The organism is Paracoccus sp. SJTW-4 (genome assembly GCF_047716885.1).
Taxonomy (GTDB): Bacteria; Pseudomonadota; Alphaproteobacteria; order Rhodobacterales; family Rhodobacteraceae; genus Paracoccus; species Paracoccus solventivorans.
In genome coordinates this window covers 555059-609048 of sequence record NZ_CP136681.1, presented here as the reverse complement: position 1 = coordinate 609048, position 53990 = coordinate 555059, and the positions used below count along the sequence as shown (strand labels likewise).

At 65.6% G+C, this 53990-nt stretch carries 60 protein-coding genes, 1 tRNA gene and 7 pseudogenes (2 of these 68 running past the window's edge); 44 read left to right on the top strand and 24 right to left on the bottom strand.

Going from position 1 to position 53990, the window contains the following annotated elements; all coding sequences use genetic code 11:
• From RSP45_RS03110 to RSP45_RS03065, 10 genes are all read left to right on the top strand, one after another.
• On the top strand, window positions 1-154 hold the 3' portion of the coding sequence (locus tag RSP45_RS03110) for a hypothetical protein (RefSeq protein ID WP_415393163.1). The gene continues 191 nt to the left of window position 1, outside the view; 154 of the gene's 345 nt are visible here — the last part of the coding sequence; its start codon lies off the left edge, out of view; the stop codon is at window positions 152-154.
• A gap of 251 nt (window positions 155-405) precedes the next feature.
• Window positions 406-1578: a tyrosine-type recombinase/integrase gene (locus tag RSP45_RS03105; RefSeq protein ID WP_415393162.1), complete on the top strand. Its 1173-nt coding sequence runs from the start codon at window positions 406-408 to the stop codon at window positions 1576-1578.
• A gap of 610 nt (window positions 1579-2188) precedes the next feature.
• Window positions 2189-2377, top strand: coding sequence for a helix-turn-helix transcriptional regulator (locus tag RSP45_RS03100; RefSeq protein WP_415393161.1), 189 nt, complete (start codon window positions 2189-2191; stop codon window positions 2375-2377).
• A gap of 106 nt (window positions 2378-2483) precedes the next feature.
• On the top strand, window positions 2484-2789 hold the full coding sequence (locus tag RSP45_RS03095; protein WP_415393160.1) for a hypothetical protein: 306 nt from the start codon (window positions 2484-2486) through the stop codon (window positions 2787-2789).
• A 90-nt stretch (window positions 2790-2879) separates the two neighbouring features.
• Window positions 2880-3158: a hypothetical protein gene (locus RSP45_RS03090; RefSeq protein ID WP_415393159.1), complete on the top strand. Its 279-nt coding sequence runs from the start codon at window positions 2880-2882 to the stop codon at window positions 3156-3158.
• Window positions 3155-5785 (top strand): DUF3987 domain-containing protein, encoded by a 2631-nt coding sequence (locus tag RSP45_RS03085; RefSeq protein WP_415393158.1) that lies wholly within the window; start codon window positions 3155-3157, stop codon window positions 5783-5785. Before RSP45_RS03090 ends, RSP45_RS03085 begins: the two co-directional genes overlap by 4 nt.
• A gap of 323 nt (window positions 5786-6108) precedes the next feature.
• Window positions 6109-6276: a hypothetical protein gene (locus tag RSP45_RS03080; protein ID WP_415393157.1), complete on the top strand. Its 168-nt coding sequence runs from the start codon at window positions 6109-6111 to the stop codon at window positions 6274-6276.
• Complete coding sequence (locus RSP45_RS03075; protein ID WP_415393156.1) at window positions 6273-7169, top strand: hypothetical protein; 897 nt, start codon at window positions 6273-6275, stop codon at window positions 7167-7169. The genes RSP45_RS03080 and RSP45_RS03075 overlap by 4 nt, the downstream gene beginning before the upstream one ends.
• Entirely contained in the window at window positions 7166-7600 is a 435-nt protein-coding gene (locus RSP45_RS03070) for a hypothetical protein (RefSeq protein WP_415393155.1), read from the top strand. Before RSP45_RS03075 ends, RSP45_RS03070 begins: the two co-directional genes overlap by 4 nt.
• A 151-nt stretch (window positions 7601-7751) precedes the next feature.
• On the top strand, window positions 7752-8225 hold the full coding sequence (locus tag RSP45_RS03065) for a hypothetical protein (protein ID WP_415393154.1): 474 nt from the start codon (window positions 7752-7754) through the stop codon (window positions 8223-8225).
• Window positions 8226-8478: 253 nt separating this feature from the next.
• Here the strand turns inward: RSP45_RS03065 and istB are convergent, their stop codons facing one another.
• The 4 genes from istB to RSP45_RS03045 all read right to left on the bottom strand — a co-directional run bounded on the left by istB (window position 8479) and on the right by RSP45_RS03045 (window position 12219).
• Window positions 8479-9273: an IS21-like element helper ATPase IstB gene (istB, locus tag RSP45_RS03060; RefSeq protein ID WP_072464014.1), complete on the bottom strand. Its 795-nt coding sequence runs from the start codon at window positions 9271-9273 to the stop codon at window positions 8479-8481.
• The gene (gene istA / locus RSP45_RS03055; protein ID WP_083539302.1) at window positions 9263-10795 is read right to left on the bottom strand and encodes an IS21 family transposase; all 1533 of its coding nucleotides are present in this window, start codon (window positions 10793-10795) and stop codon (window positions 9263-9265) included. Before istA ends, istB begins: the two co-directional genes overlap by 11 nt.
• Before the next feature lie 851 nt (window positions 10796-11646).
• Window positions 11647-11722, bottom strand: a tRNA-Ala gene (locus tag RSP45_RS03050).
• 182 nt (window positions 11723-11904) lie between these two features.
• Entirely contained in the window at window positions 11905-12219 is a 315-nt protein-coding gene (locus RSP45_RS03045) for an FYDLN acid domain-containing protein (RefSeq protein WP_073068481.1), read from the bottom strand.
• A gap of 126 nt (window positions 12220-12345) precedes the next feature.
• Between RSP45_RS03045 and RSP45_RS03040 the strand changes: the two genes are divergently transcribed.
• Window positions 12346-13080 carry a M48 family metallopeptidase gene (locus RSP45_RS03040; protein WP_415393153.1) on the top strand — a complete coding sequence of 245 codons (735 nt, stop codon included), beginning with the start codon at window positions 12346-12348 and terminating at the stop codon, window positions 13078-13080.
• A gap of 12 nt (window positions 13081-13092) precedes the next feature.
• A complete protein-coding gene (locus RSP45_RS03035) occupies window positions 13093-13803 on the top strand; it encodes a GntR family transcriptional regulator (RefSeq protein WP_415393152.1) in 711 nt (236 codons plus the stop codon).
• A gap of 35 nt (window positions 13804-13838) precedes the next feature.
• On the opposite strand, the gene RSP45_RS03030 is transcribed toward RSP45_RS03035, so the two are convergent.
• The 4 genes from RSP45_RS03030 to scpA all read right to left on the bottom strand — a co-directional run bounded on the left by RSP45_RS03030 (window position 13839) and on the right by scpA (window position 18564).
• The gene (locus RSP45_RS03030; RefSeq protein ID WP_415393151.1) at window positions 13839-15164 is read right to left on the bottom strand and encodes a homoserine dehydrogenase; all 1326 of its coding nucleotides are present in this window, start codon (window positions 15162-15164) and stop codon (window positions 13839-13841) included.
• Between the two features lie 107 nt (window positions 15165-15271).
• Window positions 15272-15706, bottom strand: coding sequence for a methyltransferase family protein (locus RSP45_RS03025; protein WP_415393150.1), 435 nt, complete (start codon window positions 15704-15706; stop codon window positions 15272-15274).
• A 23-nt stretch (window positions 15707-15729) separates the two neighbouring features.
• Window positions 15730-16242 (bottom strand): hypothetical protein, encoded by a 513-nt coding sequence (locus tag RSP45_RS03020; RefSeq protein ID WP_415393149.1) that lies wholly within the window; start codon window positions 16240-16242, stop codon window positions 15730-15732.
• 180 nt (window positions 16243-16422) lie between these two features.
• Entirely contained in the window at window positions 16423-18564 is a 2142-nt protein-coding gene (gene scpA / locus RSP45_RS03015; protein WP_415393148.1) for a methylmalonyl-CoA mutase, read from the bottom strand.
• A 45-nt stretch (window positions 18565-18609) separates the two neighbouring features.
• Between scpA and RSP45_RS03010 the strand changes: the two genes are divergently transcribed.
• Both RSP45_RS03010 and RSP45_RS03005 read left to right on the top strand, forming a co-directional pair.
• A complete protein-coding gene (locus tag RSP45_RS03010; RefSeq protein ID WP_415393147.1) occupies window positions 18610-19170 on the top strand; it encodes a DUF4174 domain-containing protein in 561 nt (186 codons plus the stop codon).
• A gap of 66 nt (window positions 19171-19236) precedes the next feature.
• Window positions 19237-19464, top strand: a complete 228-nt coding sequence (locus tag RSP45_RS03005) for a hypothetical protein (RefSeq protein ID WP_415393146.1) — start codon at window positions 19237-19239, stop codon at window positions 19462-19464.
• On the opposite strand, the gene RSP45_RS03000 is transcribed toward RSP45_RS03005, so the two are convergent.
• The 8 genes from RSP45_RS03000 to RSP45_RS02965 all read right to left on the bottom strand — a co-directional run bounded on the left by RSP45_RS03000 (window position 19430) and on the right by RSP45_RS02965 (window position 26155).
• Complete coding sequence (locus tag RSP45_RS03000; RefSeq protein ID WP_415393145.1) at window positions 19430-20098, bottom strand: hypothetical protein; 669 nt, start codon at window positions 20096-20098, stop codon at window positions 19430-19432. The two genes, RSP45_RS03005 and RSP45_RS03000, sit on opposite strands and share 35 nt — an antisense overlap.
• Before the next feature lie 2 nt (window positions 20099-20100).
• Window positions 20101-22161, bottom strand: coding sequence for an acetyl/propionyl/methylcrotonyl-CoA carboxylase subunit alpha (locus RSP45_RS02995; RefSeq protein ID WP_073068498.1), 2061 nt, complete (start codon window positions 22159-22161; stop codon window positions 20101-20103).
• Between the two features lie 105 nt (window positions 22162-22266).
• Entirely contained in the window at window positions 22267-22485 is a 219-nt protein-coding gene (locus RSP45_RS02990; protein WP_415393144.1) for a hypothetical protein, read from the bottom strand.
• A 129-nt stretch (window positions 22486-22614) separates the two neighbouring features.
• On the bottom strand, window positions 22615-22848 hold the full coding sequence (locus RSP45_RS02985) for a hypothetical protein (RefSeq protein ID WP_200796465.1): 234 nt from the start codon (window positions 22846-22848) through the stop codon (window positions 22615-22617).
• A gap of 130 nt (window positions 22849-22978) precedes the next feature.
• Window positions 22979-23407, bottom strand: coding sequence for a hypothetical protein (locus RSP45_RS02980; protein WP_415393143.1), 429 nt, complete (start codon window positions 23405-23407; stop codon window positions 22979-22981).
• A 126-nt stretch (window positions 23408-23533) separates the two neighbouring features.
• The gene (locus RSP45_RS02975; RefSeq protein WP_200796466.1) at window positions 23534-23671 is read right to left on the bottom strand and encodes a hypothetical protein; all 138 of its coding nucleotides are present in this window, start codon (window positions 23669-23671) and stop codon (window positions 23534-23536) included.
• Window positions 23672-23873: 202 nt separating this feature from the next.
• Window positions 23874-24593, bottom strand: a complete 720-nt coding sequence (locus tag RSP45_RS02970; RefSeq protein ID WP_415393142.1) for a DUF6497 family protein — start codon at window positions 24591-24593, stop codon at window positions 23874-23876.
• Window positions 24594-24622: 29 nt separating this feature from the next.
• Window positions 24623-26155, bottom strand: coding sequence for an acyl-CoA carboxylase subunit beta (locus RSP45_RS02965; RefSeq protein WP_303731003.1), 1533 nt, complete (start codon window positions 26153-26155; stop codon window positions 24623-24625).
• 180 nt (window positions 26156-26335) lie between these two features.
• On the opposite strand from RSP45_RS02965, the gene alr reads away from it, so the two are divergent.
• The 6 genes from alr to RSP45_RS02935 all read left to right on the top strand — a co-directional run bounded on the left by alr (window position 26336) and on the right by RSP45_RS02935 (window position 31856).
• On the top strand, window positions 26336-27376 hold the full coding sequence (gene alr / locus RSP45_RS02960) for an alanine racemase (RefSeq protein WP_415393141.1): 1041 nt from the start codon (window positions 26336-26338) through the stop codon (window positions 27374-27376).
• Window positions 27377-27495: 119 nt separating this feature from the next.
• On the top strand, window positions 27496-28287 hold the full coding sequence (locus tag RSP45_RS02955; protein WP_415393140.1) for an MlaE family ABC transporter permease: 792 nt from the start codon (window positions 27496-27498) through the stop codon (window positions 28285-28287).
• 53 nt (window positions 28288-28340) lie between these two features.
• A complete protein-coding gene (locus RSP45_RS02950) occupies window positions 28341-29081 on the top strand; it encodes an ABC transporter ATP-binding protein (protein WP_415393984.1) in 741 nt (246 codons plus the stop codon).
• 118 nt (window positions 29082-29199) lie between these two features.
• Window positions 29200-30294, top strand: a complete 1095-nt coding sequence (locus RSP45_RS02945; protein WP_415393139.1) for a PhoH family protein — start codon at window positions 29200-29202, stop codon at window positions 30292-30294.
• Window positions 30287-30820, top strand: a complete 534-nt coding sequence (ybeY, locus tag RSP45_RS02940) for an rRNA maturation RNase YbeY (RefSeq protein ID WP_415393138.1) — start codon at window positions 30287-30289, stop codon at window positions 30818-30820. The genes RSP45_RS02945 and ybeY overlap by 8 nt, the downstream gene beginning before the upstream one ends.
• Before the next feature lie 4 nt (window positions 30821-30824).
• A complete protein-coding gene (locus tag RSP45_RS02935) occupies window positions 30825-31856 on the top strand; it encodes a CBS domain-containing protein (RefSeq protein WP_415393137.1) in 1032 nt (343 codons plus the stop codon).
• Here RSP45_RS02935 and RSP45_RS02930 read toward each other — a convergent pair.
• From RSP45_RS02930 to RSP45_RS02915, 4 genes are all read right to left on the bottom strand, one after another.
• Window positions 31853-32347 (bottom strand): GNAT family N-acetyltransferase, encoded by a 495-nt coding sequence (locus RSP45_RS02930; RefSeq protein WP_415393136.1) that lies wholly within the window; start codon window positions 32345-32347, stop codon window positions 31853-31855. The genes RSP45_RS02935 and RSP45_RS02930 overlap by 4 nt on opposite strands.
• Window positions 32344-32685, bottom strand: a complete 342-nt coding sequence (locus RSP45_RS02925; protein WP_415393135.1) for a putative quinol monooxygenase — start codon at window positions 32683-32685, stop codon at window positions 32344-32346. Before RSP45_RS02925 ends, RSP45_RS02930 begins: the two co-directional genes overlap by 4 nt.
• A gap of 306 nt (window positions 32686-32991) precedes the next feature.
• The gene (locus tag RSP45_RS02920; RefSeq protein WP_171379742.1) at window positions 32992-33522 is read right to left on the bottom strand and encodes a GNAT family N-acetyltransferase; all 531 of its coding nucleotides are present in this window, start codon (window positions 33520-33522) and stop codon (window positions 32992-32994) included.
• Window positions 33510-33851 (bottom strand): DUF1778 domain-containing protein, encoded by a 342-nt coding sequence (locus tag RSP45_RS02915; RefSeq protein ID WP_171379823.1) that lies wholly within the window; start codon window positions 33849-33851, stop codon window positions 33510-33512. The genes RSP45_RS02920 and RSP45_RS02915 overlap by 13 nt, the downstream gene beginning before the upstream one ends.
• A gap of 431 nt (window positions 33852-34282) precedes the next feature.
• On the opposite strand from RSP45_RS02915, the gene RSP45_RS02910 reads away from it, so the two are divergent.
• The 3 genes and pseudogenes from RSP45_RS02910 to glmM all read left to right on the top strand — a co-directional run.
• Window positions 34283-35638 carry an IS1380-like element IS1247 family transposase gene (locus RSP45_RS02910; RefSeq protein ID WP_078527637.1) on the top strand — a complete coding sequence of 452 codons (1356 nt, stop codon included), beginning with the start codon at window positions 34283-34285 and terminating at the stop codon, window positions 35636-35638.
• A 261-nt stretch (window positions 35639-35899) separates the two neighbouring features.
• A complete protein-coding gene (sul2, locus tag RSP45_RS02905; protein ID WP_001043260.1) occupies window positions 35900-36715 on the top strand; it encodes a sulfonamide-resistant dihydropteroate synthase Sul2 in 816 nt (271 codons plus the stop codon).
• An 86-nt stretch (window positions 36716-36801) separates the two neighbouring features.
• Window positions 36802-37044: pseudogene (glmM, locus tag RSP45_RS02900) on the top strand (phosphoglucosamine mutase); the annotation flags it as partial.
• A 235-nt stretch (window positions 37045-37279) separates the two neighbouring features.
• Here the strand turns inward: glmM and RSP45_RS02895 are convergent.
• Window positions 37280-37633: pseudogene (locus tag RSP45_RS02895) on the bottom strand (IS91 family transposase); the annotation flags it as partial.
• A 927-nt stretch (window positions 37634-38560) separates the two neighbouring features.
• On the opposite strand from RSP45_RS02895, the gene RSP45_RS02890 reads away from it, so the two are divergent.
• The 4 genes from RSP45_RS02890 (at window position 38561) to RSP45_RS02875 (ending at window position 40875) form a co-directional block, all read left to right on the top strand.
• Window positions 38561-39091, top strand: a complete 531-nt coding sequence (locus RSP45_RS02890) for an antirestriction protein ArdA (RefSeq protein WP_171379743.1) — start codon at window positions 38561-38563, stop codon at window positions 39089-39091.
• A 199-nt stretch (window positions 39092-39290) separates the two neighbouring features.
• Complete coding sequence (locus tag RSP45_RS02885) at window positions 39291-39506, top strand: transcriptional regulator domain-containing protein (protein ID WP_171379744.1); 216 nt, start codon at window positions 39291-39293, stop codon at window positions 39504-39506.
• A gap of 46 nt (window positions 39507-39552) precedes the next feature.
• Complete coding sequence (locus RSP45_RS02880; protein WP_171379745.1) at window positions 39553-40074, top strand: DUF2285 domain-containing protein; 522 nt, start codon at window positions 39553-39555, stop codon at window positions 40072-40074.
• A gap of 267 nt (window positions 40075-40341) precedes the next feature.
• A complete protein-coding gene (locus RSP45_RS02875) occupies window positions 40342-40875 on the top strand; it encodes a GNAT family N-acetyltransferase (protein ID WP_171379746.1) in 534 nt (177 codons plus the stop codon).
• A gap of 127 nt (window positions 40876-41002) precedes the next feature.
• Here RSP45_RS02875 and RSP45_RS02870 read toward each other — a convergent pair whose 3' ends face one another.
• Entirely contained in the window at window positions 41003-41290 is a 288-nt protein-coding gene (locus RSP45_RS02870; RefSeq protein ID WP_039191249.1) for a DNA -binding domain-containing protein, read from the bottom strand.
• Window positions 41291-41752: 462 nt separating this feature from the next.
• Here RSP45_RS02870 and RSP45_RS02865 point away from each other — a divergent pair, with 462 nt between their 5' ends.
• The 9 genes and pseudogenes from RSP45_RS02865 (at window position 41753) to RSP45_RS02825 (ending at window position 48332) form a co-directional block, all read left to right on the top strand.
• Window positions 41753-42022 (top strand): helix-turn-helix transcriptional regulator, encoded by a 270-nt coding sequence (locus tag RSP45_RS02865; protein WP_023516906.1) that lies wholly within the window; start codon window positions 41753-41755, stop codon window positions 42020-42022.
• Window positions 42023-43099: a replication initiator protein A gene (locus tag RSP45_RS02860; protein ID WP_171379747.1), complete on the top strand. Its 1077-nt coding sequence runs from the start codon at window positions 42023-42025 to the stop codon at window positions 43097-43099.
• A 61-nt stretch (window positions 43100-43160) separates the two neighbouring features.
• Window positions 43161-43679 (top strand): DUF2840 domain-containing protein, encoded by a 519-nt coding sequence (locus tag RSP45_RS02855; protein WP_171379748.1) that lies wholly within the window; start codon window positions 43161-43163, stop codon window positions 43677-43679.
• Window positions 43676-44221 carry a S26 family signal peptidase gene (locus RSP45_RS02850; RefSeq protein WP_171379749.1) on the top strand — a complete coding sequence of 182 codons (546 nt, stop codon included), beginning with the start codon at window positions 43676-43678 and terminating at the stop codon, window positions 44219-44221. The genes RSP45_RS02855 and RSP45_RS02850 overlap by 4 nt, the downstream gene beginning before the upstream one ends.
• A 35-nt stretch (window positions 44222-44256) precedes the next feature.
• A complete protein-coding gene (locus tag RSP45_RS02845) occupies window positions 44257-44592 on the top strand; it encodes a DUF736 domain-containing protein (RefSeq protein WP_171379750.1) in 336 nt (111 codons plus the stop codon).
• Window positions 44589-45461 carry a lytic transglycosylase domain-containing protein gene (locus RSP45_RS02840; protein WP_171379751.1) on the top strand — a complete coding sequence of 291 codons (873 nt, stop codon included), beginning with the start codon at window positions 44589-44591 and terminating at the stop codon, window positions 45459-45461. The genes RSP45_RS02845 and RSP45_RS02840 overlap by 4 nt, the downstream gene beginning before the upstream one ends.
• Window positions 45458-46036: a hypothetical protein gene (locus RSP45_RS02835; RefSeq protein ID WP_171379752.1), complete on the top strand. Its 579-nt coding sequence runs from the start codon at window positions 45458-45460 to the stop codon at window positions 46034-46036. Before RSP45_RS02840 ends, RSP45_RS02835 begins: the two co-directional genes overlap by 4 nt.
• 241 nt (window positions 46037-46277) lie before the next feature.
• Window positions 46278-46880, top strand: a pseudogene (locus tag RSP45_RS02830) (hypothetical protein); the annotation flags it as partial.
• A gap of 219 nt (window positions 46881-47099) precedes the next feature.
• Window positions 47100-48332 carry a DUF3363 domain-containing protein gene (locus RSP45_RS02825; protein WP_262922595.1) on the top strand — a complete coding sequence of 411 codons (1233 nt, stop codon included), beginning with the start codon at window positions 47100-47102 and terminating at the stop codon, window positions 48330-48332.
• A gap of 16 nt (window positions 48333-48348) precedes the next feature.
• Here the strand turns inward: RSP45_RS02825 and RSP45_RS02820 are convergent, their stop codons facing one another.
• Entirely contained in the window at window positions 48349-48954 is a 606-nt protein-coding gene (locus RSP45_RS02820; RefSeq protein ID WP_081398625.1) for a GNAT family N-acetyltransferase, read from the bottom strand.
• Window positions 48955-49107: 153 nt separating this feature from the next.
• Between RSP45_RS02820 and RSP45_RS02815 the strand changes: the two genes are divergently transcribed.
• The 7 genes and pseudogenes from RSP45_RS02815 to RSP45_RS02785 form a co-directional block, all read left to right on the top strand.
• Complete coding sequence (locus RSP45_RS02815) at window positions 49108-49800, top strand: TetR/AcrR family transcriptional regulator (protein ID WP_077098099.1); 693 nt, start codon at window positions 49108-49110, stop codon at window positions 49798-49800.
• A gap of 58 nt (window positions 49801-49858) precedes the next feature.
• A complete protein-coding gene (locus RSP45_RS02810) occupies window positions 49859-50779 on the top strand; it encodes a LysR family transcriptional regulator (RefSeq protein ID WP_034065991.1) in 921 nt (306 codons plus the stop codon).
• 10 nt (window positions 50780-50789) lie between these two features.
• Window positions 50790-50894, top strand: a pseudogene (locus RSP45_RS02805) (DUF3363 domain-containing protein); the annotation flags it as partial.
• 219 nt (window positions 50895-51113) lie between these two features.
• On the top strand, window positions 51114-52328 hold the full coding sequence (gene floR, locus RSP45_RS02800) for a chloramphenicol/florfenicol efflux MFS transporter FloR (RefSeq protein ID WP_171379754.1): 1215 nt from the start codon (window positions 51114-51116) through the stop codon (window positions 52326-52328).
• A gap of 28 nt (window positions 52329-52356) precedes the next feature.
• A pseudogene (locus RSP45_RS02795) lies at window positions 52357-52655 on the top strand (LysR family transcriptional regulator); the annotation flags it as partial.
• Between the two features lie 3 nt (window positions 52656-52658).
• Window positions 52659-52733 (top strand): annotated as a pseudogene (locus RSP45_RS02790) (hypothetical protein); the annotation flags it as partial.
• 62 nt (window positions 52734-52795) lie between these two features.
• Window positions 52796-52900: pseudogene (locus tag RSP45_RS02785) on the top strand (DUF3363 domain-containing protein); the annotation flags it as partial.
• On the opposite strand, the gene tetR reads toward RSP45_RS02785, so the two are convergent.
• The gene (gene tetR, locus RSP45_RS02780; protein ID WP_077098105.1) at window positions 52897-53523 is read right to left on the bottom strand and encodes a tetracycline resistance transcriptional repressor TetR; all 627 of its coding nucleotides are present in this window, start codon (window positions 53521-53523) and stop codon (window positions 52897-52899) included. The pseudogene RSP45_RS02785 and the gene tetR overlap by 4 nt on opposite strands.
• A 104-nt stretch (window positions 53524-53627) precedes the next feature.
• Between tetR and tet(G) the strand changes: the two genes are divergently transcribed.
• Window positions 53628-53990 carry the 5' portion of a tetracycline efflux MFS transporter Tet(G) gene (gene tet(G), locus RSP45_RS02775; RefSeq protein ID WP_077098107.1) on the top strand. Its footprint extends 813 nt past the window's final position, so only the first 363 of its 1176 coding nucleotides appear in the window; it begins with the start codon at window positions 53628-53630; its stop codon lies off the right edge, out of view.

Genomic DNA, 53990 nt, shown 5'->3' with positions numbered 1-53990 from the left:
GCTGGTGCTGCTGGTCGTGCTGCCGGTGCTGCTGACCCTTTGCATCGACTGGGCCGCCGGCCGCCGCCGCAACACCCACCGCGCGCCCTTGGACGACATCCCCCGCCTGGACCGCCGCAGCCTGCGCTCCCGCGGCGGCAGGCACCGCCCCTGACGGCCGGCCCGGAAACGCCGCCGGAATGCTCTGGCTCCCCCGGGCGAACTGACCCGGTGACAGGGGATTCTACGCGATGCAGGAAGAATTGGTGGAGCCAAGGTCCACCAAACCTAAGTTTCCAACCGTCCACTACCATCCAAAAACCCCAGCGATTGCACAGATAATTCGCAGTCCTTCGTCCGATAGTGTCTTGCATAGTCCGACCCCATCCCACATTCTGCGTGGGGCAAATCGTGGGACGGGGACACATGGCGAAGCTGACGGCAACGGGCATCAGGAACCTGACGACGCCGGGCAAGTATGGCGACGGCAACGGGCTGTTCCTTGTTGTGGCCGCATCCGGGGCAAAGCGGTGGGTGCAGCGAATCACGATTCGCGGCAAGCGGTGCGACTTGGGGCTGGGTCCGCTTTCGTCGGTATCACTGGCCGAGGCGCGGGAACTGGCCGCCCGCAACCGCAAGGAAGCCCTGGCCGGTGGCGACCCCCTGCGGGACAAGCGCGACGCCGCCGCCGTGATGACCTTCGAGGAAGCTGCGCGCGAGGTTCACCGGCTGCACCTGCCGACATGGCGGAACGTGAAGCACGGGAAGGACTTCATCACATCGCTGGAGATGTATGCCTTCCCGCGCATCGGTCATATTCGCGTTTCGGACGTGACCGCCGCCGATGTGCTGGGGGTGCTCACGCCCATCTGGACCGTGAAGCACGAAACCGCCCGCCGGGTGCGCCAGCGCATCGGCACGGTGTTGAAATGGGCGGTGGCAAAGGGATGGCGGCAGGACAACCCGGCGGATGCAATCACGACCGCGCTGCCCAAGGTGCCAAAGGTGCAGGCGCATCGGGTGGCGCTGCCCTATGGCGAGGTTGCGGACTTCCTGACCGCCCTTCGCGACTGTGGGGCATTGCCGCAAACCCGCTGGGCAATCGAGTTTCTGATACTGACCGCCATGCGGTCCCTGGAAGTGAGGGACGCGACGTGGGACGAAATCGACCTGGACGCGGCAACATGGACCATCCCCGCCGCCCGGATGAAGATGAAGCGCCCGCATCGGGTGCCGCTGTCGCCCCGTGCCGTCGCTATTCTGGAAGATGCCCGCGCCCTGTTCGGCAGCACCGGCAGGCTGTTCCCCGGCATGAAGAAAGGTCGCCCGCTGTCTGATGTGGCGCTGTCAAAGACCGTCAAGGGGCTGGGCTTCCCCGTGGACGTTCACGGGTTCCGAACATCGTTCCGCACCTGGGCGCAGGAGAAAACGGGCTTCCCGCGTGAGGTGGCCGAGGCATCGCTTGCCCATCTTGTCGGGTCCGAAGTCGAGCGCGCCTATTCCCGTTCCGACCTGTTCGACAAGCGCCGCCGCCTGATGGACGCATGGGCCGCCTATGTCACGAACGAATCAGCCGGGAAGGTGGTCCGCATTGCGTGAGGTGGTTCGCAGGCTTTCGGTCGAGGTGATGCACGAACCCCACTCGGCAGTTGCGCCCGCAAGATCGACTAATCGCATTACCGACTGCCCGACTTTGCAGGTCGATATTGTATAGTTCTCATTCAAGAAAGAGGTGTGAAAACCGGCGGGTGCGACACTGGGAATGGATTATGGGAAACGTGCGGGTTCGCGGCCGCAACCGCCCGTATTCATTGCGTTTTCTTGCGTCTGGCCCGAGCTGATTGCACCGCGAAACCAAGACGTTCCCGGCAGTTAGCGGATCAGCTAGCGCCGATATGTCAACAGGATCGTGCAGTGCCTGGGGGAAATAAGACGCTTGAAACCGCAGGGGGAACGCTCCAATCAGGAAGCACTGGGACGCCACTACATCTTGCGGCCCGACAGGCGCACCCCCTACCAGTGGTAGCGGCAATGCCCGAAACAGGAAGGCCCGCGACACTCTGCAAAGTATCGCGGGCCGGGGTTGGAAAGACTTTGGCAGTCCCTTCCAGCCCCTTCCTGACAAAAAACATGGTCGCCTGTCCAGCAGGTATCCACTTCCGGTGTAACCGGGCGGGCGACCCCGAACAGGAACAAAGGGGATTATCCCATGGGTTACAGAATGTTGCGCCTTCCCGACGTGGTGCAGGCAACCGGCCTTGGCCGCTCGACCATCTACGCAAAGATTGCTGCCGGTGAGTTTCCGGCCCCGGTGAAGCTGGGGGCGCGGGCTGTCGCCTGGCCAGAAGCATTGGTTGCGGAATGGTTGGCGAATCGCCCCAGCGCCCGCGCCGCATAACGAAAACCGCCACCCGGGCGAGGGCGGCGGCGCTTATTCGTTGGCGGTATGGAGATACCAATACGTAGCGCACAGCGCCCTTGCCTGCAAGTGCAGAGGCAAGGCTATGACCTTCAACAAGCAGTGGCCCGAACGGGTCTTTACCGTGAAGGACGAGGGCGAAAGGCCCCGCATCATTACTGTCAAAGGGCGCGACCGCTGGGCCCTTGAGCATCTGATCCACGCGGGCGCACAGGGGTGCACACCGATCGACCGCCCCGACCCTCGCTGGTCCGCCTATGTGTTCAAGCTCCGCAAGAAGGGCGTGAACATCGAAACGCTGCATGAAAGCCACGAGGGCCCGTTCCCCGGCTATCATGCGCGCTACGTGCTGCGATCCAGTGTGACCCCGGGCCGAAAGGCTCTGGCATGATGGCGCTTCGCATTGCGTTCCTGTGCCAGCGTTACGGCATCGACACCGACCGTGCTGCGATGCTGGCCACTTTCGTCTGGGGGTGCAGCCATGATTGAGCGGGAACCGACGAACCCCGAATTGCTGGCTGCCGCGCTGGTAATCACCCTCACCGCCCGCGACCTTGTCGAGCGCACTGATCGCACGTCCTATCGGGATATCTCCGAGACGCTGGACGCCCTGCGTGAGGGAATGGCGATTGCCGGAGGTAGCCTGCTGCATCTGGCCGAGCGGCTGGATCTGGCAGGGGACGTGAACCAGCTGGTGAAGGCGGGGGCTGACCGCGCCAAGGTCGCCCGGTCATTCAGCGGACGGGGAGGTCGCGCATGACTCACGCAACGCCCCTGTCCCTGCTGTTCTGTTCCGGCATCGGGCAGGCCGACACCCGCGCCCCTGTGCTGTCGGATGGCCGCCCCAATCCCTCGCCCAAGGCCGGAAGCGATTATGACGGGGTGACGGTCGCGGATGTTATCGCGCTGGTGCGAGAGCCGCCCAGCGTGCCGAAGGAAGCGGCCCGCTGGTTCCTCCCGTCCACCTATCGCGCCCCCGACGCCCGCAGCCATGCGCGGCAGCGCGAGGCCGGGGCGTTTCACTGGCTGGCCGTGGACGTGGACAAGGGCGGGCCGCTGCTGGAAACCGTCACGGCGGCTGTGGAGGCCGTGCTGGGGGACGTGACGCGGCTTGTCTATGCCACCCGCAGCGCGACCGCCGACTTCCCGAAATGGCGCATCCTGGTGCCGCTGCAACGGCCGCTGACCGGCGCGGACTATGCCGACTATCAGGCTGCCCTGTTCGTGGCGCTGGGCAAGCATGGGCTGAATTGCGACCCGGCGCTGATGAAGCCGGGCCAGCTTGTCTATCTGCCGAACCGGGGCGGCTGGTATCAGCACGAGGCGCACAAGGCCGAGCGGCTGAACCTGACCCCCGACCATCCGTTGACGCGGCAGGTTGCCGCCGACCGGAACGCGCGGGCAGCCGCCGAACGCGAGGCGTTGGCCCGGCGGGCGCAACGGCTGGCCGAGCGCAAGAGCCGGGGCGACGAAGGGCAAAGTCCGGTGGACTGGTTCAACGCCCGCACCGACCTTGCGGCCCTTCTGTCGCGCTATGGCTGGACCCCGGCGCCGGGCGAACGGGACTGGCGCAGCCCGTTCCAGACGACCCGCAGCTTTGCCACCCGCATCCTGGGCGAAGGCCCCAACGAAATGTGGGTTTCGCTGTCGTCCAGCGATGCCGGGCAGAGCTTCGGCATCGCCACGAAAACCGGGGCGACGGCGGGCGATGCCTTCGACCTGTTCACGCATTTTGAACATGGGGGCAACATGACCGCCGCGCTGCGCGAGATTGGCGACGAAATGCGGCAAGAGGCCGGGTCGCTGGGCTTCGACCCGTTCGACCGGAACACTGCCGCGCCACAGGAAACCGCCGCAGAGTCGCAGCACGCATCGCCAGGGGATGCTGACACCCGAACGGCGGAGACGCCGTCCAGCGCGCCCCCTGCGTGGCCCGCGCCGGACCTGCGGCTGATGGCGGACGACCTAGACCCGCCGCCGTCCCTGCCGCTGGCCGATGTGCTGACGCCCCGCGCCGCCGAATGGGTGGCATCCGCCGCCGAAGGGGCGGGCGCACCCGCCGACTATGTGCTGGCCGCCCTGTTGTCCGTTACCGGCGCGACCATGGGCAATGCGCGCTGGGTGACGGTATGGCCGGGCTGGTCCGAGCCGCCGGTGATCTGGTCCATGTGCATCGGCAATCCCAGCGCCGGGAAAAGCCCGGCAATCGACGCGGTGCTGGCCCCGCTGCGCCGGGCCGAGCGCCCCTTGCGGGAAGCGGCCCAAGCCGAAGTCGAGGCATGGGAAAAGCGGGCCAAGCTGGCGAAGCTGGCGCAGGCGGTCTGGGAAAAGAAGGCTGCCGCCGCGATGGACAAGGGCAACACCCCGCCGCCGCTGCCGCCCGAGGCCGATGCCGGTTGCGCTCCGCACGTCCCGCGCCTGGTGTTGTCGGATGCGACGGTGGAGCGGGTTGGCGTGATTGCCGCCAATCAGCCGAAGGGCGTTTTGCAATTCCGGGACGAACTGGCCGGATGGCTGCTGGCGATGGAGGCCCGCAACGGCGGGTCCGACCGCGCTTTCTGGCTGGAAGCCTTCGGTGGGCGGGGCTTCACGGTGGAGCGCATGGGCCGCGCGCCCCTGACCGTTGAGCGGCTGTTGATCGGTGCGCTAGGCGGAATTCAACCCGACAGGCTGTCCGAGTTGCTGTTGAAGGCGAAGGACGACGGCCTGCTGGCCCGGTTCCTACCCATCTGGCCCGAGCGCCTGCCGCCCCGGCAACCCGAGCGGTTGGCATCCGACACCCTGGCCGATGCCGCCATGGCGCGGCTGACGGCAATGGATCTTGTGCCCGACGACAACGGCAATCTGCGGCCCTGGTTCGTCCCCTTCGATGCCAACGCGCAGGACGTGATGAACGCATGGCGCAAGACCTGCGCGGGATGGGAAGCGGGAGCCGAGGGACTGCTGCTGTCCTTCATTGGCAAGTTGCCCGGTATGGCCGCGCGTCTGTCGCTGGTGCTGGCAGGCATCGCTCATGCCTTCGACGGGGCCGACGACCCCCGGCGCATCACCCCTGCCGAGTTTGGCCGTGCTTGTCACTTCCTGGCCGAATACGCCCTGCCGATGGCCCGCCGTGCCTATGGGGCGGCCAGCGGGGCTGGCGGGGAACGCGCGGCGCGGCGGCTGCTGTCCGTCATCCGGAGCGAGGGCTGGCGCAGCTTCACAACCCGGCAGGCCATGCGGACCGAGCGCACGGCGCTGGGCACCGAAGTGAAGCTGGCCCCGGCCATCCGTGCCTTGGAGGAAGCCGACCTGATCCGGCTGGCCCCGCCACCGCAGGTTCCCAAGGGCGGACGGCCCGTCCGTGCCTATGACGTGAACCCCGCCATCTGGGAGGTGGTGGCATGAGCATTTGGCTTGAGATGGCCCGTGCGCCCAGCGCCAAGACAGCGCTCGATATGAGGCCGGGGACATTGGGACATTGGGACAGAAAGGACAAAACCCCCCAGCCACCGGCAGGTGCAGGGGTTCTGTCCAGGGCAGAAGCGTTTTGTCCCAAGGACCGGAACCTTCAAAACCCCAGCAAACATGGCGTTTCCGAGGCTCTGTCCGTTTTGCCCCAATGTCCCGAAGGTGGCGCGGCAGTCTCCAAGGGCGCAGGGGTTTTGTCCCAGCCACAGAGGTTTTGTCCCGAGCCGGCTCCGCCACCCCAGCCTAGCACCCCTGGCAGCATGGTCCGGCTGGACTGGTCCGGGGAATGGGTGAGCCGCGACCGCTGGGACAGCATGTCCGACCTTGAACGCCACGGCCCGCAAGGGCGGCTGTTCTGCGGCAAGTGCTGGCGCTACCGCGAACGCGACACGGCGCTTGCCTGCCTGGAAGGGGAGCCTTGCCAATGACCGCCCGCCGGACCCGCCCGCGCGGTTTCGCGGACTGGAACCCTCGCCCCGAGACGCTGGCCCTTGTGGCGCAGGTCCGCGGGGTGCTGGATGAATACGCAGCCCATCTGCCCCTGACGGTGCGGCAGGTGTTCTATCGGCTGGTCGGGGCGCATGGCTACGACAAGACCGAGCGCGCCTATTCCCGCTTGTGCGAAACGGTGGGCCGCGCCCGCCGGGCCGGGCTGTTGCCCTTCGCGGCCTTCCGCGACGATGGCGGCAGCCGTCACGGGGGCGATGGCTATGACAGCCCTGCCGCCTTCCTGCGGGGCCTGCGCTGGCAGGCCGAGGGGTTCACGCTGGACCGGCAACAGGGGCAGCCGCTGCGCCTGTGGCTGCTGTGCGAGGCCGCAGGCATGGCCCCGATGCTGTCCCGGACCGCTGATGCCTATGGGGTGCCGGTGCTGTCGTCGGGCGGCTTCGACAGCCTGACCGCGAAGCACGACCTGGCCCGCGAGTTGGCCCGCGTCACGCAGGGCGGGCAGAGGGCCGAGGTGCTGCACATTGGCGACCTGGACCCGAGCGGCGTTCACCTTTTCACGGCGCTGGCCGAGGATGTGGGGGCAATGTGCTACGGGCTGGACCCGAAAAGCGCGCCACGCTTTACCCGCCTTGCCGTGACACCGGCGCAGGCCGAGGCAATGGACCTGCCCAGCGCACCGCCCAAAGCGACCGACCGCCGCGCCTTCACGGGCGAGACGGTGCAGGCCGAGGCTATCCCGCCTGACATGCTGTCCGCCCTGGTGCGGAACGCAATCGAGGCCCGGCAGGACCAGGAAATTCTTGCCAGCGTCCTGAGTCGAGAGGCCGGGGCGCGCGCCGAACTAGTCGCACGTTTTGGGGATGTGGCATGATGAATCGCGCCCAGCGCCGGATCCTGTCCAGTAACGCCGACAAAACCGCAGCGAAGATGGCCGCCGCGACCTACGACTTCCAATCCGGTGGCCTGGTCCGGGTCACTGATCGCCGCGCAATAGGGGCTCTGCAACGAGGGTTTGCGGCTATGCTGAGAGCCCGAGGTGAGCCGCAGGCGATTGCAATTACGCCGGAGGAGGCCGAGGGCTTTCCACATCATCGTGGTCATGTCTTGCCGGGCGGCGTCACCTGGCTGGCCGTGGGTTTGGACGCTGGATACCGCGCCACCTACGCGTTGCAGTCCGCTCGAGACGACGCCGGTGACAGCAAACGAGCCAATGAAACAGCCCGCAGCCTCGCTCTTTTGCGTTTGGCGAGCTTGGCCGCGACTGGTGGCTTCCCAATCGGTGAGACGCGAGGAACAGCATGACCACGGAACACGAGAGCCCGGCCGTTAGGAAGGGGGCCGCCCGGCATGAGGCAGGCGGCTGGGCAGCGCTGCCGTTCCGTGCAGAAGGACCGCCGCCTTTTGAGCCATCGGACACAAACGTTGCAGGAAAAAGCCAACCGGAGGCAAATCCATGACAAGCACCGACGCCGTTCTGGCGGATGCGGATTATCAAGCGGCCGCACGGTTTGCGCGCGCCTATTATCGCGCCAATGCGGACGCTCTTGCTGAGGAAGCAGCCAGGACAAGCATCATGGTCGGGAGGCAGGGAGGGTTCATCCGCGCTGATGGTGAGGATGCCCAGCGCATCCTGCGAAGGGTGTTTCTTCGCCACTTTCGTAGCGGCGCAGCCATCACTGCCGTGCGGTTGACCCTCGATGAAATGTCAGCCTTTCCGGCCATGACGCTAAATCCCCACGCCGGTCATTTTGCATGGCTTGCCGTCGTCACGGACTCCACCGGCCGGTATTCCTACGCAATCGCCCAAGAAAGTGGTGCCCCTGACGACCCGAAGATCCGCGCGGTAGCAGCGCGAAGCATCGCACAGTTACATGCCTGCAAGATGCTGGTCGGCGATTTCATGACTGATGCATGTGGCAATGCGTAAGTCCGCACTAGCAACGCACGCATCCATAGGGTATTATAATACCACAAGCGCCGCTTAAAGGACTGGCCCCATGTCTGCTTTCACCATCTCGTCCCAAGGGCCGAACGACCCGCTGGCAAATGCGCTGGCCATGGCGCTGTCCGGCACAGGTCGCGACATTCTGATCCAGAACGCCCTCGCGTGTTGATTTTCACCCAGAACTGAGCCGGGTTTTCCATCGAGAATTGAGCCACCTCTGACTATGGATTGAGGGTCAAGCTGGGGTCAAGGCATGTGACGTCCCCTCCTTTTTCTGGGCTGCTGCGGCTGAACTGGCCTTGAAGCGGAAGCTGTCGTTTCCGGTCTCCAGGATGTGGCAGCGATGAGTAAGCCGGTCGAGCAGCGCGGTGGTCATCTTGGCATCGCCGAAGACCGTCGCCCATTCGCTGAAGCTGAGATTGGTGGTGATAACGACGCTGGTGCGTTCGTAAAGCTTGCTCAGCAGATGGAAGAGCAATGCACCGCCGGAGGCGCTGAAGGGCAGGTATCCCAGTTCGTCGAGGATCACGAGGTCGAGGCGGGTCAGGCTTTCGGCGACCTGCCCGGCCTTGCCCCTGGCTTTCTCCTGTTCGAGGGTGTTGACCAGTTCTATGGTCGAGAAGAAGCGAACCTTTCGGCGGTGATGCTCGATGGCTTGGATGCCGAGTGCGGTCGCGACATGGGTCTTGCCGGTGCCCGGCCCGCCGATCAGCACGATATTTTCGGCGCCGCTCATGAACTCGCAGCGGTGCAACTGGCGCACCGTCGCCTCATTCACCTCGCTGGCCGAGAAGTCGAAGCCCGCCAGATCCTTGTAGGCAGGGAAACGCGCGGCTTTCATGTGATAGGCGATGGAACGGACTTCACGCTCAGCCAATTCGGCCTTCAGCAGCTGCGACAAGATCGGGATGGCGGCTTCAAAGGCCGGGGCGCCTTGCTCGATCAGATCAGTGACAGCCTGCGCCATGCCATGCATCTTCAGGCTGCGAAGCATGATGACGATGGCGCCGCTGGCGGGATCATGACGCATGGCGGCCTCCGGCGATTTGGGTGCGCAACCCGTCATAGCGCTCGACATTGGCCTTGGGCTCACGGCGCAGGGCCAGCGCGTGTGGCGTATCCAGCGGCGGTCCCCCCACCACCTTGCCGTCGACCAGCCGGTGCAGCAGGTTCAGGACATGGGTCTTGGTGGGCACGCCCTCGGCCAGGGCCAGTTCCACGGCGGTGAGCACGGCTTGCTCATCGTGATGGAGCACGAGAGCGAGGACATCGACCATCTCGCGATCACCACCGGGCTTGCGTAACATGTGCTCCTGCAACTGCCGGAAAGCCGGCGGCAATTCCAGGAAGGGCGCGCCATTCCGAAGCGCCCCGGGCTTGCGTTGCACGACCGCCAGGTAATGTCGCCAGTCATAGATCGTTCGCGGTGGTAGCTGGTGGCTGCGCTCGATGATCCGCCGGTGTTCGCACAGGATGTTGCCCTCGGCCGCCACGACCAGCCGGTCCGGATAAATCCGCAGGCTGACAGGCCGGTTCGCAAAGGGTGCCGGAACGCTGTAGCGATTGCGCTCGAAGCTGATCAGGCAGGTGGGCGAGACGCGCTTGCTCTGCTCGACGAAGCCATCAAAGGCTGTGGGCAACGGCATCAAGCTCGCCCGCTCCTCGCCCCAGACATCGGCGATCGAGCCCGGCAAGGTGCCGTGTGCCGTCTCGCGCCACAGGTCCTGACAGCGCTGCTCCAGCCAGACATTCAGCGCGGCAAGGTCGGGAAAGTCCGGCATCGCTTGCAAGATCTGGTGGCGGGAATCCCGGACGTTCTTCTCGACCTGCCCCTTCTCCCACCCTGCCGCCGGATTGCAGAATTCCGGCTCAAAGACATAATGGTTTGCCATCGCGAGGAAGCGGATGTTGATCTGCCGTTCCTTGCCGCGGCCGACGCGATCCACCGCCGTCCGCATATTGTCGTAGATCCCGCGACCGGGCACACCGCCGAAGACGCGGAAGCCATGCCAATGGGCATCGAACAGCATCTCGTGTGTCTGCAAGAGATAGGCGCGAACCAGAAAGGCGCGGCTGTGCGCCAGCTTGATATGGGCCATCTGCAGCTTCGTGCGCTCGCCGCCCAGAACGGCAAAGTCCTCGCTCCAGTCGAACTGGAAGGCTTCGCCTGGGCGGAAAGACAGCGGAACGAAGGTTCCGCGCCCCGTGGTCTGCTGCTCACGCTGCCGATCTGCCCGCCATTGCCGTGCAAAGGCTGCAACCCGGCCGTAAGAGCCGGTGAAGCCGAGCGCCTCAAGATCGGCATGCAATTGCTTCAGCGTCCGCCGCTGCTTGCGCGACTTCCCGGCCTCGGTCTTCAGCCAGCCGGCCAGCTTCTCGGCGAAGGGGTCAAGCTTGCTCGGCCGCTCCGGCGTGGCAAAGGTCGGCTCGATCGTGCCCGCCGCAAGATGCTTCGTCACGGTATTCCGTGACAGTCCCGTGCGCCGCGCAATCTCGCGGATCGACAGATTCTGCCGCAAATGCATTCGTCGGATGATGTTCAAAAGTCCCATGTGGATCACTCCGTTGCCCCCGCCGCTCACTGCGTTGGGGAAAGGTTCACATGGCTCAATTCTCAGTGAAAATTATGCGCCTACCCGGCTCAGTTCTGGGTGAAAATCAACAGCCTGCTCCCTGAATGTGCCGCGTGATGCCATCGGGCGGTAAGGCCAAGCGCGAGCTGACGAACGCACATAACGAGCCTTTTGCAACGCCTGCCCGATGGAGCAATGCGGCCTGTAGCGAAGCCTGCTTGTCGTGGCCGTAGCTGAAGAACCCTGGAAGTCCCTAGTTTAGGTGGACGGACACAGCGGGCTGGGGGCGGTGTAGCGCACAAGCTAGGCCGATGGATCTGGAGGAAGGCGCGCTGCTTTGTCATTCCGATAAGCCCGGAACGGTTCCGGCCCGGACAAAAGGGTTTTGTCCCAAGCCCCCCGGACAAGCGGGACAATCAAAAGCCCAGTATTTAAAGGCTGGCGAGGGGTTCTGTCCGTATTGTCCCAATGTCCCGAGCGTGCAGGATGGATACTAGGCTTCGGGAAGCGAATGCGTCGTTGAAGACCATGGCGACATATGCGGAGAACGGCGCGACCACTAAGTGCACAGCAAAGCGGTTGAGCGCATCGCTCCGTTGCCGCACGTAGGCCGTTGGCCCGGCAGCGCCACGTCGTCGTACCGATCCCTTGGAGGCTGGATTGACGAGCCGAAAACTCGGCCGCCCCAGTGGCCCCACCTCAAACTTCCGTCCCGCAAGGTTCGCGGAAATCCTCCCCCATCCGGCGCGCGATGTGGGATAAATTGTGGGATAGCGCCCCTAAGGCCTAAGCCTAGAGCCTTGTTTTCACAGAGAAATCGCAAGGAAGTTTGGTGGAGCCAAGGGGAGTCGAACCCCTGACCTCTTGAATGCCATTCAAGCGCTCTACCAACTGAGCTATGGCCCCACCGGAGGTCCGGGCTGCGTCTGGCGCCGCCCGCGTGGGGGGTCGTATATGGGGTGTTGCGGCGGGGTGCAAGAGGGAAAATCGCGGTTTCGTTGCAACTGCGAAGATTGTGGCGGAACCGGCTGGCGGAAAAGGAAAAGCCCCCGCAAAGGGGGGCTTTCGTGGCAGGGGTCGCGGGGCGCTCAGTCCTCGTCGGGCTCGGCGACATCGGCGATCTCGTCCAGCGAGACATCCGCGTCATCGTCGTCGTCCAGCAGATCGTCGTCCAGCTCGCCCCCGTCGGCGGCATCGTCCAGATCGTCATCGACCACGTCGTCCTGATCGGCGTCGCGGGCGGTCTTCTCGCTGATCAGGGCGCGGCCGCGCGCCGTCGCCAGGCTTTCGGCCGAAAACTGGGCGTTGCAGACCGGGCAGGTCATCGGGTCGTTGCGCAGGTCATAGAAGCGGCTTCCGCAGCTGGGGCAAAGGCGCTTGGTGCCCCATTCCTCTTTGGGCATGGTGTTCTCTTTTCGCCAAAGGTCAGGTAAATCCGGCCTCCCCTGCCACAGGGTTCCGGGGGTGTCAAAGGCTTTCGCCCCACCGGCGGCGGGGCGGGCGAGGGGACGGGGATTTTGGGCGGCAGGATGATCCTTGAGAACGGGACCGAGGTGACGCTGCGCCGCCATGCGGGGGCGCGGCGGATGACGCTGCGGGTGTCGCGGCGCGACGGCTCGGTGACGCTGACCCTGCCGCGACGGATGCCGGAATCTCAGGCGCTGGCCTTTCTGCGCCAGCAGGGCGACTGGCTGTCCCGCGCGCTGGCGGCGCTGCCGCCGGCGCGGGTGGTGGCCTTCGGCGCGCTGCTGCCGGTCGAGGGGCGGGCGCTGCTGCTGACCCCGGCCGATGTCCGCGCCCCGCAGGTCGAGGGCGAGGCGCTGATCCTGCCGGGGCTGCGGCCGCCGGGCCTGACCGCGGCGGCCTTTCTGCGCGGGCTGGCGCAGGCGCGGCTGGCGGCGGCCAGCGACCGCCACGCCGCGGCCCTGGGGCGGCGCTTCACCGCCATCGCGCTGCGCGACACACGGTCGCGCTGGGGCAGCTGCACCGATCGCGGGCGACTGATGTATTCCTGGCGGCTGGCGATGGCCCCGCCCGAGGTGCTGGACTACGTCGCCGCGCACGAGGTCGCGCATCTGGCGCATATGGACCATTCGCCGGATTTCTGGGCGGCGGTGGCGCGGCTGTGTCCCGATTACGCGGCGCGGCGGGCTTGGCTGCGCACGCATGGCGGCACGCTGCACGCCTGGCAGTTCCGCGGCGCTGCGGCCGAGGAGGATAACGCGGAGGAGGGGCGTGAAATTGACAGCGTGGCGGAAACGTGATCACAAATCGGCATGATCAGCCCCAGAACCGCCCCGACCCCGACCTCATCCGCCCCGGCCAGCGCCCCGGCCGCGTCGCCGCCGCAGCCCTCGGCGCATGAGCGGCTGTATCGCAGCCTGCGCGGCCGGATCATGCTGGGCGAGCTGCCGCCGGGCAAGGCGCTGACCCTGCGCGGCATCGCGGCCGAGGCGCGGGTCAGCATGACCCCTGCACGCGAGGCGGTGCGGCGGCTGGTGGCCGAGGGGGCGCTGACGCTGTCGGCCTCGGGGCGGGTGGCGACCCCGGCGCTGTCGGTCGAGCGGCTGGAAGAGCTCGCCGCCCTGCGCGCGCTGATCGAGCCCGAGCTGGCGTCCCGCGCGCTGCCCCGCGCGCATCTGGCGCTGATCGACCGGCTGGCGGCGATCAATGCGGCGATCGGGGATGCGGCGCAAAACCACGATGCGGTCGGCTATATCCGCAGCAATCTCGAGTTCCACCGCACGCTCTACCTGCGGGCGCAGGCCCCGGCGATGCTGGCGATGCTGGAAACCATCTGGCTGCAGCTGGGGCCGACCATGCGCGCCGTCTACCAGAAGATGCGCCGCAACGAGGCCCCGCGCCATCACCGCATGATCCTAGCGGCACTGCGCGCGGGGGACGAACCGGCGCTGCGGCTGGCGATCCGCACCGACGTGACGCAGGGGCTGCGTCATCTGCTGCCGGTGCCGGGCGAGGGGCGCTGAGCCCCGCGGCGACCTGCCGTGGGGCTGCCCGGGCCTCAGACTTCCTCGATACGCAGCTCGACCGGCTCGCCCTCGACCACGCCGGTGCGGGGCAGTTGTTCCATCGCGTGCTGGATCGCCTCGGGGGTGGTCTTGTGGGTGACGATCAGCACCGGGGCGCTGCCGCCGACGGTGTGGCCGTATTGGCGCATCCGGTCGATGGAGATCCCGGCGTCGCCCAGCACCGTCGCCACCTTGGCCAGCGCGCCCGGCTTGTCGGCGAGCGTCAGCCGCAGGTAATAGGCGGCGGGCACCGCGGTGCGGGCGGGCTGCGGCACTGCCAGCCGCTCGGCGGGCTGGCCGAACACCGGCATCCGCACGCCGCGGGCCAGTTCCACCAGGTCGGACATCACCGCGCTGGCGGTCGGGCCTTCGCCGGCGCCGGCGCCGCGCAGCACGATCTGGCCGACCGAATCGCCCTCGACCACCACCATGTTGGTGCCGCCTTCCAGCTGGCCCAGCGGGCTGTCGGCGGGCACCAGGCAGGGCGACATCCGCTGTTCCAGCCCGCGGCCGGTCATCTGCGCCACCCCCAGCAGCTTGATGCGATAGCCCATGTCGGCGGCGCGGTTGATGTCGTCGATCGAGATCCGCTCGATCCCCTCGATCTCCACCGAATCGAAGGCGACGCGGGTGCCGAAGGCCAGCGCGGCCAGGATCGCCAGCTTGTGGCTGGCGTCGATGCCGCCCACGTCCAGCGTCGGGTCGGCCTCGAGATATCCCAGCTGCCGCGCCTCTTCGAACACGGCCTCGTAGGGCAGGCCGGCCGACTGCATCCGGGTCAGGATATAGTTGCAGGTGCCGTTCATCACCCCCATCACCCGCGAGATGCGGTTGCCGGCCAGGCTCTCGGTGATCGCCTTGATCACCGGGATGCCGCCGGCGACCGCGGCCTCATAGCGGATGGTGCGGCCCTGACGCTCGGCCCGCTCGGCCAGCGCCTGACCGTGGACGGCCAGCAGCGCCTTGTTGGCGGTCACCACGTCCTTGCCGTGGTCCAGCGCCAGCTCGATCGCCTCGCGCGCGGCGCCCTCGGTGCCGCCGACCAGCTCGACCAGCACGTCCACGTCGTCGCGCAGGGCAAGCTCGACCGGGCTGTCCACCCAGACGTATTCGGAAATGTCGGCGTCGCGGTTGCGGGTGCGGTCGCGGGCGCAGACGGCGGTGATCTGCAGCGGCCGCCCGGCGCGCGCCGCCAGCAGGCCGGCGTGGTTCTGGACGATCTTCACCACCCCGATGCCCACGGTGCCCAGTCCGACGATGCCAAGGCGCAGCGGCGCGGGGCCAGGCACTGGCGACGCGGGCGAAGGGGTGGCGGACATGGGGGCCTCGTATACGATGGGGTGCGAGGCAGGCAGAACCCGCGCCGCGGTCGCCGCGTGTTATCCCGCGGGCCGCGGCTTGGCAACGCGGGCGAACGGGCAGGGGGCTACAGCCAGCGCCGGGTCCGCGCCGCCCAGGCGTCGAAGCCGCGCGCGTCGCGGGCGCGCAGCCAGGCTTCCTCGCGCCGGATGAAGCGGTGCTGGATCACCGCCATGAACCCCGGCACCAGCAGCAGCGCGGCCCAAGGCTGCCACAGCAGGCACAGCCCGGCCAGGATCAGCGCATCCGCCAGATAGATCGGGTTGCGCGACAGGCGATAGGGGCCGCGGGTGACCAGCGCGGTCGGCGGCCGGGTCGGGTCCACGGTGGCGCCGCCGCGCAGCATCACCCAGGCCGCCGCCGCCATCAGCACCAACCCCGACAGCAGCAGCGCCCAGCCCGCGCCTGGCACCACCGGCATCGGCCACAGCCGCCCCGCCAGCCACGCCGCCGCCGCGAACATTGCCAGCCATGCCGGCGGATAATCCAGAACCCTGCCCATCGCGCCCAAGCTCCTCTCCGGGGTCACTCCATCCAGCCGTTGCCGCCGTCGTCCAGCGCCTCGATGATCCGGGCCACCCGCCGGGCGCTGTCCAGCGACATGTCGCGGATGGCGCGGATGTCCAGCGGATCCAGCGTGCCGTCGAAGATCTCGCCCCTGGTGTTGGCGAAGATCGGCTGCCAGGCACCGCCGCGCGGCTGCCAGTTGGCGTGGCACAGCAGGTTGCGCCAGGATTTCACCTCGTCCAGCTGCGCGATCAGCTCGGGGTCGGCGCGCCCCTCGCGCGCCAGCGTGCGTTCCAGCCGCTCGATCAGCGTGCCCAGCGAATCGGCGGCGACGTGATCCATGCGGCGCAGCCAGCTGCGAAAGTCCCGGTCGTGGATCGAGGCCGGCAGGCGGCGCTGGTCCAGCGCGAAGATCGCACGCTTCAGCATGTCCTCGAGATGGCCGAAACTGGCGACCGCCCGCCCGATCTCGAGCGCGAGCGGCTCTGGCAACTCGTGCCAGACCGAGGGGGCGCCGTCTATTCGCACCATGCCATAAGCCGCCTGCGCGCCGCGGCCCGCCGAAAACCGTCGGGACGCCTGATCCGATCCATGTGCCGACTGGTGGCACGTCCCCCGGCCTCGGGCAAGAGCGCCAGTCCGGGGCTTCTTTCTGGCCCAAATACCCCCGGGGGGTGCGGGGGGCGGCAAGCCCCCGCTGCAGCGGCGACGTCACGCCGCCGCGCGTTTCGCCTTGACGATATCCAGGATCTCGCGCGCGGCGGCCGGGATGTTGGTGCCGGGGCCGAAGATCGCGGCGACGCCGGCGTTGCGCAGGAACTCGTAATCCTGCTGCGGGATCACGCCGCCGCAGATCACGATGATGTCGCCCGCGCCCTGAGCCTTCAGCGCCTCGATCAGCTTGGGCGCCAGCGTCTTGTGGCCGGCGGCTTGCGACGAGATCCCGACGATATGCACGTCGTTGTCGACGGCATCCTGCGCGGCTTCCTCGGGGGTCTGGAACAGCGGCCCCACGTCGACGTCGAAACCGATGTCGGCGAAGGCGGTGGCGATCACCTTGGCGCCGCGGTCGTGGCCGTCCTGGCCCATCTTGACCACCAGCATCCGCGGGCGCCGGCCCTCGGTCTCGGCAAACGCCTCGACGTCCTTCTGGATGCGGGCGAAGCCTTCGTCGCCCTCATAAGCGGCGCCATAGACCCCGGCGAGCGTGCGCACCTCGGCCCGGTGGCGGCCGAACTCCTTTTCCATCGCCATGCTGATTTCCCCAACGGTTGCACGCGCCCTTGCCGCCTCGACCGCGGCTTCCAGCAGGTTGCCGCCCTCGGCGGCGCGGCGGGTGATCTCGGCCAGCGCCGCGTCGCAGGCGGCCTGGTTGCGGGTGGCGCGGATCCGTTCCAGCCGCGCGATCTGCGCGGCGCGCACCGCCATGTTGTCGATGTCGAGGATGTCGATCGGGTCTTCCTTGTCCTTGCGGTACTTGTTGACCCCGACGATGACCTCTTCGCCGCGGTCGATCATTGCCTGCCGGCGGGCGGCGGTTTCCTCGATGCGCAGCTTGGGCTGGCCGGTGGCGACGGCCTTGGTCATGCCGCCCATCGCCTCGACCTCCTCGATGATCGCCCAGGCCTTGTCGGCCAGCTCGGCGGTCAGCGATTCGATGTAATAGGACCCGGCCAGCGGATCGACCACATGAGTGATGCCGGTTTCTTCCTGCAGGATCAGCTGGGTGTTGCGGGCGATGCGGGCGGAAAAATCGGTGGGCAGGGCGATCGCCTCGTCCAGCGCGTTGGTGTGCAGCGACTGGGTGCCGCCAAGCGCCGCGCTCATCGCCTCGTATGCGGTGCGGATGACGTTGTTATAGGGGTCGAGCTCGGTCAGGCTGACGCCCGAGGTCTGGCAGTGGGTGCGCAGCATCAGGCTCGACTGTTTCTTCGCGCCGAAATCGGTCATGATCCGGTGCCACAGCAGCCGCGCGGCCCGCAGCTTGGCGATCTCCATGAAGAAGTTCATGCCGATGGCGAAGAAGAACGACAGTCGCCCGGCGAATTCGTCCACGTCCATGCCCGCGGCCATGGCGGCGCGCACGTATTCGCGGCCGTCGGCCAGGGTATAGGCCAGCTCCTGCACCAGGTTCGCCCCGGCTTCCTGCATGTGATAGCCGGAAATCGAGATCGAGTTGAACCGCGGCATCTCGGCCGAGGTATAGCCGATGATGTCGGCGATGATCCGCATCGAGGGCTCGGGCGGATAGATATAGGTGTTGCGGACCATGAACTCCTTGAGGATGTCGTTCTGGATGGTCCCCGACAGCGCCGCGCGCGGGTGGCCCTGTTCCTCGCCCGCGACGATGAAATTGGCCAGGATCGGGATCACCGCCCCGTTCATGGTCATCGACACCGACACCTTGTCCAGCGGGATGCCGTCGAACAGGATCTTCATGTCCTCGACCGAATCGATGGCGACCCCGGCCTTGCCCACGTCGCCTTCCACGCGCGGGTGGTCGCTGTCATAGCCGCGGTGCGTGGCCAGGTCGAAGGCGACGGACACGCCCTGCTGCCCGGCGGCCAGGTTGCGGCGGTAGAAGGCGTTCGATTCCTCGGCGGTGGAAAAGCCCGCATATTGCCGGATCGTCCACGGGCGGCCGGCATACATCGTGGCGCGGGGGCCGCGGGTGAACGGCGCCAGCCCCGGCAGGCTGCCCATATGGTCCAGCCCGGCGGTGTCAGCCTCGGTATACAGCGGCTTGACGGTGATCCCTTCCAGCGTGTCCCAGTTCAGGCTATCGGGGTCGGCGCCCTTCAGCTCTTTCGAGGCCAAGGCGCGCCACTGGTCAAGTTCAGGGGTGCTGGTCATTTCATGGTCCTTTCCGATGCGACCGCAGTCGCTATATTCCCAAACATGATAAGATTTCTGCTTGGCAAGCTCACGGGTCTTGCGTTGGTTCTGATGTCCTGCGGCCCGGTGCTGGCGATGGGCGGCTCGACGCCGCCACCCGACAGCATCACGGTCGAGCGCGCGGCCCCCGCCCGCCCCGGCACCACGCCGCGCGACGACAGCGCAGCCGCCCCGGTCGCGCCCCAGCCGCCCGCGGCAGAGCAACTGGACATCCGCGCCGCCACCGACATCACCCCCGAGGCGCTGCTGTTCGAGCGCCGGCCGGTGGTGGTCTTTGCCGACACCCCCGCCGATGCCGCATTCGCGACGCAGATGGAGCTGTTGCAGCGCGACCCCGCAGCGCTCGAGCGCCGCCGCGTGACGGTCATCACCGACACCGACCCGGCGGCGCAGTCGCCCTGGCGGCAGAAGCTGCGGCCGCGGGGGTTTTCGTTGATGGTGCTGGATCTTGACGGCACGGTGATCGACCGCAAGCCCTCGCCCTGGGATAGCCGCGAAATCGGCCGCGCCATCGACAAGACCCCGGTGCGGCGTGGCGAGACCCGCGCGCATGGGGGCCGGTAAGCGCTGTTGTCTGAACCGGGGCGGCGCCCTATATTCTGCGGTAAGGCCGCATGTCGCGCGCCACTGATGCAGGGGGTCGCCATGGCTCGAACGTCGATATTGCGCCGCTGGGTCGCCAAACCGTCCGACGCGGCGGATGCGCCCAAGCCGGACGAGGCCCCCTTGGGTCGCCGGCTTACCCCGACCGATGAACTGGTCGAGCGGCTGCTGAACGCAAAGACCTCGAACGAGATCGCGGCGATTGCCGGTCTGTCCCCCATCACCGGCCCCTCGGATTCGAAGATCGTTTATTAAGCCGCGCGCGCAGCTGATCCAGTTCGCCCGGCAGGGCGGACAGGATCTGCGCGTTCTTTTGTTTCTCCAACGCGGCCTTCAGCGCCTTGACGGCGTCTTCCCCGCCCTCAAGGCTGGCGGTCAGGATCAGCATCGCCTCGCGGCCGGTCCTTAGTATCTCGTCATTCCGTGTCAGGTAATGCTGGAACATGCTGATTGCGCTGTCCGGCCGGTCCGCAAGATGGGCGCGGATGTCCTGTGCGAGGGCGCGCTGCGCCGCCAGCAACCCGTAATAACGCACCACCGGGTCGATGGCCCATCCCGGCAGGACATGCACCTCGGCCATGATGGCGCAAAAAATGCGCTCATTGGCGTCATGGGGTGGCGTCAGCGTGTGGTCGCCCATGGTCAGCTTGGTCGCCGCCGCCTCGCGCATCACATCGTCGCGCGGGCGTTGTTTTTCCAGCGTGGCGACATGCGCCCGGATTTCGGCCAGCAGCGCACGCTGCACGTCGGCCACCCGCTCGGCGCGCAGCGCACGCGCGCGCCGGCGGTTCAGCCAGTCGTTCACCGGCCAGGCCAGCACCGCCACCGCGGCCGCGACCAGCGCGGCCACGACCGGGGGGCTGAAGCTGCTGGCCGCCGGGTCTGACAAGGTTACTCGAACTCCATGATGACTTCGTCCACCTGCAGGCTCTGCCCGGCCTCGGCGTTGATCGACTTGACCACGCCCTTGCGCTCGGCGCGCAGGATGTTTTCCATCTTCATCGCCTCGACCGTGGCCAGCGCCTGGCCCTCCTGCACCTCGTCGCCCTCGGCCACGCTGATGCGCACCACCAGCCCCGGCATGGGGCAGAGCAGGAAGCGCGAGGTATCCGGGGGCAGTTTCTCGGGCATCAGCCGCGCCAGTTCCGCCGAGCGCGGGCGGCGGACATGGGTGCGGATCTCGGCGCCGCGGGTGCGGATGCGCAGCCCGGCCGGGATCGCATCGACCTTGAGTGTCAGCGGCGCCCCGTCCACCACCAGCCGCGCCAGCGACATCCCCGGTTTCCAGTCCGATTCGACGCGCAGGCTGCGGCCGCCGTTCACCTCGACGGTCGAGCCCTGCTTGTCGGCGTTGATCCGCACCGGGAACTCGCGCTTGTCCAGGAACACCACCCAGTTCTGGCCCACGCGGCGTTCGTGGTTGTCCAGCCGGCCGCTGATCTGGGTGCGGCGGATTTCGGCGACGCGATGCATGGCGGCGACCGCCGCGGCGATGCGTTCCAGCTCGGCGTCGGGCAGGGTCGCGCCCTGGAAGCCCTCGGGGTATTCCTCGGCGATGAAGGCGGTCGAGATGTCGCCCGAGACGAAGCGCGGGTGGTCCATCACCGCCGACAGGAACGGCAGGTTGTGACCGATTCCCTCGACCTCGAACCCGTCCAGCGCGCCGCGCATCGCCTCGATCGCGGCGGCGCGGTCGGGCGCCCAGGTGCAGAGCTTGGCGATCATCGGGTCATAGAACATGCTGATCTCGCCGCCCTCGTAGACGCCGGTGTCGTTGCGCACCCCGGTCTGCGCCACCGCGGGCGCGTCGCCCGGATGCGCCGGCACCCATTTGCCCGCGTCCTGCAGCGGCCCGGCGGCGGTTTCCACCGGCGGGCGATAGCGGGTCAGCCGCCCGATCGAGGGCAGGAAGTTGCGATACGGGTCCTCGGCATACAGCCGGCTTTCGATGGCCCAGCCGTTGATCCGGAGGTCCTCCTGCGCGAAGGGCAGCTTTTCACCCGCGGCGACGCGAATCATCTGCTCGACCAGATCGACGCCGGTGATCAGCTCGGTCACCGGGTGCTCGACCTGCAAACGGGTATTCATTTCAAGGAAATAGAAGTTCTTGTTCGCGTCGACGATGAACTCGACCGTGCCCGCCGAGGTATAGCCCACCGCCTTGGCCAGCGCCACCGCCTGCTCACCCATCGCGCGGCGCGTGGCCTCATCGAGGAAGGGCGAGGGCGCCTCTTCGATCACCTTCTGGTTGCGGCGCTGGATCGAGCATTCGCGTTCGTGCAGATAGACGCAATTGCCGTGCTGGTCGGCCAGAACCTGGATCTCGATGTGGCGCGGCTGCGTCACGAATTTCTCGATGAAGATGCGGTCGTCGCCGAAGCTGTTGGCGGCCTCGTTCTTGGACGATTCGAAGCCCTCGCGTGCCTCCTGGTCGTTCCAGGCGATGCGCATCCCCTTGCCGCCGCCGCCGGCGCTGGCCTTGATCATCACCGGATAGCCGATCTCGGTCGAGATCTTCACCGCCTCGTCGGCGTCGGCGATCAGCCCCATGTAGCCGGGGACGGTGCTGACGCCCGCTTCCTGCGCAAGTTTCTTCGAGGTGATCTTGTCGCCCATCGCCTCGATCGCGGGCGAGGGCGGGCCGATGAACGCCACACCCTCTTTCTCAAGAGCGGCGGCGAAGTTCATGTTCTCGCTCAGGAAACCATAACCCGGGTGCACAGCCTCGGCGCCGGTCTGGCGGATCGCCTCCATGATCTTGTCGATCACGATATAGGACTGGTTCGCGGGGGGCGGGCCGATATGGACGGCCTCGTCCGCCATGCGCACATGCAGGGCGTTGCGGTCGGCGTCGGAATAGACGGCGACGGTGGCGATCCCCATCTTCTTCGCGGTCTTGATGACTCGGCAGGCGATTTCGCCGCGGTTGGCGATCAGGATCTTCTTGAACATGGCGGTCCCTGGATGGCGCTGGATGTGGAAAAGCCGCCCCGGTCAGCGAAACCGGGACGGCCTGGAGGAATTGCAAGCCGCGCGACGGGCGCGGTCGCGGTCAGGTTATTGGCAAAGGCCCACGTCGTCGCACAACGCGCCGCCGACGGCGCCGATCGCGGCGCCCTTGAGCCGGTCGGAACCGCCCTTGCCGCGGACCTGCTGGACGACATAGCCGGTGCCGGCGCCGATGATGGCGCGGTCGGCGTCGGTGGGCCGGATGTTCTGGGTGCAGCCGGCGACCAGCGCCGCGCCGATCCCCGCGAGGAGAAGGGGTTTGAGCATGTCGAGTCTTTCCTGTCAGTGCCGGTCCCGAGCGGAATCACCCCGTCGGCGGCCGACAGTTGGTTGAAACGGGTGCCGCCGCGCCCGCAGGGGACGCAGGCGGCGAATCCGCGACGGCGGCAGCCGCGATCAGGGGGCGCAGACGCCCACGTCGTCGCACAGCGCGCCCGCCGCGCCACCGATGAGCGCGCCGGTTGCGGCACGTTCGCCCACGGCTTTGGCGATGACGGCACCGGCGACGGCGCCACCGGCGGCACGCTGCGTGTCAGCCGACAGGCCGGTGTTGTAGCCCGGCGCGCAGGCCGAGAGGCCGGCGGCGATGAGAGCGACGCCGCAAACGCGGAGGACGAGCGATTTCTGCATGTTGTTCTGCCTGTATTCGAGGCCCGGTTCAGGGCAATTGATAGTGCGTGCGGGACGACTATCGCATGGTCGCCCCGCGGGTCAAACTGACAAGGCAGTGAAAACCATGCAATAGGCATCAATATGCGCATCACCGGCGCTCCTCGCCGGAATCGTCGCCGAAGTCGTCGTCCTGCTCGTCGTCGGCCTGCCCCCAGCCGAAGTCGGGGGCGTCCTGGCCGGCGAAGATCTCGGGGAAGCTGGCGCGGGCGCGGGCCAGGTCGACGCGCAGCAGCTGGTCATAGCTGCGCGGGTCCAGCTTGCCGACGGCGACCACCTCGCGCCCCAGCAGCCAGGACAGCCGCCCGGCGTCGAGATTGCCGCGTTCGAAAGGCTCGTCGCCGAAGTGCTCGATCAGCGCGGCCAGGAACCCCACATCGGCGCGGCGGTCGCTGGGCGAACGGTCGCGGTAACGCTCTCGCGCCACCAGCGGCGTGGCGCCCTTGGCATTGGCGCGACGGATAACGAATTGATGGTCGGTCGACGGCAGCCGGCCGGGAAAACCGCGATGCTTCAGCATTCTGCCCCGCCTTTCCTGGAAAACGCATCAAGGCGCGCGGCGGGGAACGCGATGGGCCGTGCCGCGGGCGTGCCGCGGCGGCCGGCGGTTTGGGTGCGCGGACCCGAAAGCCCGCGCAGCCGGCGCTCAGTTGGCGCCGTATTTGCCCTGGAACACCGGCTCGGGCGCGACGACCATGGGCTCGGGCAGCGGCTGGGGCTGCGGCTGCTGGCAGGCGGCGACCAGGCCGACGAGACCCATGGCGAGGACGAGTTTCTTGGACATGACAGGCTCCTGTAAGGCGGGGTCTTGGGGCCCCGGCTGCTCGAAGATGCGGCCGCACCATGCTGCCGCAGCGCCATTCTACCTGCGCCGCCCGCACCGCGACAGCACGGGGGCAGCGCGTAAAGGGCCGGATGTGGCAGCTTTGCATCACGGCGGCGGGAATCTGCGCATGGCAGGGCCGGGAAAACATGTGGGACGGGCATCAAAGCGGCTCCCATACGCAATGGCTGCGGCTGGCGGGAATCGAGAATCCCTCGAAGATCTGCACGATATCGGGGTCGAAACTGCCGAACGGCCCGGGGGCCGAGGCCAGCGAGATCACCACCTGCGCGGGCAGCTGCTCGAGATGGGCGATGCGCGGCAGCACGAAGTTCTCGCACAGCCAGATGATGTCGCGGTGGATCGGGTCCTGCATCAGGATGTCGGGCGCGGCGGGCAGGGCGGATTCGTCCTCGATCCAGTCGGGCTCGGCGGCCAGGTCCGCCCCCGCATCGCCGGGTGCCGGATCGGGCCCCGGATCGGGGGGCGACAGCTCGGACGGCAGCGGCGCGGCCTCGGGCTCTGACGGCTGCGTCTCGCCCTCGCCCACCTCGGGCACCGCCTCGATCGAGAACCCGCCCAGCAGCTCGTCCAGCTCGGCCTGTTCCTCGGGGGTCAGCGGCGCTTCCAGATGTTCGTCCAGCATGTCGGGCGGGACGACGTCATCGAACGTCGTCTCGTCGACAGGGGGAACACGGGCGGCAAGCGAGGGCATGACGAAACGATAGCGCTGGACCAGACCCAGGCCGGGAATGCGGTCGGACCGTTCCTCCTGCAGCCAGACCTCGGCGCCCGAAGGCACAGAGATCAGGGGCTGCGCCGCCTCGGAGGCGAATCCCGCCAGGGACGAGGCGAACAGAAGAACGGCTGACAGCACGGACACGGCCGGGGTCCGGGGTTACATGGGCGGGCTCACAACGGGATGTTGTCGTGTTTCTTCCAGGGATTCGACAGCTGCTTGTTGCGCAGCGAGGCGAAGGCCCGCGCCACCCGCTTGCGGGTCGAACGCGGCTGGATCACCTCGTCGATGAAGCCCTTTTCGGCGGCGACGAAGGGGTTGGCGAAACGGTCCTCGTAGTCCCGGGTCCGCGCCGCGATCTTTTCGGCATCGCCCAACTCGCTGCGATAGAGGATTTCGACCGCGCCCTTGGCGCCCATCACCGCGATTTCCGCCGTCGGCCAGGCATAGTTGAAATCGCCGCGCAGGTGTTTCGAGGCCATCACGTCATAGGCGCCGCCATAGGCCTTGCGGGTGATGACGGTGACCTTCGGCACCGTCGCCTCGCCATAGGCGAACAGCAGTTTCGCGCCATGCTTGATGACGCCGCCGTATTCCTGGCTGGTCCCGGGCAGGAAGCCGGGCACGTCGACCAGGGTCAGGATCGGGATGTTGAAGGCGTCGCAGAAGCGCACGAACCGCGCGGCCTTGCGGCTGGAATCGATGTCCAGCACGCCGGCCAGCACCATCGGCTGGTTGGCGACCACGCCGACTGTCTGCCCCTCGATGCGGATGAAGCCGGTGATGATGTTGCCGGCGAAATCGCGCTGGATCTCGTAGAAATCGCCCTCGTCGGCGATCTTCAGCACCAGCTCCTTCATGTCGTAGGGCTGGTTGGGGTTGTCGGGGATCAGCGTGTCGAGCGAATCCTCGATCCGCGCCGGGTCGTCGAAGAACGGGCGCGTCGGCGCCTTTTCCCGGTTCGACAGCGGCAGGAAGTCGAACAGCCGGCGGATTTCCGACAGCGTTTCCACGTCGTTTTCAAAGGCGCCGTCGGCGACCGAGGATTTCCGGGTATGGGTCGAGGCGCCGCCCAGCTGTTCCGCCGTCACCACCTCGTTGGTCACCGTCTTCACCACGTCCGGCCCGGTCACGAACATGTAAGAGGTGTCCTTCACCATGAAGATGAAGTCGGTCATCGCCGGCGAATAGACCGCGCCGCCTGCACACGGCCCCATGATGACGCTGATCTGCGGGATCACGCCGCTGGCCATGATGTTGCGCTGGAACACGTCCGCATAGCCGGCCAGCGAGGCCACGCCCTCTTGAATCCGCGCGCCGCCCGAATCGTTCAGCCCGATCACCGGCGCGCCGTTCTGCATCGCCATGTCCATGATCTTGCAGATCTTCTGCGCATGGGTTTCCGACAGCGAGCCGCCGAACACGGTGAAGTCCTGGCTGAACACATAGACCATGCGGCCGTTGATCGTGCCCCAGCCGGTGACCACCCCGTCGCCATAGGGGCGGTCGTCCTGCATCCCGAACTCGGTCGAGCGGTGGCGGACGAACATGTCGAACTCTTCGAACGAGCCCTCGTCCAGAAGGATGTCCAGCCGCTCGCGCGCGGTCAGCTTGCCGCGGGCGTGCTGGGCGTCGATGCGCTTTTGCCCGCCACCCATGCGCGCCTGTTGCCGCAGCTCATCGAGCTGTCCCGGAATATCCTTCATGCCGCCCTCCGTTCGTGACTGGCGGGGACAATAGGGCCAGCGGCGGGCCGAGCAAAGCGGAAAGGGGAAAGTTTGCAAAATACCGCGTTAGCAGCCGCCAGCGATTGCGAAACTGCAAAGGATCGCGCTGCGGCGGCCTGGCCGCTTGACGGGGCGGCGCCCTGCCGCCATGCCTCCGACATGGGACTGACGATAGATCTGGCCGCGATCGCGGCGAACTGGACGGCGCTGGCGGGGCAGGCACCGCGCGCGCGCCCGGGGGCGGTGGTCAAGGCCGATGCCTATGGCCTGGGCGCGGCGCAGGTGGCGCCGGCGCTTTACGAGGCGGGCGCGCGGGATTTCTTCGTGGCGCTGGCCTCCGAGGGCCGGGCGCTGCGCCCGCATCTGGGGGCGGATGCCCGGATCTTCGTGCTGTCCGGCCATATGGAGGGGCAGGGGCTCGACGGGTTGATTCCCGTGCTGAACAGCCCCGAGCAGTTCTTCCGCGACCGCACCCTGCGCCCGCGCGGCGATTTCGCGATCCAGCTGGACAGCGGCATGAACCGGCTGGGCTTCGAGCCGGCCGAGTGGGCCGCGATCCGGTCCGAGGCGTTGTCGGCGCCCAGCCCGCAGGGCACCGGCCCGGCGCTGGTGATGTCGCATCTGATGTGCGCGGATGAGCCGGATCATCCGGCGAACCAGGCCCAGCTGCGCGCGTTCCGGCAGATGACCGACGGCATCGCCGCGCCGCGTTCGCTGGCGGCGACGGGGGGGATCCTGCTGGGATCGGAATATCACTTTGACGTGACCCGGCCGGGGATCGGGCTTTACGGCGGCGAGCCCTTTGCGGGGGCGCGGCCGGTGGTGACGCTGGCGCTGGAGGTGATCCAGACCCGCAGCGTGGCGGCGGGCGAGGCGGTGGGCTACGGCTGCACCTGGACCGCGCCGCGCCCCAGCCGCATCGCCACGGTGGCGGCGGGCTATGCCGACGGGCTGCTGCGGGCGCTGTCGGGCAAGAACGTGCCGCTGTGGGCGGGCGAGCGCTCGGTGCCGATGGTCGGGCGGGTGTCGATGGACCTGATCACCGTCGACGTGACCGACCTGCCCGAGCTGCCGCAGTCGCTGGACATCCTGAACGCGCGGCAGGGCGTGGACGACCTGGCCGCGCTGGCCGGGACCATCGGGTACGAGATCCTGACCTCGCTGGGGCCGCGCTATCCGCGGCACTATCTTCGATCTTAACGGTTCGTCAGCATGTGCGTGCTAGCGTCGGGACGAATCGCAGCGGATCGGGGGCGTCTGGATGACTTGCGCGGCAATCCTCCACGGACAGGGCAGAGGCCGATGGGCCGGGCGGCGGCATGAGCACCCGCCGGATATCCCTGCGCCCTGCTGACGGGGTGCGCGCCGTCGGCCGCGCCACGCTGGCGACGATTCGGCTGGTCGGGGCGGTGGCGATCTTCGCCGCGCGGGCGGTGGGGGCGCCCGGCTATGCGCCGCGGCCGCTGCTGGAACAGCTGCTGCGCATCGGCTGGCTGTCGCTGCCGGTGGTCGGGCTGACCGCGCTGTTCACCGGCGCGGCGCTGGCCCTGCAGATCGACGCCGGCGGCCAGCGCTTCCAGGCCGAGGATGTGGTCCCCGCCATCGTCGCCATCGGGATGCTGCGCGAGCTGGGGCCGGTGCTGGGCGGGCTGATGGTGGCGGCGCGGGTAGCCTCTTCGATCGCGGCCGAGATCGGCTCGATGCGGGTCACCGAACAGATCGATGCGCTGGTCACGCTGTCCACCGACCCGGTGGGCTGGCTGGTGACGCCGCGGCTGTGGGCGGCGGTGCTGGCGCTGCCGCTGCTGGTCGGCGTCGGCGACGTGATCGGGATCATGGGCGGCTGGCTGGTCGGCACCACCACGCTGGGCTTCACCTCGCAGGCGTATCTGTCGAACTCCTGGTCCTATCTGGAAATCTGGGACGTGGTGTCGGGGCTGATCAAGGGCGCGGTGTTCGGTGCCATCATCGCGCTGGCGGGCTGCTGGTTCGGGATGCGTGCCAGCCGCGGCGCGGTGGGGGTCGGGCGGGCCACCACCAACTCGGTGGTCGCGGCCTCGGTCGGCATCCTCGCCTCGAATTTCATCCTGACGAGCCTGTTCTTCACATGAGCGCCGCCTCCCAGCCCCGCCCCGCGCCCCGTCCCGCGCCCGACACGCCGCCGGTGATCGAGATCCGCGGCCTCGCCAAGTCCTTCGGCGCCAACAAGGTGCTGGACGGGGTGGACCTGACGCTGGCGCGCGGCGAAAGCCTGGTGGTGATCGGGGGCTCGGGCAGCGGAAAATCCGTGCTGCTGCGGCTGGTGCTGGGGCTCGAGGCCGCCGACCGCGGCGAGGTGCTGCTGCACGGCGCCCCTGCCGATGCGCGGCTGCGGGCGCGGTTCATGCAGGATTTCGGGATGCTGTTCCAAAGCGGGGCGCTGTTCGACAGCCTGCCGGTCTGGCGCAATGTGGGCTTCCGCCTGCTGCGCCAGATGCCGGCCGCAAAGGCCCGCGAACGCGCCATCGCCAGCCTGTCGCGCGTGGGCCTTGGCCCCGAGGTCGCCGACCGGATGCCGGCCGACTTGTCGGGGGGCATGCGCAAGCGCGTGGCGCTGGCCCGCGCCATCGCCACCGACCCGGCGGTGCTGTTTTTCGACGAACCCACCGCCGGGCTCGACCCGCAGCGCGCCACCGCGATCAGCGAGCTGATCCGCGGCATCGTCACCCAGACCGGCGCCACCGCCATCACCATCACCCACGACATGCGCAGCGTGCGCACCATCGCCGACCGGGTGGCGCTGCTGGACCGCGGCCGCATCCGCTGGCAGGGGCCGGTCACGGCGCCCGCGGGCGGGCTCGACAGCGACCCCGACCCGGTGCTGCGCGCCTTTGTCGAGGGCCGGCCGCTGGACCCGGGGGCGTGAGGCGCCCTCCGGCCCGGGCGGTCAAACTTTTCACCCGCCTGCGGCGTTCCCCTGGCATCAGGGTTGAAAACCCCGACATCGCCTGCAACATGACACCAGTACCAAGGATGAGGACGCAGTGGGTCTGACCCCGACGAACCCGACCGCCCAGACGGGCGAAACCCTGCTGGAGTTTCCCGACAACCGCTTGCTGATCGAGCTGTGCGGTCCGCATGACCGCCATATCGCGCGGCTGGAACAGGCGCTCGGCGTCCATATCCTGCACCGCGGCAACCAGCTGCAGGTCGCCGGCGCAGGCGACGCCCAGGACGACGCCGCCCGCATCCTGCGCGCGCTTTACGCCCGCCTGGAACAGGGGCGCGAGGTCGATCTGTCCGACGTCGATTCCGCCCTGCGCATGGGCGGCGACGACCGACCCGCCGCCACCCCGGCCGAGCAGCTGGAAATGTTCGGCCAGGGCCGCATCGAGCTGCGCACCCGGAAAAAGACCATCGAGCCGCGCACCGAGGCGCAGAAGGATTACGTCCGCAGCCTGCTGGCCAATGAACTCGCCTTCGGCATCGGCCCGGCGGGGACGGGCAAGACCTATCTGGCCGTCGCGGTGGGCGTCACCATGCTGATCGGCGGCCATGTCGACCGGATCATCCTGTCGCGCCCCGCGGTCGAGGCGGGCGAGCGGCTGGGTTTCCTGCCCGGCGACGCCAAGGAAAAAGTCGATCCCTACATGCAGCCGCTGTATGACGCGCTGAACGATTTCCTGCCCGCCAAGCAGATGCAGAAGCTGATGGAGGAAAAGCGCATCGAGATCGCGCCGCTGGCCTTCATGCGCGGGCGCACGCTGTCCAATGCCTTCGTGGTGCTGGACGAGGCGCAGAACGCCACCACCATGCAGATGAAGATGTTCCTGACCCGGCTGGGCGAGGGCTCGCGCATGGTCATCACCGGCGACCGCACCCAGGTCGATCTGCCGCGCGGGATGCAGTCGGGGCTACGTGACGCCGAACGCATCCTGGCCGGGGTGCCGGGGATCTCGTTCAACTATTTCACCGCCGCCGATGTGGTGCGCCACCCGCTGGTCGCCCGCATCATCCAGGCCTATGACGCCGACGACGAGGCCGGCGGCGACCCGGCGCTGCCCCGCGCCGGCTACGGCGCCTATCCGCCCCGCCGCGACTGGCGGGCGGCGGCGGGATCGGGGCCGCGCGATGAGTGACCGCGCACTCTCCGATGCCGCCGCCGGCACCCCGGTCGACGTGGTGATCGAGGATGAGCGATGGGAAAAGGCCGGACTCGAGGCGCTTGCCGCCCGTGCCGCCGCCGCCACGCTGCGGCATCTGGGCCTGCCATCCGCGGGCGAGGATGCGCCCGAGATCGTGGTGATGGGCTGCGACGACGACCGCATCGCCGCGCTGAACGCGGATTTCCGCGGCAAGCCCCAGCCCACCAACGTGCTCAGCTGGCCCGCGGCCGACCCGGCCCCGCGCGCGCCCGGGGCGGTGCCCGCACCGCTTGACGCCGACGAGCTGGGCGACATCGCCATCAGCTATGACACCTGCGCGCGCGAGGCCGCGGCGCAGGGCAAGCCGCTGGCCGATCACGCCACCCATCTGCTGGTCCATGCCATCCTGCATCTGGCCGGCTATGATCACGAAGACGACGCTGACGCCGACACCATGGAGGATGCAGAGCGCGCGATCCTCGCGACGCTGGACATTCCCGACCCTTACCGAGAGCACTGAGCCGATGAGCCTTCCCCAGACCCCCGCCCGGCCCGACCACGGCCCCGCCAGGAACGGCGGCCCGGACAGCGCCGCGCTGGCCGCGGAACCCGAACCGGAACCATCGCCGGGGTTGGTCGCCCGTGACCTTGCGCCCCCGCAACCTTCCGCCCCCGATCATGCTGCGGATCCTGCCTCTGCCCCGCGCGAGGCGCCGGCGCGGCGCCTGCTGGGCCGCATCCTCAAGACGCTGGTGCCGCTGGCGCCCGGCGACGACGAACAGGGCCCCGATTCGATGATGGAGGCCGCGACCTCGGCCGAGGCGCCCAGCATCCTCAACCTGCGCCGCAAGACCGTGGACGACGTGGCGCTGACCCGCGCCGACATTGTGGCGGTGCCGGTCACCGTCGGCCTGCAGGAGCTGGTTGAGGTGTTCCGCGACCACGGCTATTCGCGGCTGCCGGTCTATCGCGGCAACCTGGACGAGCCGCTGGGGCTGGTCCATCTCAAGGACCTGGCGCTCAAGCACGGCTTCGCCCCGAAGTCGGCGCCGCGTTTTGCGCTGCGCCCGCTGCTGCGGCCGCTGCTTTACGTGCCGGGATCGATGCCGATCGGGGCGCTGCTGCAGCAGATGCAGCAGAAGCGCATCCACATGGCGCTGCTGATCGATGAATACGGCGGCGTGGACGGGCTGGTCACCATCGAGGACCTGATCGAGCAGGTGATTGGCCAGATCGACGACGAGCACGACGAAAGCGACGAGGATCTGTGGGTGCCGGAGGGCCCCGGCCAGTGGCTGGTGCTGGCCCGCGCCCCCATCGAGCGGGTCGAGGCCGAGGTCGGGCTGAAGCTGACCGGCGGCGTCTATGAAGAGGAAATCGACACGCTGGGCGGGCTGATCTTCATGCTGGCCGGGCGGGTGCCCTGCGCGGGCGAGGTGATCGCCGACGAAAGCGGCGCCGAGTTCGAGATCGTCGAGGCCGGCCCGCGACGCATCAAGCGCGTGCGCCTGCGCATCCCCGGGCGCGAGGAAACCGAGACGGAGCTGTCCGCCTAGCTTTCTTCCGGCGGGAACTCGCGGGTAAAGGCGGGGGCGTAGTCCAGCCGCGCCTGCACCGGCAGATGCGGCCCCACCGCCTGCAGATAGGGGCCGGAAAACGCGCAGTCCCACGCGACCGGGCGAAAGCCGAAGCGGCCGTAATAGGCCGGGTCGCCCAGCACGATGATCGTGGCATCGGGGCGCAGGGCCTGTGCCGCGGCAACCAGCGCCGCGCCGATGCCCCGGCGCTGCTGGGCGGGCGCCACCGCCAGCGGCGCCAGCGCCAGCGCGGGAAACGGCGCCGCCACCGGAGACAGCGCCAGATGCCCGACGATGCCGCCTGCATCCTCGGCGACCAGCGACAGCGCCAGATCGCCGTCCGCGCGCAGCGCTTCCACCAGCCGCGATTCCGCCGCGCCGCCAAAGGCCGCATCCAGCAGCCGGGCGATGGGCTCGATATCCGCCGGGGTCTCGGGGCGGATGGTGATCTGGGGGTGCGCCGCCGTCATGCGGCGAGCCGGTGGATGTCGCGGGCGATGCCGGCGGTCGCCGCCGCCCAGTCGCTGGCCGCGGTGCGGGCGCGATGCGCCGCCAGCGCCTGCTCGTCGCGAAACAGCTCTTCGACCTGCCAGACCAGCGGGTCCTCGGTCTGCGAGATCGCGAAATAGAGGCACCCCGGCTCGGCGCGAGAGGCCGCGACGTGATCCTCGACATGCGCCAGCACCGCCATCAGCTCGGCCGGTCCGGCGCAGACCAGCCGCACGGACAGCGCCACCTGCGTCCCGGTTGGTGCAGGACGGCCGCAGGCCGGGCCGTGGTGGTGATGGCCGCAGGCGCAACCGGACATGGCGCTTCCTTCCCTTAGCTGCCGGGGATCATTCCCACTCGATAATTTTGGGTCAACCTAGTGCATTGAAAAATAATGCGAAAATATTTTTTCGCATATCGAGATACCGTCTAGGCTACCGTCAGAAAAGTTCGATCTTGAAATTATTGAACTTTTTGGGCTGGCGATGAAGTTCGACATTTCGCCATCTATCGCTGGAAGCGGGAACTGCCGGCAGTTGGCATCGACTCGGTAAATGTGCTCGATGAAACAGGATTATACCGTCACGGTCCTTGGTTGGCCATCCTCAAGGTCGGCCTCTCCAATCTAACCAAAACCCGCGACAACGGTTTCGATGGGCAGGAACAGCGTCCGGCTGTCCTCGGGATATTCTATGAACTCCGCGCAGCGCAGATAGAAGCGTTTGGCCGCCCCATCCTTCGCTTGCACCATCACCGCCCCGATGCCGATGCTTTGCGAGGCCAGCGCGATCCGCCGCAGCGCGTCCGACAACAGGTCCGCGCCGAGGCCCTTGCCTGCATGGTCGAGGCTAACGGCGAGCCGCCCGATGATCGAAACCGGAATCAGGTCGGGTGCGTTGCGTCGCACCTTGCCGGGAGCTGCGCCCCGCTCAACCGATCCCGCCGAGATACAGAAATAGCCGACGACCCGATTTCCCGCGCACACGACGTAGGTGCGCGAGAACCGGCTTTCGTTCTTCAAGGCCCGGTGCCGCAGCCAGTCGTTCAGTGCAGGCTCGCCGCAGTCAAACGCGGAAAGATCATGCTCCGCCGTCAACGGAACGGGGGCAGACAGTCGCGGGTCGGGATGGTCCGGCGAGTCGTCTATTTCTGCCATGCCGGGGTCCGGCGCAGCAGCGCCTTGAGCTTCGGTCCCGGCGCGGGCGGATTGTCGAGCGCGTGCATGAAGGCGTCGTAGCGTTCGGAGTCCAGCGTGAACAAACGCTGATCGAGCAGCACATCCACCGCTTGCCGCCGTGCACTTTCCACCATGAACTCGGTGCGCGTCTTACCAAGGACCGCCGCCGCATCGTCGATGAGCTGGCGGGTGCCGGTTTCGATACGCAGGTTGATGCTGCCCTTGGCGTCAGCCGCAGAGGCGCGCGCCGCGACGACAGCGGCCGCAGAGCGGGAAGATTCGGAGGGGGCGAGACGTGTTTTTGCCATGACCGGAATATGGGCGTTTGTATCCACACTGTCAATACAGAAGAAGGTAAGGAACGTATGGGCGTCGCCCTTCGGGCCGGGCTTTCGGCTACGCCGGACCCACGGCAGCGGCGCGTTTCGGCCACTCGGCTTCAATCCCCTAACGCATGACTGTCGCCAGTTAGAAATGCGGCCCCGACGCTTGCGCGCCGGGGCTTTGTCACTGGCGGCCCTCCGGCTCTCTACGGCGCAATGTGGAAGCGCGTTCGCCTCCGGGCCGGCGCGGCTGCCGCCGCGTCTTATCTGATCGCTACGAAGAAGATTGCTAAGGGCGTTGCCCTCGCGCGGCGCAAGAAAACCCACATTTCCCAAGTAAGGCGCTGATTTCGCTGTCCTGACCATTATATTTCCTATATAAAACATGGTGTTGAAGGCTGCGAGGGGCGCGTTTCATGGATCACCCAGAGGGTGCGGGCTTGCAACGGGCAGATCGGGTGGATTTCGACCCTCGCGTGCGGCTGGAATTTCGCGGCACGCAGCTCAGTTCCGACGGCGGCCTTCTGGTGATGCGCGAGCTTGATGACGCGCTCGGGTTGTCCGATTTGGCGTCAGCGGCGCTGCGCGATACTCGCTCTGGCAAGAACACGGTCCATCGGCTCGACGGCCTGTTCCGGCAATCAGTCTTTGGGCGGCTGGCCGGATACGAGGATGTCAACGACGCCAACCGTCTCGCCTGCGATCCGGTCATGCGCCAAGTTGTCGGCGGCAGAGCGGTCGATGCACAAGCGGCCTCGGCATCGCAGATGGGACGGTTCGAGACCGAGACGCTGGCTCTGGCCGGGAACCGTGCCGCGCTGGCCGACCTGAACGGGCAATGGATCGACCGGTTCCATGACCGTAACGGGCTGAAGTACATCGTTCTGGACATGGACAGCTCGGTCAGCCCGACCCATGGCGACCAGGAAGGGTCCGCCTGGAATGGCCATTTCGACTGTAGCTGCTATCACCCCAACTTTCTGTTCAACCAGTTCGGGATGCTGGAACGCTGCGCCCTGCGCCATGGCAACGTCCACAGCGCCGATGGCTGGCGTGATGTTCTCGACCCCGTCATTGCGCGCTACGCGGAGCGCGACCTTGGTGGCAGGTTCTTCCGGGCCGATGCTGCCTACGCGATCCCGGCGATCTATGAGCGATTGGAAGAAGCGCGGTTCTTCTACGCCATCCGGCTGCCCGCAAACGCGGTCCTCAAGGACAAGATCGCGCATCGGCTAACGCGCCCTGTCGGGCGGCCGTCACTGACCAAGGTCAAGCGGTTCTTCGAGGAATTCGAGTATCAGGCGGCGTCCTGGGACAAGGAACGCCGGGTGATCGCCAAGATCGAATGGCATCCGGGCGAACTGTTCCCGCGTGTCGGCTTCATCGTCACCAACCTGCCGATGGAGCCGGACTGGGTGGTGCGGTTCTACAACCAGCGCGGCACCGCCGAGCAGCACATCAAAGAGGGCAAATACGCCTTTCGCTGGACGCGGCTGTCGTGCCGGAAGTTCCGCGACAATGAGGTGCGGCTGCAACTGCACGCCCTGGCGTACAACCTGGCCACCTTCTTGCACTGCATCGAGCTGCCCGAGGCCATGGCCGACTGGTCGTTGACCAGCCTGCAACTGAAGCTGATCAAGATCGGGGCACGTGTGGTCCGTCACGCCCGCACCATCACCTTCCAGCTGGCCGAGGTCGCTGTCACCGGCACGATGGTACGCGCCATCCTCGCCGCTATCCGCCGATTGCGAGCGCCACCGCTATGCGCATGATCGCGATCCACGCTCAAACTGAACGAAAGCGGCTGGACAGATCTGTCCGCTGCGCTGAAAAACGCCGCCCCTGGGCAAGGAAACAGCGGCTTCGCGGTCTGATCCGTCCAGATCCAGCAGTCTGCGCGACCGCAGGTGCCGCTTGCGGCAGAAAATCCTTGTCTAGCGCTCGGATACAGGCGATCTTCACCTCAAACGACACGCCACTTGGGGAATGCAGGATGAGACTCATGCTCGATTATTATTATTATAGAAGCCCCCATGAATAAATCGCTCATCATTTTCGGCATCGTCAACATAACCTCGGACAGTTTCTCCGATGGAGGCCGGTATCTGGCGCCAGACGCAGCCATTGCGCAGGCGCGTAAGCTGATGGCCGAGGGGGCAGATGTGATCGACCTCGGTCCGGCATCCAGCAATCCCGACGCCGCGCCTGTTTCGTCCGACACAGAAATCGCGCGTATCGCGCCGGTGCTGGACGCGCTCAAGGCAGATGGCATTCCCGTCTCGCTCGACAGTTATCAACCCGCGACGCAAGCCTATGCCTTGTCGCGTGGTGTGGCCTATCTCAATGATATTCGCGGTTTTCCAGACGCTGCGTTCTATCCGCAATTGGCGAAATCATCTGCCAAACTCGTCGTTATGCATTCGGTGCAAGACGGGCAGGCAGATCGGCGCGAGGCACCCGCTGGCGACATCATGGATCACATTGCGGCGTTCTTTGACGCGCGCATCGCGGCGCTGACGGGTGCCGGTATCAAACGCAACCGCCTTGTCCTTGATCCCGGCATGGGGTTTTTTCTGGGGGCTGCTCCCGAAACCTCGCTCTCGGTGCTGGCGCGGTTCGATGAATTGCGGCTGCGCTTCGATTTGCCGGTGCTTCTGTCTGTTTCGCGCAAATCCTTTCTGCGCGCGCTCACAGGCCGTGGTCCGGGGGATGTCGGGGCCGCGACACTCGCTGCAGAGCTTGCCGCCGCCGCAGGTGGAGCTGACTTCATCCGCACACACGAGCCGCGCCCCTTGCGCGACGGGCTGGCGGTATTGGCGGCGCTGAAAGAAACCGCAAGAATTCGTTAACTGCACATTCGGGATATTTCTCTATATTCGCGGTTCAGCAGGCATGTCCCCTTTGAGGGCGACCCGACGACAGGATAATCGACCTTATGGTGCGCAAATATTTCGGCACAGACGGTATTCGTGGCAAAGCCAACGAAGGCGCGATGACGGCGGAAACCGCCTTGCGCGTCGGCATGGCGGCTGGCCGTGTCTTTCGTCGCGGTGACCACCGCCATCGTGTCGTGATCGGCAAGGATACGCGCCTGTCGGGCTATATGCTTGAACCCGCGCTCACAGCCGGTTTCACCTCGATGGGCATGGACGTATTCCTTTTTGGCCCGCTGCCGACAACGTATAGGAAGAATAAACGCCCTTTTCACCCAAGTCCAACAGCTTTGGACCGCAGTTGACTCTTTCGACACCCCTGCGATGCAACCCAATCCGGCTGACGGGGAGCCAGCAACGCTGAAAATTTACCCTCCTCTTTCCCACTAGCGGCTCCTTTTCCGACAACCAGCACGGCGGATCCCTGCCGCGGCGCTGTGAACGCAGCATTTTGATTGGTATCGTTGGCCTTCAGGCTCGTCAGTCAAACAGACCCAGGAGCAGCTCAGCCGGTGGCGCCCGGCTTTCGGGTAACGCCCTGGTCCCGCTGGTTTCGGCTTTGTGCTTCAGGTGATCAAGGATCTGCTTGATCACTATAGGGTCTTCAATGCAGGCGATGACTTTCATGGCGCCGCCGCAGCCGCTGCAGGTCTCGATGTCGATATTGAAAACACGCTTGAGCCGTTGCGCCCATGTCATCGACGCTCGCCGTTGTGCTGGTGTTGCCGGTTCATCAGCCACCCTGACCTTGTTGCCCCTGCCCCGTTTTGCCGGCGTGACCAACGCCCGGTGCCGACTGTTGGGTGCGAACACCCCGTGGAAGCGGGATAGCGACTTGAGAGATAGTTTTAAAAATGTCCATAATTTCAAGCATCGGATCGCCATTTTCTCTTTATATCTTAGATGATTGCGCGTCATTATAATATCAAACATATGTGGCAATTGCACTGCTTCGAGGCATTATTTATTACGCTCACCGTTTTTCCGGGCATGGCAAATCCTGATCGTTCGTGACCTCGTGCAGTGGCGCGAGGACACGCCCGCCCAGGACCAGGCTCTACTCGTGCGCCGGCTGCACCGGCCCACTCCCCGAGCTTTGCGCGCCGCCCGTCCCTGCCCCCCAGGTGCGCCGCCCGCCGTCTCGTTCCGAGCCAGCGGATCGACGCGGGGGCATGGTCCGTTCGGCCCGCAAATCTCGGCCCTTCGGGTGACGATCTTCCCTCGGTTCCCTCGGCCTTTTGCGAGGCCAGACCTTACCACAAGTCGCCTCGCTATCCTTCGCTGTGGGATGGCGCGTCCAGCTCGTCGCCTGCAAGGCCCTGCCCCGTCCCCTTGGCCGGGGCGGGCTGGAAAGCTCTGGCCTGAGAAGGTTTCGAGATCCCCGCGCGGGCGCGGCGATCACACTGGCGGGGGGTTCGGTCAAGCCGAACGCCGCCCGCATCCTTGGGCCAGGTCGCGCAAGCGCGCCCCGTCCATCTAGGGAACCGCCGGTTCCCCCACGCAAGGCCATCCGCTTAACGGGGCGAAGGGGTGTCCCCAACCACGGTCTCGGCCGGGGCCGAGCTGCGTGGCCGGGTGATCCCCCGAAAACTCTCCGGCCTTTCGCGGCATAAACGGCCCGCTCCCCGCAAGCGGGTCCCCTCCATTTATTCCACGGTGCCAAAGACTTCTCCTGCGCCTTGCTACCCGTGGCTCGCCGCCCGGCAAGGGTTCAGGAGCGGCGCTTCGCTGCTCTGAACCCCAAACCCGAGGATCAGAGACATGACCAACCTTTCCGACAGCAATCCCCGCATCTATGTCGCCTGCCTTGCTGCCTACAATAACGGCTATCTGCATGGGGCTTGGATCGACGCGGATCAGGACGCGGATGAAATCAGGGACGAAATTGCGGCCATGCTCGCACGGTCCCCCATCGAGCACGCGGAGGAATATGCCATCCATGACTACGAGGGCTTCGAGGGCGTCACCATCAAGGAATATGCCGGCATCGACACCGTGGCGCGCATCGGCGCGTTCATCGCAGAGCATGGCGCGTTAGGCGCTGGCTTGCTGGAGCAGTTCGTCGGCGACATGGACCAAGCCGAAACCGCCTTGCAGGACTGCTATCACGGCCAGTTCGCTAGCCTTGCCGACTTCATGGAGGACTTGACCGCTGAAAGCGGCACCACGATCCCCGAGGCGCTGCGCTACTACATTGATTGGAAAGCAATAGCCCGTGATGCTGAAATGAACGGTGAGTTTTTCACAGTCGAAACCTCACACAACGAGGTGCATGTGTTTTCCAGTCAATGAAAACCGGAGCACCTTGCCCGCATTTTGCGGGCGGGCGTATCGCGGAATCATCGAAATAGTGTTAAGCAAAAAATAACCAAGAATGATCGGACTGGCCGCTCAAGGTATCTGCTTTGAGCGGCTTCTATATTTCTAGCGATCTTTGAACCTCTAAGGGCTGGGCGCTGCCTTGCGCGCCCCGGCTTTGGGAGGTGACGCCATGCTTAGCATCGACTGGCGTTCGCCGGTGGCATACAGGCACGCGAAGCACATTTCGGCCGCCGGTTTCGCTTGGGAATATCTGCGCCGGAATGACGATTATCGTCAGGAGTTCCAGACCATCGCACTAACCGGAGGACCGTCCGGCCGTGACCTTGCAGCGTTCGCGGATCGCTGGGGGTTGCGATTTCCCGTGCGATCCCGACGCGCCGCATGACTGGCCGACGCCAATCTGGAGTCCGAACCTTCAACCGCAAGCGGTGATGCTGTCGCCGGTCGAGCATAAGGACGGCGACACCGAACCGATATTGACGCTGGCTCATCTCGCCGGCCTTGATCTGCGCCGCGCTGCCGATGGCTGGCATGGTATCTGGCAGGTTGATGGCGTCACACATCAATTCTGGCTTCCCGAGGCGACTCCCGACGCCGCCGCCTTCTATGCCGTCACCCTGCCGATGGATTCCTTTCTGGAGCTTCGCGCTCACGCTGCCCGCCGTTTCTGGCGGTCCCTCAACGGCCGGGCACCCGGTCCCGATTTCCGCGCGGTCCCTGCCCAGCTCCGGCAATGGCATATCCTGTCGCTGCGCGCGCTTGACGCTCGGTTGCATGGCGAGAGCTATCGCACCATCGCCGAAGTCCTGCTCGGCTTTCGAGGCACTAAGGAGGATTTCGAGAACGATCCGCGCAAGAACAAAGCTCGCCGCTTGGTCGCGCACGGTATCAAGATGATGCGGGGCGGCTATCGCCTGCTGCTCCACTACCCTATCAAGCCCGGCAAGCGTTGATCGTTAGCGAGCACCGTCTTGTTGCAAGTCGCAAGCTTACTGCCCGGTGCAACAAAGAGGTGCGATACGAAAAGAACCGGAAAGCCAGCCCTCGGGGAAATGTTGCGGACTTTAGAATTCCTACGAGAACTTCAGCAGGAATGGAGTGGATCTAACAAACTGCTTCATGTGTCAAGAACGGCAAGGCGGCTTCTCAACTGAATAACTCGTTGCTTAATCTATGTTTTCGCACGACCATGCCTGAAATGTATTTTGAGGAAATTTTCCATGACCTTACTAAAGACGCTGCGTTTGATTCTCAGTCCTTGCACTCCGGTGGATCGTGTTAACTTCATCCAGCTAGAGCTTGACCCAGAAGTGATGCGGTTTCTTAACAATGGTGCGGTTGATCATGACAGGATCGATTCGACGACCGCGCCGTTTCTCATGCCACGAGGAACCGAGCCGAACGTCTGGACAGCGCGACGCAATGCGGATGACGAGTTTGTCGGCTGGTTCTGCTTGTTGCCGAAAGGGAGGGCGTTAGCTCAGATCGGATATCGACTGCGCCGGGAGGCTTGGGGTCAGGGGCTGGCAACTGAAGGAGCTTTGGCTCTTATCGGTTGGGGCTTCGAGGTCGCAGGATATGACAAGATTGTGGCCAATACAATGGCGGTCAACCAAGGGTCGCGCCGTGTAATGGAGAAGGTTGGTATGAAACACACGCGGACGGATTTCTTGGATTTTCCCGACCCCATACCCGGCACGGAGCACGGCGAGGTAACGTATGAGTTGACCTGTTCAGAATGGGCCAACAATTGAGAGGCATATCAGCTTTTAGGACGTGACAAAGCCACGCGAAACGTCAGCGATGAGGTCGATTCCTGCCGGCCGGATATCGTGAAATTCCAAAGCTTCCGAGGTGAAGTAAACTGAAAACCGCCGATGCTCACGCCTTGTTAGCTGCCGCCTGTTCCAGAATCTTACGATAGCCCTCTCGCGATAGCCATTGCGCGCGTTCGAGGTGGCTTTGCCAGCAACGATAGGTCCGAAGTTCCTCGGCTGCCGGATCGCGGTGCAGCACGATCCGCGCGACTTCCTTCCAGTCCGCGCCCTCGGCCTTCGCATCGAGAAGGCGCAGATAGGTAACGTAGTGGCGTTCGTCATAGGTGGTTATGGCGTCGCCGGCTGGCGCTTCGTCGTCCACATCGGGATCGAGTTCGACAGGAACCCGCATAGTCATCCCCCGTATCCGAGAGAGCTTGTCTGCGGTGCGCCCCCGCAAACGATTCTCTCTGACTCTTGGTGATCGGGGAGTTCGAAACCGCTGTTACACGGCCCCATGGCCTTTAGCTCGGAAAGCCTGTTGTATACGCCACAGGCTCCCCGACCATAGGTCAAGGAGTGCGGTGCCGTAACGGCCGGCACCAAACGGTAACAGAGGGGTTTCGACGCCCCGGAGCAGCGCGTCTGCTCCACCCATGATCTTAGCCGAGCTGCGCGCGGATGTCTTTGCCTATTCGGCGCGGCAGGCAACGAGCCGTTGAAATCCTTCACCTACTAGCCAGCGACGCCCCCGAGGGGGGTGCCGCCAGCGCATAGACGCAAATGCGGCACGCTACGCGCCGCCGATCCCTCGCCATGGTTCGCCACAGTCCGCTGCCGCCCCCGGCAGCCCAATCCCGACTGGAGGTGATCCATGCCCAACCCGCTTGCGGGCCTGCCGCCGCGCCTGTTGCGCACCAAGGAAGCCGCGCGCTTCCTCGGCATATCCATCCGCACTCTTGAGAAACATCGCACCTACGGCACCGGCCCGACCTATCGCAAGGTCGGCGGTCGCGTCCTCTACACCGTCCGCGATCTGGAGGACTGGAGCGCGGTCGGCGAACGTAAATCCACCCGCGACAAGACCGCCGGCACCGTCTTTCCCGCGCGTCCGCTCACACCCGAAGAACGGGACGAGTGCTAGATGCTGCGCGAGGACGATCACACCCCCGCGCCGCCGACCGAGGACAGCGAGCGCAGCCGCCTAGACCCCTTCGTGGTCGCAACGGGCGATGCGCCGCCGCGCGACCAGCGCGACTTGATGGAACGGCCGTTTTTCTCGCTGGCGAAGACCCCGCGCACCAAGCCGATTCTCTACAAGGCCGCCGACATAGAGGTGCAGGTGTTCGGGATGCCCGAACACGGCATGGCGACGATATGGGACGCCGATGTGCTGATATGGGCGGCGTCGCAGATCGTCGCGGCCGAGAATGACGGCCTCACGACTTCGCGTTTCTTCCGCTTCACGCCCTACCATCTGTTGCGCGCCATCGGCCGCCCGACCGGCAACCGGCAATATCTATTGCTCAAGGCCGCGCTGGCGCGGCTGCAATCCACCGTCATCGCCACCACGATCCGCAACGGCCCGCATTGGCGTCGCCGGCAATTCTCATGGATCAACGAGTGGGAGGAAATGACGACGCGCGCCGGCCGCGTCGAGGGCATGGAGTTCGTCCTGCCCGAATGGTTCTACAACAGCGTCATCGACCGCTCGCTGGTGTTGACAATTGACCCGGCCTATTTCCGGCTCACGGGCGGCATCGAGCGATGGCTTTACCGCGTCGCCAGAAAACACGCCGGCCACCAGCGCCACGGCTGGATTTTCGAGGTCGCGCACCTTCATCAGAAATCCGGCAGCCTCGCGCGGCCTTCCGATTTCGCGCTCGACCTGCGCCGGATCGCGGCCCGCCAGCAACTCCCCGGCTACCACCTCCAGATCGAGCGGGAAGACGGCCGCGAACTGCTGCGCATCCGCCCCGAAAACTTATCAACAGGCACTGTTGATAACCCTGTTAAACCCATCGGCACATCAGGCGCACGGGGTATCGGCACATCAGGCGCAAGACTATCGGCACATCAGGCGCACGAACCGCAGCTAATGCTTTGGCCTGAAAAGCGGAATCCAACCGCTAACTTATCTAACAGAGAATCTAACTCTTTTTCTTTGACGCGCGCGCAGGCGAAGCGTGGTGCCGGTTCTGCCGCGAGCGGCGAGCCATGATGCTCGCCGTTGACGCAGCGCACGCGCGCAATCCCCACCAGCACATTGCCGGAGACGCACAATGACCCGCCGCGCCCATCGCAGCGCGCACGGCCGTCCGCTGCCGGACGGGCCTGCGCCCTTCACGACATTGGTTGAACTCACGTTCGAGAAGCGCCGCATCGAGCACTGGATACGCTTCGGCCGCAAGAGCTACGAACAGATCATCGACCGCCGCCGGAGTGTCGTCGGCTTCGCGCCGGGCAGCGTCTTCGCCTTCGTCCGATGGGCGAAAGGCGACCATGGCACGGTCGTTTCCCGCATCGACATTGTGCGGGCACTCGGGCGCGGCGAGCCATACCAAACATTGCCCTTCGTCCGCCCCGGCGGCGAAATCCTGTTGCGCCTCGACGGTTGGCCGAAGGTGCAGCGCGGGCTTGCCGCCATCGACGCCGTGGAATCGCTCGGCCTCGATCCGGCCGACGCTGCACCGGAACACTGGCGGCACCTCCACAACCGTTTGACCGCCAATCTGGAGCCGCACGCTTACACGCCCGAGCGACATGCCGCGTGGCTTCACCGCCGAAGGATCGAGCCATGACGCGCCGCCGCACCCTCACGGTGACGGCGCTCGCCATCATCGGCATCGCCGCCGCCAGCGCCGTCGAGTGGCCCGTGAAACTCATCTGGAACGCCACAGCCAGCGCGCCCATCGGCTTCTACACCGTCGAGCCGGCCGACGCGCTCGACGTGCCCGAGCTGGTCGCCGTCATGCCGCCCGAACCGCTCGCCGCCTTCATGGTCGAGCGCGGCTATATCGCGCGCGGCGTCCCGCTGTTGAAGCGCGTCTTGGGCCTTCCGGGACAGCGGGTTTGCCGCTTGCGATCTACGATCACGGTGAACGGGATCGAGATGGGCGAGGCGCTGGAGCGCGACAGCCTCGGCCGCGATCTGCCCGTCTGGCAGGGCTGCCGCGTCATCGGCGACGACCAGCTTTTCCTCATGAATTGGGAAGTCCGCGACAGCCTCGACGGCCGCTATTTCGGACCCATCCCCGCAGCTTCCGTCATCGGCCGAGCGGTCCCGCTCTGGACCGATGAGGAAGGCGTCGGCCGCTACGAGTGGCGCGCGCCGACGCACTGAAACCATCCCCGAAAGCCAATCACAGGAGATTTCCCATGGCAGAAATAGGCACCTTCACCCGCACCGAAACCGGCTATGCCGGGAAGCTACATTCGTTCGGCCTCCGCGATAAGCTGTTCATCGTTCCGGCCAAGCCGAGCGACGTGAAGAACGCGCCCGACTATCGCGTGCGTCTCGATAGCGAGGACGGCCCGGACGCCGGCCCTGCATGGAAGGACGCCAGCGAAAATGCCGGCGACTTCGTGTCGATGAGGCTGGAGGGACCGATCTTCCCGTTCCCGATCCGCGCCAAGCTGTTCCAGTCCAACGACGATCCTTCGGTCTGGACGCTGCGTTGGAAGCACCCCCGGAAAGTCGAGGATGAGGAATGACGGCCGCGCGCGTCCGGCCCGCCATCCGGTCCAAGATCGTCATCCCTTTGTTCGCGGAAAAGCCGTCTCATCCCTCCGTCCCGCTCGGCCACCGGACGGCCGGCGCGCGCAGCAAAGGTCAGGGGCGGCCATCGGCCGGCGCTTGCGCCTTGCCCTTGACCGCCGCGAGCACGCTGGCAGGCTGGTGGCGAAGCGGAGACAGGACTGCATGGCATTATGCCGTCCTGATACTGGCCGGCGCGCTTTCCGTCTGCGCCGGACCGGGCGGCGCGGTCGCGCAATCCGCGCCCGTCGAGCGCCCGGCCGCCGCCCATCCTTATGCGGCTCACATCGCCGAGGCGTCGCAGCGTTTCGGCATACCGCAGCATTGGATCGTCGCGGTGCTACGTGCCGAGAGCGCGGGCGATGTGCGCGCGATTTCGTCGGCCGGCGCGATGGGATTGATGCAGGTGATGCCCGACACATGGGCGGGCCTGCGCGTCCGCTACAGCCTCGGACGCGATCCCTACGACCAGCGCGACAACATCCTCGCAGGCACGGCATACCTGCGCGAAATGTTCGACCGCTATGGCAATGTCGCGGCGATGCTGGCGGCCTACAATGCCGGTCCCGGCCGCTATGACGAATACCTTGCGACCGGCCGCACGCTGCCGGCCGAAACGCGGGCCTATGTTGCCGCGCTCGCGCCGATCCTCGGCGGCGCGGCTGCAACCGAACCGCCGTCATCGGCACCGCCACCGCCGCCAGATTGGCGTGAATCACCGATGTTTGTCACACGCTCGACCGACGCCCGAACTGCGCCCGCGCTGCCGTCCGAGGCGCAATCCGGCGATCTGTTTGCTGCCGTTTCGGAGCCGGATCGCCGATGAAGATCGCCTATGCCGACCCGCCCTATATCGGCTGCGCGCACCTCTATCGGGACCATCCCGATTACGCGGGCGAGGTCGATCATGTGCGCCTGATCGAGCGGCTGGATCGCAACTATGACGGCTGGATATTGCACGCCGCCGCGACGCCGCGCTCTATCGCAACGCTTGCCCCGCTGGTCGAGAGGACGGGCGCGCGATGGATGGCATGGGTGAAGGGATTTGCGGCGTTCAAACGCAATATCCCGGTCGCCTTTGCGTGGGAGCCGGTCATCGTGAAGGCGGCGCGAAAGCCTGTCGTCAGCAAACGGCTGGTGATGCGGGACTGGATTCAGGAGAGCATCACGCTTCGCCGTGGCCTCACTGGCGCAAAGCCCGAAGCGGTCTGCCATTGGGCTTTCGAGATGGTCGCCGCGCGTCCCGACGATACGCTCGACGACCTGTTTCCCGGCACCGGGGCGGTTGCCGAAGCATGGCGCACATGGCGGCTCAAATTCGCTTTGCCGGACGAGCCGGCGGCGCGCTCCGCAGCGCCTCGCGGTGTGCAGGATCGTGCAGCGGATGGAGCAGGACCATGAAGGCAGGAGGGGCAGAAAAGGCAGAAAGGGCGGAGGGCAAGATTAAAGAAGACGGCACCATATCGGGCCGCTTCTGGAAATTGTTGTTGTCTGCACACTGGTTAGGTTGCCGGTTCCGGCACCATGGTTTTGAGGGGCCGCGTGCCGCGATTTCGTGCAAAGCCTTGGCTTTGCACGGTTTCGAGCGGCACCATAGGCCCATATCAGCCTGTTCTCAGCGGTTTTCGCTGGAGTCGCGCCCATGAGCGCCGACGACGAAAACCGCTTCCGTCCGAAGCCCGGCCGCATCCGATCCGACACGCCGAAGGCCGGTAAGACCAAGAGCTTTTTCACGCAGGTCAAGAAGATCACCCGGCAGCATCAGGCAGCCGCCTCCCGCGATCCTTCCATGCCGTCATCCGCCCGCCCGTCATCGCCGGGACGGTCCCGCGCCGTGGTCGCCAGCGGCAAGGGCGTGAAGCGCGGCCGGGGCGCGAGCTTCGTGCGCGCCCGCAACATCTCCGGTCAATGGCATCATCGCCAGCCCGGCAGCCGCCGCGTGATGGTCAAGCCGCTTAGCGTCAGGGCCGCGTGGAAGGGCGGACGCGCCCGCGCGCATCTGCGCTATGTCCAGCGCGACGGCACGTCACGCGATGGCGAGCGCGGGCGGCTCTATTCGGCGACCGAGGACCGCACCGATGGCGACGCCTTCCTTGATCGCGGCAAGGACGACCGACATCAATTCAGATTCATCGTCTCGCCCGAGGACGGCGCGGAGCTGGCGGACCTCACGGCCTACACCCGCGATTTCATGCAACAGGTGGAAGCGGACCTTGGCACGAAACTCGATTGGGTTGCCGTCAATCACTACAACACCGGCCATCCCCATGTGCATATCGTCGTCAACGGCCGCGACGATAGCGGCGGGGATCTAGTCATCAATGGCGACTATCTTTCGGCCGGCCTGCGCGAACGCGCCAGCGAGCTTGCCAGTCTGGAACTCGGCCCCGTCACCGAGATCGAGCAGACCCGCAAGCTGTCGGCCGAAATCGACCAAGACCGTTTCACCCGGATCGACCGCGCCATGGCCGAGGAAGCCGATGCCCGTTTCCTCGACCTGCGCCATGAACCGGCAGAGCCGAGGCGGCAGTTCGAGCGGACGCTGCGTTTGCGCCGTCTCGGCAAGCTGGAGAAGATGGGGCTGGCGACCGAACACGCGCCCGCCGTTTGGGAATTGAGCAAGGACATGGAACCGGCCCTGCGCGAGTTGGGCGAGCGCGGCGACATTATCCGCACCATGCAGAAGGCGCTCGGCCCGCAGGGCGGCGAGCGCGATCCCATGAGTTTCCAAATCCATGACGGAGTGCCCGAGACGCCGATCTTTGGCCGCGTCGTGGACAAGCATCTATCCGACGAGCTGGGCGAGAACCTGACAATCGTGGTGGACGGGATCGAAGGCCGCACGCACCACATTGCCGGCATTGCGCCCGAGCGGCTGGAGGATGCCCGCATCGGCAGCATCATCGAGATCGGCCCGGCCGAGGCGGCAGCCCGGCCGTCCGACCGCACCATCACCGCCATCGCCGAGGACGGCATCTATCGGCCGAGCCGCCATCTGGAGCAGGCGAAGTTCGAGGGCCGCGTTCCCGGCGGCGACTATGAGGGCTATGTCGATGCCCATGTCCGGCGGCTGGAGGCGCTACGCCGGGCCGGGATCGTCGAGCGGATCGACACCGACCAATGGCGCATCCCCGATGATCTGGTCAGCCGTGCCGCCGCCTATGACGCCGGCCGTGACCGGCAGGCCAGCGTTCGCGTCCTTTCCCCGGTCGATCTAGGCAAGCAGATCGGTTCGGATGGCGCGACCTGGCTGGACCGGCGGCTGATCCATGGCGAGACGGCCGACCTTGCGCCGGCCGGCTTCGGCCAGCAGGTGCGCGAGGCGATGGACCAGCGCCGCGAGCATCATATCGAACAGGGCGACGCCACCCGAGCACGGAACGGCCGCATCTTCTATCGGCGTAGCCTTCTCGCCACGCTGCGCGAGCGGGAGGTTGCCCGCGTTGGCGCGGAGATGGCCGAGAGCAAGGGCCTACCGTTCCGAACCGCCACGGACGGAGAGAACGTCAGCGGCAAGTTCACCGGCACCGTGCAGCTATCGAGCGGCAAGTTCGCCGTGGTTGAGAAGTCCCACGAGTTTACGCTAGTCCCGTGGCGGCCCATCATCGACCGCCAGCTCGGCCGCGAGGTCATGGGCGTCGTGCAGGGCGGATCGGTTTCGTGGCAGTTGGGGCGGCAAAGAGGGCTAAGCATCTAGGTGCCGCCCTTATGCCTCAAACCTCGACGAGATAGTTCACGCTCATTTCGGTCTTGCCGGAGGGAACAATCTCTGGCCGGACTTCACCCACCTGTTCAAATCCCGCGTTGAGAAGAACCCGCTCCGATGCAGGGTTTTCTTGAACCGTTCGAGCGCGGAGCTTTCTCAGGCCCAACTTGCGGGCCATTTCCACGGCCAGCGCGAGCGCGCGACCCGATACCTTTCGGCCACGATGCTCCGGCGCGACCCAATAGCCAATCTCCGCGTCATCCGGTTTCACGTCAAAGATCACCAGACTTCCGAGAAACGAATCCGAGGGAGCATCCGAGATTGTCAGGACGGCCAAGGTTCCATCGCGCAATCCGTCTGCAATCGTACCCCGGATCATGTCACGAACGATCTGCGGCGTATATTCGTCCAACGGCAGGTGAGCGAAGTGCTTGACCGAAGCATCGTTCGTCCCGGCGGCATATGCTTCCGCATCTGCATCCGACATGGCTCTGATCGTTACCACGCCATCTGAGATCGGCAAGACGGCGAGGAAATTTCGATCTGCCAAGCCGCCATGGGTATCGTTTTGATTGCTCATTCTTGCTTCCGCTCTTGTCTCGATTGTTTCCATCTTCGGCGCAATGCAGCGCCCGCTATCCGTGCGCGGCGTTCCGATGGACTCGCCACACAGTGCGATAGATCGATGATCGTTGACTCGAACAATGTTCGATTGATAGAGTGATGCACTAGGACACGCTCGACTGTCAAGTTTGCGGGAGTAGGAATGACTAAGAACGGACCATCGCAGACGGAGCGCGGTTCCTCGACGATTTGGCTGAAACCAGCCAAGCGAGTGCGCGACGTTCCCGCGCTGACGCGGGACCGCATCGTCCAAGCCGCTGTCGAGATTCTAGACATGCGGGGCCAAGACGGCCTGACGATCCGCAAACTGGCGGAACATCTGAACGCCGGTGCCGCATCCCTCTACTGGCATGTCGAGACACGCGACGATGTGCTTGAACTGGCACTGGATAGCGTTCTCGGTGAAATCCCTCTGCCAACAGAACCGTTGAAATGGGACAAGGAGTTGATCCGCTTCCTAACAGAATGGCGGCAGACGCTTCTACGGCATCCTTGGTCAACCAGCCTGTTCGGCTTCCGGCCGCTGCTCGGTCCCAATGCCTTGGTCCGATCCGAACATCTTCGCGCAACCCTCGCAAGGGCGGGATTGCCGAAGGCCGACATTATCCATGCGGGATACACATTATCGAACTTCATGCTCGGATCGGTCGCGACGCAAGTAGCATGGCAAGCCGGCGACGAAGCTGCAACCCGTGCGCGCGTCGCCACTTTCCTTCGGGATCACGCGGCCGAATATCCAGCCCTTTCCTCGCAGATCGAGAGCGAACCCGATGATTGGGGTGAGAGCTTTTCGCGTGGGTTAGGCTGGATAATCCGTTCCTTCGCTACCTCATAGGGTGGCGAATATGCGACGGCGGAAACAGTCAACATCACTGACCGACCGCCAATGGGGGATGCCGACCGCGCTTGGATCGCGTATTCCCCTTGCCTCGCTCATCCAGACGATTGCCGTCGCCGAATATCTCAACTTTCGACACGCCGCCAATGCGCTCGGTGTGGCGCAATCCAGCGTCAGCGCCCGCGTGAAGGCGCTGGAGGACGATCTTGGCATCCTCGTGTTCGAGCGCCATGCGCGCGGCGTTCGCCTGACAGAAGCCGGACGCCATTTTGTCGAGCGGATCGCGGCCGGCATCGACCAACTTGACCATGCCGTGAAGACCGCCGGCATGGCGGCAGCCGGCGAAAGCGGTCGGCTTCGCATCGGTATCCATGCCCTGATTCCACACAGCTTCCTCGCAAACTTGATCGACCAATACCGCGAAGACCACCCCGGCATCGAGGTCGAAATCGCCGAGGGCACGGCCCGCGATACCGTCATGCAGCTTCGCGCCGACATGCTCGACATAGTTTTTGTGGCCGGCACGCCCGAACTGCCCGACTGCAATTCCCGCCGCATCTGGACGGAACCGCTGGTCGCCGTTCTGTCGGAGCGGCACCGTCTCGCCGGGCAGGCAAGCGTCACATGGGCCGATCTGGTCGGCGAGACGTTCCTAGTCCGGCATGGCGGCACCGGCCCGCAAGCGCATGACCATATCGTTTTGCGCCTCGCCGGGCGCTGGCCCGCGCCGTCGATTCTGCGTTTCGACGTGGGGCGCGGCACCCTATTGTCCATGGTCGGACAGGGGTTCGGCATCACCATCGTCGGGGCAGCCACGGCGCTGCTGCCAACGTCCGGCGTCGTCTTCCTGCCGTTCGCCGACGAGCCGGAACCGATTACGTTCTCGGCCATCTGGTCGCCGTCCAACCGCAGCGCCACGCTGAAAAATCTGCTCTGCCTTGCCAGCCACATGGGGCAGATCGCCCGCACCGACTGAATCTAGCCGCTGGCGGCCGGTCATCGACCGCCAGTTCGGCCGCGAGGTCATGGGCGTCGTGCAGGGCGGATCGGTGTTGTGGCGGTTGGGGCGGCAAAGGGGGTTGGGACTTTAGAGCACCTGAAACGGCGTTGCGACACCGGCGCTATTCGGATAGGAGATAGATATTCGTATTGCCAAATGTGGGGCTATCAGCATGGGAAACGCCAAGTCGGCCGACAAGTAAGCCGCAACAACAAGCACTGTTGTTGCGGCGTTCTGTAAGATCAATCCCCAATCTGATTGTTGACGAGCAGACGCCGCCCGGAATCCTTGATCGAGCGGTTGATTCGTCATGACTATCACACGCCCCGCGTGGGCTTATACGTTGCCGGCAGCCCTGCTGCTGATGGCTCCCTTCGACATCCTCGCGTCACTGGCGATGGATATTTATCTCCCCGTCGTCCCAGCGATGCCCGGCATCCTGAACACGACGCCATCCATGATCCAGCTCACGTTGAGCCTCTACATGGTTATGCTCGGCGTGGGGCAGGTGATCTTTGGCCCAATATCGGATCGCATCGGGCGACGGCCGATCTTGCTTGCGGGTGGGGCGCTTTTCATCGTCGCTTCTCTCGGAGCGGCATGGTCGTCAACGGCCGCAGCCTTCGTCGCTTTTCGCCTGCTACAAGCGGTCGGCGCGTCGGCGGCGTTGGTAGCGACGTTCGCGACGGTTCGCGACGTTTATGCCAGCCGCCCGGAGGGTGTCGTCATCTACGGTCTTTTCAGTTCGATGCTGGCCTTCGTGCCCGCCCTTGGCCCCATCGCCGGAGCACTGATCGGCGAGTTTTTCGGATGGCGGGCGATATTCGTCACGCTGGCTGCACTTGCGTTGCCTGCACTCTTGAACGCCGGTTTCAGATGGCACGAAACCCGCCCCTCGGATGAAGTAAACACACGCCGTTCCGTTTTGCCTATCTTCGTGAGTCCAAACTTTTGGGTTTATACGGTCGGCTTTAGCGCTGGCATGGGCACCTTCTTCGTCTTCTTCTCGACAGCCCCCCGAGTGCTCATAGGCCAAGCCGATTATTCCGAAATCGGGTTCAGTTTGGCTTTCGCCACTGTCGCACTCGCCATGATTGTGACAACCCGTTTCGCGAAGTCCTTTGTAGCCAGATGGGGCATTGCGGGATGCGCGGCGCGTGGGATGGCGTTGCTCGTTTGCGGGGCGATTCTGTTGGGAATCGGTGAACTTTTCGGTTCACCATCGTTCCTCAGCTTCATCCTGCCAATGTGGGTAATGGCAGTCGGTATTGTCTTCACGGTGTCCGTCACCGCCAATGGTGCTCTCGCACAGTTCGACGACATCGCAGGATCGGCAGTCGCCTTCTACTTCTGCGTCCAAAGCCTGATCGTCAGCATCGTCGGGACACTAGCGGTAACGCTGTTGAACGGAGATACGGCTTGGCCCGTGATCTGTTACGCCACGACGATGGCGATGCTAGTTTCGACGGGTCTTGCGCTACTTCGATTCCGTGAGGTTCACGCCGAGAGGTCGCTGGTCGTCTGACCGGCGACTGGCAGGACGGTCGGCACCCATGTGGCGCACCCGTCATCGCAGCTTCATGAATGGCGGTATCCTGTCCGGCAGGATACCGCTCATTTCCCTTGTTCAATTCATGGCCGTTGCCGAGCATCTGAATTTTCGGCACGCGGCCAACGCGCTCGGCGTCAGTCAGTCGAGCGTTAGCGCGCGCGTGAAGGCGCTGGAGAAAATCTTGGTGTCCTGCTGTTCGAGCGCCATGCGCGAGGTGTCCGGCTAACGGATGCAGGCAGACATTTCATGGAGCTGGTCGCGGTGGGCGTCGATCAGCTCGATCACGCCGTCAAGACCGCCGGCATGACAGCGCAAGGCGAATGCGGCCGGCTACGCATCGGTGTCTATGGCCTGATTCCGGGCAGCTTCCTTGCAGAGCTGGTCGGCCAGTATCGGAAGGACTATCCCAATCTCGACATCGAAATCACGGAGGGCACCGCTGGCGGCCGGTCATCGACCGCCAGCTCGGCCGCGAGGTCATGGGCGTCGTGCAGGGCGGATCGGAATCGTGGCAACTCGCGCGGCAGAGGGGGATAAGCCCCTAATCTGTTGTAGATGAACGTAGCCGCTCGAAACCGGTGATGAGGCTGTCAAGTCCGAAGTTGAACGCAGCATCTATGCCTTCTTTTTCCAACTCGTGAAACAGATCGTGCAGGAAGGACGATGCTGCCTGCCCGGACACATCTGATCTGTCCGACATTCTCTCATCGGCATCAGATGCCTGCTGTTCGAGAACGGAACCGACCACATAGTGACTGACCGCCCGGAGCGCCCAAACAGCGTGCTTCGGACCAAAGCCCGCCGCGCAGAGAAAGCGTATTTGTGTCTCGGCGGTGCCAAAATTCGGTTCTGTCGGTCGAGTGCCGGCATGGATACGCGCGCCGTCGCGATAAGAGAGCAACGCCATTCTGAAACTCAGGGCGTTTTCTTTCAGGTACACCCGCCAGTCCTCGTTTTCCTTGGGTAGGGACCGGGTGTGGCGTTCCGTCAGCATCGCCTCGGCCAGTGCGTCAAGCAGCGCGCGCTTGTTCTGGAAATGCCAGTAAAGCGCAGGCTGCTGAACCTTGAGGCGTTCAGCGAGCTTTCGCGTCGTCAGGTTGTCCATGCCAACCTCGTTCAACAGCTCCAGCGCCGCTGCGATCACGGTGCCTTTGTCCAGTTTGGTCATTCACGTTCCTTCGCCAACGCTTGACAATTTATCACCGATAAGTTTTATGTCTATGTCCTTATCATTGATAAAGTCGCTCGCATTGAGCGTCGCTGGAGTTTCAGGTGCACAGCTCTGCCATCATCGCCCTGCTGATCGTCAGTCTCGACGCCATGGGACTCGGCCTCATCATGCCGGTCCTTCCGACGCTTCTGCGCGAGCTTGTGCCGGCGGAGCAGGTCGCTGGTCACTATGGTGCTTTGCTGTCACTCTATGCGTTGATGCAGGTCATCTTCGCGCCCGTGCTTGGACAGTTTTCAGATGCTTACGGTCGGCGTCCGGTGCTTCTGGCTTCTCTTGCGGGGGCCGCAGTCGATTACACGATTATGGCATCAGCGCCGGTCTTATGGGTTCTCTATATCGGCCGAATCGTTTCCGGCGTCACGGGAGCAACCGGAGCCGTAGCTGCCTCAACCATTGCCGATTCG

Bases quoted from the DNA above. Each gene is read 5' to 3' on its own strand.
- sul2 (WP_001043260.1), top strand. From the start codon at position 35,900: ATGAATAAATCGCTCATCATTTTCGGCATCGTCAACATAACCTCGGAC.
- ybeY (WP_415393138.1), top strand. From the start codon at position 30,287: ATGAGTGACCGCGCACTCTCCGATGCCGCCGCCGGCACCCCGGTCGAC.
- RSP45_RS03090 (WP_415393159.1), top strand. From the start codon at position 2,880: ATGATTGAGCGGGAACCGACGAACCCCGAATTGCTGGCTGCCGCGCTG.
- RSP45_RS02985 (WP_200796465.1), bottom strand. From the start codon at position 22,848: ATGCAGAAATCGCTCGTCCTCCGCGTTTGCGGCGTCGCTCTCATCGCC.
- RSP45_RS03075 (WP_415393156.1), top strand. From the start codon at position 6,273: ATGACCGCCCGCCGGACCCGCCCGCGCGGTTTCGCGGACTGGAACCCT.
- RSP45_RS03100 (WP_415393161.1), top strand. From the start codon at position 2,189: ATGGGTTACAGAATGTTGCGCCTTCCCGACGTGGTGCAGGCAACCGGC.
- RSP45_RS03095 (WP_415393160.1), top strand. From the start codon at position 2,484: ATGACCTTCAACAAGCAGTGGCCCGAACGGGTCTTTACCGTGAAGGAC.
- RSP45_RS02870 (WP_039191249.1), bottom strand. From the start codon at position 41,290: ATGCGGGTTCCTGTCGAACTCGATCCCGATGTGGACGACGAAGCGCCA.
- RSP45_RS02925 (WP_415393135.1), bottom strand. From the start codon at position 32,685: ATGTCCGGTTGCGCCTGCGGCCATCACCACCACGGCCCGGCCTGCGGC.
- RSP45_RS02915 (WP_171379823.1), bottom strand. From the start codon at position 33,851: ATGGCAAAAACACGTCTCGCCCCCTCCGAATCTTCCCGCTCTGCGGCC.
- RSP45_RS02820 (WP_081398625.1), bottom strand. From the start codon at position 48,954: ATGGAAACAATCGAGACAAGAGCGGAAGCAAGAATGAGCAATCAAAAC.
- RSP45_RS02995 (WP_073068498.1), bottom strand. From the start codon at position 22,161: ATGTTCAAGAAGATCCTGATCGCCAACCGCGGCGAAATCGCCTGCCGA.
- RSP45_RS02865 (WP_023516906.1), top strand. From the start codon at position 41,753: ATGCCCAACCCGCTTGCGGGCCTGCCGCCGCGCCTGTTGCGCACCAAG.
- istA (WP_083539302.1), bottom strand. From the start codon at position 10,795: ATGGGACTTTTGAACATCATCCGACGAATGCATTTGCGGCAGAATCTG.
- RSP45_RS02980 (WP_415393143.1), bottom strand. From the start codon at position 23,407: ATGCTGAAGCATCGCGGTTTTCCCGGCCGGCTGCCGTCGACCGACCAT.
- RSP45_RS02875 (WP_171379746.1), top strand. From the start codon at position 40,342: ATGACCTTACTAAAGACGCTGCGTTTGATTCTCAGTCCTTGCACTCCG.
- RSP45_RS02890 (WP_171379743.1), top strand. From the start codon at position 38,561: ATGACCAACCTTTCCGACAGCAATCCCCGCATCTATGTCGCCTGCCTT.
- RSP45_RS03030 (WP_415393151.1), bottom strand. From the start codon at position 15,164: ATGTCCGCCACCCCTTCGCCCGCGTCGCCAGTGCCTGGCCCCGCGCCG.
- RSP45_RS02935 (WP_415393137.1), top strand. From the start codon at position 30,825: ATGAGCCTTCCCCAGACCCCCGCCCGGCCCGACCACGGCCCCGCCAGG.
- alr (WP_415393141.1), top strand. From the start codon at position 26,336: ATGGGACTGACGATAGATCTGGCCGCGATCGCGGCGAACTGGACGGCG.
- RSP45_RS02955 (WP_415393140.1), top strand. From the start codon at position 27,496: ATGAGCACCCGCCGGATATCCCTGCGCCCTGCTGACGGGGTGCGCGCC.
- RSP45_RS03005 (WP_415393146.1), top strand. From the start codon at position 19,237: ATGCAGGGGGTCGCCATGGCTCGAACGTCGATATTGCGCCGCTGGGTC.
- RSP45_RS02835 (WP_171379752.1), top strand. From the start codon at position 45,458: ATGAAGATCGCCTATGCCGACCCGCCCTATATCGGCTGCGCGCACCTC.
- RSP45_RS02990 (WP_415393144.1), bottom strand. From the start codon at position 22,485: ATGCTCAAACCCCTTCTCCTCGCGGGGATCGGCGCGGCGCTGGTCGCC.
- RSP45_RS03020 (WP_415393149.1), bottom strand. From the start codon at position 16,242: ATGGTGCGAATAGACGGCGCCCCCTCGGTCTGGCACGAGTTGCCAGAG.
- RSP45_RS02910 (WP_078527637.1), top strand. From the start codon at position 34,283: ATGGATCACCCAGAGGGTGCGGGCTTGCAACGGGCAGATCGGGTGGAT.
- RSP45_RS02815 (WP_077098099.1), top strand. From the start codon at position 49,108: ATGACTAAGAACGGACCATCGCAGACGGAGCGCGGTTCCTCGACGATT.
- RSP45_RS03105 (WP_415393162.1), top strand. From the start codon at position 406: ATGGCGAAGCTGACGGCAACGGGCATCAGGAACCTGACGACGCCGGGC.
- RSP45_RS03010 (WP_415393147.1), top strand. From the start codon at position 18,610: ATGATAAGATTTCTGCTTGGCAAGCTCACGGGTCTTGCGTTGGTTCTG.
- RSP45_RS02855 (WP_171379748.1), top strand. From the start codon at position 43,161: ATGACCCGCCGCGCCCATCGCAGCGCGCACGGCCGTCCGCTGCCGGAC.
- RSP45_RS02850 (WP_171379749.1), top strand. From the start codon at position 43,676: ATGACGCGCCGCCGCACCCTCACGGTGACGGCGCTCGCCATCATCGGC.
- floR (WP_171379754.1), top strand. From the start codon at position 51,114: ATGACTATCACACGCCCCGCGTGGGCTTATACGTTGCCGGCAGCCCTG.
- RSP45_RS02810 (WP_034065991.1), top strand. From the start codon at position 49,859: ATGCCGACCGCGCTTGGATCGCGTATTCCCCTTGCCTCGCTCATCCAG.
- RSP45_RS03085 (WP_415393158.1), top strand. From the start codon at position 3,155: ATGACTCACGCAACGCCCCTGTCCCTGCTGTTCTGTTCCGGCATCGGG.
- RSP45_RS03080 (WP_415393157.1), top strand. From the start codon at position 6,109: ATGGTCCGGCTGGACTGGTCCGGGGAATGGGTGAGCCGCGACCGCTGG.
- RSP45_RS03045 (WP_073068481.1), bottom strand. From the start codon at position 12,219: ATGCCCAAAGAGGAATGGGGCACCAAGCGCCTTTGCCCCAGCTGCGGA.
- RSP45_RS03065 (WP_415393154.1), top strand. From the start codon at position 7,752: ATGACAAGCACCGACGCCGTTCTGGCGGATGCGGATTATCAAGCGGCC.
- RSP45_RS02880 (WP_171379745.1), top strand. From the start codon at position 39,553: ATGCTGTCGCCGGTCGAGCATAAGGACGGCGACACCGAACCGATATTG.
- RSP45_RS02930 (WP_415393136.1), bottom strand. From the start codon at position 32,347: ATGACGGCGGCGCACCCCCAGATCACCATCCGCCCCGAGACCCCGGCG.
- RSP45_RS03025 (WP_415393150.1), bottom strand. From the start codon at position 15,706: ATGGGCAGGGTTCTGGATTATCCGCCGGCATGGCTGGCAATGTTCGCG.
- RSP45_RS02860 (WP_171379747.1), top strand. From the start codon at position 42,023: ATGCTGCGCGAGGACGATCACACCCCCGCGCCGCCGACCGAGGACAGC.
- RSP45_RS02840 (WP_171379751.1), top strand. From the start codon at position 44,589: ATGACGGCCGCGCGCGTCCGGCCCGCCATCCGGTCCAAGATCGTCATC.
- RSP45_RS02975 (WP_200796466.1), bottom strand. From the start codon at position 23,671: ATGTCCAAGAAACTCGTCCTCGCCATGGGTCTCGTCGGCCTGGTCGCC.
- RSP45_RS03040 (WP_415393153.1), top strand. From the start codon at position 12,346: ATGATCCTTGAGAACGGGACCGAGGTGACGCTGCGCCGCCATGCGGGG.
- RSP45_RS02920 (WP_171379742.1), bottom strand. From the start codon at position 33,522: ATGGCAGAAATAGACGACTCGCCGGACCATCCCGACCCGCGACTGTCT.
- RSP45_RS03070 (WP_415393155.1), top strand. From the start codon at position 7,166: ATGATGAATCGCGCCCAGCGCCGGATCCTGTCCAGTAACGCCGACAAA.
- tetR (WP_077098105.1), bottom strand. From the start codon at position 53,523: ATGACCAAACTGGACAAAGGCACCGTGATCGCAGCGGCGCTGGAGCTG.
- RSP45_RS02825 (WP_262922595.1), top strand. From the start codon at position 47,100: ATGGCCGAGGAAGCCGATGCCCGTTTCCTCGACCTGCGCCATGAACCG.
- RSP45_RS02965 (WP_303731003.1), bottom strand. From the start codon at position 26,155: ATGAAGGATATTCCGGGACAGCTCGATGAGCTGCGGCAACAGGCGCGC.
- RSP45_RS02885 (WP_171379744.1), top strand. From the start codon at position 39,291: ATGCTTAGCATCGACTGGCGTTCGCCGGTGGCATACAGGCACGCGAAG.
- RSP45_RS02845 (WP_171379750.1), top strand. From the start codon at position 44,257: ATGGCAGAAATAGGCACCTTCACCCGCACCGAAACCGGCTATGCCGGG.
- istB (WP_072464014.1), bottom strand. From the start codon at position 9,273: ATGCGTCATGATCCCGCCAGCGGCGCCATCGTCATCATGCTTCGCAGC.
- scpA (WP_415393148.1), bottom strand. From the start codon at position 18,564: ATGACCAGCACCCCTGAACTTGACCAGTGGCGCGCCTTGGCCTCGAAA.
- RSP45_RS03035 (WP_415393152.1), top strand. From the start codon at position 13,093: ATGATCAGCCCCAGAACCGCCCCGACCCCGACCTCATCCGCCCCGGCC.